The organism is Flaviramulus multivorans, from assembly GCF_021728415.1.
GTDB lineage: Bacteria > Bacteroidota > Bacteroidia > Flavobacteriales > Flavobacteriaceae > Sabulilitoribacter > Sabulilitoribacter multivorans.
In genome coordinates this window covers 353,977-411,647 of record NZ_JAKKDV010000001.1, presented here as the reverse complement: position 1 = coordinate 411,647, position 57,671 = coordinate 353,977, and the positions used below count along the sequence as shown (strand labels likewise).

Annotated in this window: 47 protein-coding genes and 1 tRNA gene (1 of these 48 running past the window's edge); 19 read left to right on the top strand and 29 right to left on the bottom strand. The window is 33.7% G+C overall.

Annotated elements, in window-relative coordinates; translation table 11 throughout:
* Together L3X39_RS01775 and L3X39_RS01770 are read right to left on the bottom strand one after the other, a co-directional pair.
* Positions 1-138: the 5' end (the start) of a TonB-dependent receptor gene (locus L3X39_RS01775; protein ID WP_237229709.1), read on the bottom strand. Its footprint begins 2,706 nt before the window's first position; 138 of the gene's 2,844 nt are visible here — the first part of the coding sequence; the start codon lies at positions 136-138; its stop codon lies beyond the left edge, outside the window.
* Between the two features lie 241 nt (positions 139-379).
* Positions 380-748 carry a carboxypeptidase-like regulatory domain-containing protein gene (locus tag L3X39_RS01770; protein WP_237229708.1) on the bottom strand — a complete coding sequence of 123 codons (369 nt, stop codon included), beginning with the start codon at positions 746-748 and terminating at the stop codon, positions 380-382.
* Between the two features lie 161 nt (positions 749-909).
* Between L3X39_RS01770 and dgt the strand changes: the two genes are divergently transcribed.
* Complete coding sequence (gene dgt, locus L3X39_RS01765; RefSeq protein WP_237229707.1) at positions 910-2,250, top strand: dGTP triphosphohydrolase; 1,341 nt, start codon at positions 910-912, stop codon at positions 2,248-2,250.
* A 249-nt stretch (positions 2,251-2,499) separates the two neighbouring features.
* Here the strand turns inward: dgt and L3X39_RS01760 are convergent, their stop codons facing one another.
* Positions 2,500-3,288 (bottom strand): hypothetical protein, encoded by a 789-nt coding sequence (locus L3X39_RS01760; protein ID WP_237229706.1) that lies wholly within the window; start codon positions 3,286-3,288, stop codon positions 2,500-2,502.
* A 145-nt stretch (positions 3,289-3,433) separates the two neighbouring features.
* On the bottom strand, positions 3,434-5,188 hold the full coding sequence (gene dxs / locus L3X39_RS01755) for a 1-deoxy-D-xylulose-5-phosphate synthase (protein WP_237229705.1): 1,755 nt from the start codon (positions 5,186-5,188) through the stop codon (positions 3,434-3,436).
* A gap of 39 nt (positions 5,189-5,227) precedes the next feature.
* Between dxs and L3X39_RS01750 the strand changes: the two genes are divergently transcribed.
* A complete protein-coding gene (locus tag L3X39_RS01750) occupies positions 5,228-5,677 on the top strand; it encodes a nucleoside deaminase (RefSeq protein WP_237229704.1) in 450 nt (149 codons plus the stop codon).
* Between the two features lie 9 nt (positions 5,678-5,686).
* Here the strand turns inward: L3X39_RS01750 and L3X39_RS01745 are convergent, their stop codons facing one another.
* From L3X39_RS01745 to aspS, 3 genes are read right to left on the bottom strand one after another with little or no spacing between them, the layout of a single operon-like run.
* Positions 5,687-5,923 carry a hypothetical protein gene (locus L3X39_RS01745; RefSeq protein WP_237229703.1) on the bottom strand — a complete coding sequence of 79 codons (237 nt, stop codon included), beginning with the start codon at positions 5,921-5,923 and terminating at the stop codon, positions 5,687-5,689.
* An 11-nt stretch (positions 5,924-5,934) separates the two neighbouring features.
* On the bottom strand, positions 5,935-7,722 hold the full coding sequence (locus L3X39_RS01740) for a chloride channel protein (RefSeq protein ID WP_237229702.1): 1,788 nt from the start codon (positions 7,720-7,722) through the stop codon (positions 5,935-5,937).
* 44 nt (positions 7,723-7,766) lie between these two features.
* On the bottom strand, positions 7,767-9,521 hold the full coding sequence (aspS, locus tag L3X39_RS01735) for an aspartate--tRNA ligase (RefSeq protein ID WP_237229701.1): 1,755 nt from the start codon (positions 9,519-9,521) through the stop codon (positions 7,767-7,769).
* 264 nt (positions 9,522-9,785) lie between these two features.
* Between aspS and L3X39_RS01730 the strand changes: the two genes are divergently transcribed.
* The 3 genes from L3X39_RS01730 (at position 9,786) to L3X39_RS01720 (ending at position 17,119) form a co-directional block, all read left to right on the top strand.
* Positions 9,786-12,746 (top strand): SusC/RagA family TonB-linked outer membrane protein, encoded by a 2,961-nt coding sequence (locus L3X39_RS01730; RefSeq protein WP_237229700.1) that lies wholly within the window; start codon positions 9,786-9,788, stop codon positions 12,744-12,746.
* A gap of 10 nt (positions 12,747-12,756) precedes the next feature.
* Positions 12,757-14,070, top strand: a complete 1,314-nt coding sequence (locus L3X39_RS01725) for a RagB/SusD family nutrient uptake outer membrane protein (RefSeq protein ID WP_237229699.1) — start codon at positions 12,757-12,759, stop codon at positions 14,068-14,070.
* 178 nt (positions 14,071-14,248) lie between these two features.
* Complete coding sequence (locus L3X39_RS01720) at positions 14,249-17,119, top strand: TonB-dependent receptor (RefSeq protein ID WP_379840567.1); 2,871 nt, start codon at positions 14,249-14,251, stop codon at positions 17,117-17,119.
* 58 nt (positions 17,120-17,177) lie between these two features.
* On the opposite strand, the gene L3X39_RS01715 is transcribed toward L3X39_RS01720, so the two are convergent.
* From L3X39_RS01715 to L3X39_RS01700, 4 genes are read right to left on the bottom strand one after another with little or no spacing between them, the layout of a single operon-like run.
* Positions 17,178-20,816, bottom strand: coding sequence for an efflux RND transporter permease subunit (locus L3X39_RS01715; protein WP_237229698.1), 3,639 nt, complete (start codon positions 20,814-20,816; stop codon positions 17,178-17,180).
* Between the two features lie 4 nt (positions 20,817-20,820).
* Positions 20,821-21,996 carry an efflux RND transporter periplasmic adaptor subunit gene (locus tag L3X39_RS01710; protein ID WP_237229697.1) on the bottom strand — a complete coding sequence of 392 codons (1,176 nt, stop codon included), beginning with the start codon at positions 21,994-21,996 and terminating at the stop codon, positions 20,821-20,823.
* 22 nt (positions 21,997-22,018) lie between these two features.
* Entirely contained in the window at positions 22,019-23,362 is a 1,344-nt protein-coding gene (locus L3X39_RS01705; protein ID WP_237229696.1) for a TolC family protein, read from the bottom strand.
* Between the two features lie 5 nt (positions 23,363-23,367).
* A complete protein-coding gene (locus L3X39_RS01700) occupies positions 23,368-23,973 on the bottom strand; it encodes a TetR/AcrR family transcriptional regulator (protein WP_237229695.1) in 606 nt (201 codons plus the stop codon).
* Positions 23,974-24,086: 113 nt separating this feature from the next.
* On the opposite strand from L3X39_RS01700, the gene L3X39_RS01695 reads away from it, so the two are divergent.
* Positions 24,087-25,061: a polyprenyl synthetase family protein gene (locus L3X39_RS01695; RefSeq protein ID WP_237229694.1), complete on the top strand. Its 975-nt coding sequence runs from the start codon at positions 24,087-24,089 to the stop codon at positions 25,059-25,061.
* A complete protein-coding gene (locus tag L3X39_RS01690) occupies positions 25,061-25,411 on the top strand; it encodes a hypothetical protein (protein ID WP_237229693.1) in 351 nt (116 codons plus the stop codon). The genes L3X39_RS01695 and L3X39_RS01690 overlap by 1 nt, the downstream gene beginning before the upstream one ends.
* Here the strand turns inward: L3X39_RS01690 and L3X39_RS01685 are convergent.
* From L3X39_RS01685 to L3X39_RS01650, 8 genes are all read right to left on the bottom strand, one after another.
* Positions 25,408-26,190 (bottom strand): ABC transporter permease, encoded by a 783-nt coding sequence (locus L3X39_RS01685; protein ID WP_237229692.1) that lies wholly within the window; start codon positions 26,188-26,190, stop codon positions 25,408-25,410. The two genes, L3X39_RS01690 and L3X39_RS01685, sit on opposite strands and share 4 nt — an antisense overlap.
* Complete coding sequence (locus tag L3X39_RS01680) at positions 26,183-26,890, bottom strand: ABC transporter ATP-binding protein (protein ID WP_237229691.1); 708 nt, start codon at positions 26,888-26,890, stop codon at positions 26,183-26,185. The genes L3X39_RS01685 and L3X39_RS01680 overlap by 8 nt, the downstream gene beginning before the upstream one ends.
* The gene (locus L3X39_RS01675) at positions 26,884-28,083 is read right to left on the bottom strand and encodes a nitrous oxide reductase family maturation protein NosD (protein ID WP_237229690.1); all 1,200 of its coding nucleotides are present in this window, start codon (positions 28,081-28,083) and stop codon (positions 26,884-26,886) included. The genes L3X39_RS01680 and L3X39_RS01675 overlap by 7 nt, the downstream gene beginning before the upstream one ends.
* 40 nt (positions 28,084-28,123) lie before the next feature.
* Positions 28,124-28,564 (bottom strand): nitrous oxide reductase accessory protein NosL, encoded by a 441-nt coding sequence (locus L3X39_RS01670; RefSeq protein WP_237229689.1) that lies wholly within the window; start codon positions 28,562-28,564, stop codon positions 28,124-28,126.
* A 31-nt stretch (positions 28,565-28,595) separates the two neighbouring features.
* A complete protein-coding gene (locus tag L3X39_RS01665) occupies positions 28,596-29,195 on the bottom strand; it encodes a hypothetical protein (RefSeq protein WP_237229688.1) in 600 nt (199 codons plus the stop codon).
* Positions 29,196-29,310: 115 nt separating this feature from the next.
* Positions 29,311-31,281, bottom strand: a complete 1,971-nt coding sequence (nosZ, locus tag L3X39_RS01660) for a Sec-dependent nitrous-oxide reductase (protein WP_237229687.1) — start codon at positions 31,279-31,281, stop codon at positions 29,311-29,313.
* Positions 31,282-31,308: 27 nt separating this feature from the next.
* Positions 31,309-31,887, bottom strand: coding sequence for a fasciclin domain-containing protein (locus tag L3X39_RS01655; protein ID WP_237229686.1), 579 nt, complete (start codon positions 31,885-31,887; stop codon positions 31,309-31,311).
* 9 nt (positions 31,888-31,896) lie between these two features.
* Positions 31,897-32,394, bottom strand: a complete 498-nt coding sequence (locus tag L3X39_RS01650) for a c-type cytochrome (RefSeq protein WP_237229685.1) — start codon at positions 32,392-32,394, stop codon at positions 31,897-31,899.
* On the opposite strand from L3X39_RS01650, the gene L3X39_RS01645 reads away from it, so the two are divergent.
* Positions 32,393-32,941 (top strand): RrF2 family transcriptional regulator, encoded by a 549-nt coding sequence (locus L3X39_RS01645; RefSeq protein ID WP_237229684.1) that lies wholly within the window; start codon positions 32,393-32,395, stop codon positions 32,939-32,941. The genes L3X39_RS01650 and L3X39_RS01645 overlap by 2 nt on opposite strands.
* Here L3X39_RS01645 and L3X39_RS01640 read toward each other — a convergent pair.
* Positions 32,938-33,468, bottom strand: coding sequence for an alpha-ketoglutarate decarboxylase (locus L3X39_RS01640; protein WP_237229683.1), 531 nt, complete (start codon positions 33,466-33,468; stop codon positions 32,938-32,940). The two genes, L3X39_RS01645 and L3X39_RS01640, sit on opposite strands and share 4 nt — an antisense overlap.
* 155 nt (positions 33,469-33,623) lie before the next feature.
* Here L3X39_RS01640 and L3X39_RS01635 point away from each other — a divergent pair, with 155 nt between their 5' ends.
* The gene (locus L3X39_RS01635) at positions 33,624-36,365 is read left to right on the top strand and encodes a 2-oxoglutarate dehydrogenase E1 component (RefSeq protein ID WP_237229682.1); all 2,742 of its coding nucleotides are present in this window, start codon (positions 33,624-33,626) and stop codon (positions 36,363-36,365) included.
* A gap of 36 nt (positions 36,366-36,401) precedes the next feature.
* Positions 36,402-37,613 carry a 2-oxoglutarate dehydrogenase complex dihydrolipoyllysine-residue succinyltransferase gene (gene odhB / locus L3X39_RS01630; protein ID WP_237229681.1) on the top strand — a complete coding sequence of 404 codons (1,212 nt, stop codon included), beginning with the start codon at positions 36,402-36,404 and terminating at the stop codon, positions 37,611-37,613.
* Positions 37,614-38,090: 477 nt separating this feature from the next.
* Here the strand turns inward: odhB and L3X39_RS01625 are convergent, their stop codons facing one another.
* Both L3X39_RS01625 and L3X39_RS01620 read right to left on the bottom strand, forming a co-directional pair.
* Positions 38,091-38,723 (bottom strand): response regulator, encoded by a 633-nt coding sequence (locus L3X39_RS01625; RefSeq protein WP_237229680.1) that lies wholly within the window; start codon positions 38,721-38,723, stop codon positions 38,091-38,093.
* Between the two features lie 53 nt (positions 38,724-38,776).
* Complete coding sequence (locus L3X39_RS01620) at positions 38,777-39,217, bottom strand: retropepsin-like aspartic protease family protein (protein ID WP_237229679.1); 441 nt, start codon at positions 39,215-39,217, stop codon at positions 38,777-38,779.
* 51 nt (positions 39,218-39,268) lie between these two features.
* On the opposite strand from L3X39_RS01620, the gene L3X39_RS01615 reads away from it, so the two are divergent.
* The 8 genes from L3X39_RS01615 to L3X39_RS01580 all read left to right on the top strand — a co-directional run bounded on the left by L3X39_RS01615 (position 39,269) and on the right by L3X39_RS01580 (position 44,460).
* Positions 39,269-40,036 (top strand): TatD family hydrolase, encoded by a 768-nt coding sequence (locus L3X39_RS01615; RefSeq protein ID WP_237229678.1) that lies wholly within the window; start codon positions 39,269-39,271, stop codon positions 40,034-40,036.
* 3 nt (positions 40,037-40,039) lie between these two features.
* On the top strand, positions 40,040-41,071 hold the full coding sequence (locus L3X39_RS01610; RefSeq protein WP_237229677.1) for an asparaginase: 1,032 nt from the start codon (positions 40,040-40,042) through the stop codon (positions 41,069-41,071).
* 76 nt (positions 41,072-41,147) lie between these two features.
* Positions 41,148-41,235 (top strand) — tRNA-Ser (locus tag L3X39_RS01605).
* A gap of 73 nt (positions 41,236-41,308) precedes the next feature.
* On the top strand, positions 41,309-42,079 hold the full coding sequence (locus L3X39_RS01600) for a MotA/TolQ/ExbB proton channel family protein (RefSeq protein ID WP_237229676.1): 771 nt from the start codon (positions 41,309-41,311) through the stop codon (positions 42,077-42,079).
* Positions 42,080-42,102: 23 nt separating this feature from the next.
* Positions 42,103-42,549 (top strand): hypothetical protein, encoded by a 447-nt coding sequence (locus tag L3X39_RS01595; protein ID WP_237229675.1) that lies wholly within the window; start codon positions 42,103-42,105, stop codon positions 42,547-42,549.
* 3 nt (positions 42,550-42,552) lie between these two features.
* The gene (locus L3X39_RS01590; RefSeq protein WP_237229674.1) at positions 42,553-43,140 is read left to right on the top strand and encodes an ExbD/TolR family protein; all 588 of its coding nucleotides are present in this window, start codon (positions 42,553-42,555) and stop codon (positions 43,138-43,140) included.
* A 23-nt stretch (positions 43,141-43,163) separates the two neighbouring features.
* Positions 43,164-43,640, top strand: coding sequence for an ExbD/TolR family protein (locus L3X39_RS01585; RefSeq protein WP_237229673.1), 477 nt, complete (start codon positions 43,164-43,166; stop codon positions 43,638-43,640).
* A gap of 130 nt (positions 43,641-43,770) precedes the next feature.
* Positions 43,771-44,460, top strand: coding sequence for a porin family protein (locus L3X39_RS01580; protein WP_237229672.1), 690 nt, complete (start codon positions 43,771-43,773; stop codon positions 44,458-44,460).
* On the opposite strand, the gene L3X39_RS01575 is transcribed toward L3X39_RS01580, so the two are convergent.
* From L3X39_RS01575 to pyrH, 7 genes are all read right to left on the bottom strand, one after another.
* Entirely contained in the window at positions 44,455-45,060 is a 606-nt protein-coding gene (locus tag L3X39_RS01575) for a hypothetical protein (RefSeq protein ID WP_237229671.1), read from the bottom strand. The genes L3X39_RS01580 and L3X39_RS01575 overlap by 6 nt on opposite strands.
* The gene (gene rpoN, locus L3X39_RS01570) at positions 45,060-46,520 is read right to left on the bottom strand and encodes an RNA polymerase factor sigma-54 (RefSeq protein WP_237229670.1); all 1,461 of its coding nucleotides are present in this window, start codon (positions 46,518-46,520) and stop codon (positions 45,060-45,062) included. The genes L3X39_RS01575 and rpoN overlap by 1 nt, the downstream gene beginning before the upstream one ends.
* 57 nt (positions 46,521-46,577) lie before the next feature.
* Positions 46,578-48,011: an asparagine--tRNA ligase gene (gene asnS, locus L3X39_RS01565; RefSeq protein ID WP_237229669.1), complete on the bottom strand. Its 1,434-nt coding sequence runs from the start codon at positions 48,009-48,011 to the stop codon at positions 46,578-46,580.
* A gap of 103 nt (positions 48,012-48,114) precedes the next feature.
* Complete coding sequence (locus tag L3X39_RS01560; protein WP_237229668.1) at positions 48,115-50,520, bottom strand: efflux RND transporter permease subunit; 2,406 nt, start codon at positions 50,518-50,520, stop codon at positions 48,115-48,117.
* 47 nt (positions 50,521-50,567) lie between these two features.
* Complete coding sequence (locus tag L3X39_RS01555; RefSeq protein ID WP_237229667.1) at positions 50,568-51,830, bottom strand: DUF5686 family C-terminal domain-containing protein; 1,263 nt, start codon at positions 51,828-51,830, stop codon at positions 50,568-50,570.
* Between the two features lie 53 nt (positions 51,831-51,883).
* A complete protein-coding gene (frr, locus tag L3X39_RS01550; RefSeq protein WP_237229666.1) occupies positions 51,884-52,441 on the bottom strand; it encodes a ribosome recycling factor in 558 nt (185 codons plus the stop codon).
* 48 nt (positions 52,442-52,489) lie between these two features.
* The gene (gene pyrH, locus L3X39_RS01545; protein WP_237229665.1) at positions 52,490-53,197 is read right to left on the bottom strand and encodes a UMP kinase; all 708 of its coding nucleotides are present in this window, start codon (positions 53,195-53,197) and stop codon (positions 52,490-52,492) included.
* 648 nt (positions 53,198-53,845) lie between these two features.
* On the opposite strand from pyrH, the gene L3X39_RS01540 reads away from it, so the two are divergent.
* The coding region (locus L3X39_RS01540; protein ID WP_237229664.1) for an Ig-like domain-containing protein at positions 53,846-57,671 on the top strand (3,826 nt) is incomplete at its 3' end.

The window sequence follows — 57,671 nt, the reverse complement described above, 5'->3', positions numbered from 1 at the left end:
TTTTATTAAAACATTAGCAAAGGCTAATGGTTCGTTATTATATTCTTTATCTGTTAGTTTTCCAACTACTGAACCTGTGTTTTGTGCGAATGATAATGAGGTTACAAACAGTATAAATAATAAGATATTTTTCTTCATTAGTATTTTAAAATTTCTTGGTGCAAAGAAACCACCACATTGTGAATAGAGTGTTACCTTAATATTAAAGAACAGTAATAAAAGCGTTAGGTTATTGTTAATTTTCAGCAGTTATTTTGTGCTTATGATTACATTGAGTTAACATTAAATTTTTTGAATTGTATGAAGACTTATAAAAAGCAAAAAAGCAACTTCCGTTTTGAGTGAAAGTTGCTTTTTAATATTTATTAAGGTGTAAATTCTAATTGCTTGAAGTTTCAGCACTTGCAAACACTAATGTTAAATCGTCAAGAGATAAGGTGCTTGCTCCAATATATTCCTTTATTGCAGTTGTTTTATTGTTAATCACGTTAGCCTTAATAGTTTTTGTTTCATAACCTACAAAACTAAAAACCAATGTATAAGTGTCTTCTTTTAAGTTTTCAAATTTAAAAACACCGTATTCGTCCGACATGGTTTCAGCACCAGTTTCTTTTACTAAAACTTTTACAAAAGCTAGTGGCATGTTTTCAGACTCTAGATCTAAAACATTTCCGTTTATAGACCCTGTATTTTGAGCTACTGAAAAGCTTGAAATAAAAAGTGTTACGATTATAAAAATATGTTTCATTAATTTAAACATTAAATTCTGAACAAAGAAAGGATAATTCTATGTCTTGAATGTTATCAAAACATTAAGCAACTATCATTAATATGTTACTTTAATGTTAACTGATTTTTGAGTTTTATTTCTATTGAATTTAATATCTTGCCAACACATAAATTTTTACCATGAACTGGGAGCAATTACTATCCTTAAAACGCTTTGGCGACACTAATAAACGTATACGAAAAGAACAAGACGAAACCCGCTTAGGTTTTGAAGTAGATTACGATCGTGTCATTTTTTCATCAGAATTTAGAAGCCTACAAGACAAAACCCAAGTAATTCCTTTATCGGAAACCGATTTTGTACACACGCGTTTAACACATAGTTTAGAAGTAAGTGTTGTAGGGCGCTCATTAGGGCGATTGGCTGGGAAGAAAATATTAGAAAAATACCCGCATTTACAAAACATTCATGGTTATCAAGCCAACGATTTTGGTGCTATTGTAGCTGCAGCAGCATTGGCACACGATATAGGGAACCCACCGTTTGGGCATTCTGGCGAAAAAGCCATAGGCGAATTTTTTAAAACAGGCTTGGGTTTAAAATACAAAGACCAATTGTCCGCTAAAGAATATCAAGATTTATGCGATTTTGAAGGTAATGCTAATGGTTTTAAAATTTTAACTGAAAGTAGAGCAGGACGACAAGGTGGTTTACGATTAAGTTATGCGACGTTGGGCGCTTTTATGAAATACCCAAAAGAGTCGCTTCCTAAAAAGCCAACCAATCATATTGCCGATAAAAAATATGGTTTTTTTCAAAGTGAAAAAGATGCTTTTTTAGATGTTGCTTCTGAATTAGGATTAGTAAAACGAAGTAAAAAAGATGTAAGCTTTTCACGTCATCCACTGGCATATTTAGTAGAGGCTGCCGATGATATTTGCTACACTATTATCGATTTTGAAGATGGAATAAATCTGGGTCTCATTCAAGAAGAGTTCGCACTCGAGTACCTTATAAATATTGTTCGCGATAAAATTAAAACCAAAAACTATTACGCACTTACAAACAAACAAGACCGCGTAAGTTATTTACGTGCGTTGGCTATTGGTACTTTAATTGATGAAGCAGTCGATATTTTCATGAAACACGAAGAAACCATTTTAAACGGCGAATTTAATTGTGCTTTGTTAGATAAAAGTAAATACGAAGCCCAAATAAACGATATCATAAAAATAAGCATCGAAAACATTTACCAATCTACCGAGGTTATCGATAAAGAAATTGCTGGCTACGGGGTGTTAAATACCCTATTAAACACGTACACCAATGCCATAAATAATGGTTATAACAATACGGCATCAAACTACGATAAACTCATTTTAAAAGGCTTACCAAAAACCATCAAAACGCAGGATGATAGTTTGTACAACCGCTTGTCAAGTGTGTGTTATCATGTGTCTCTGTTGTCCGATAGTAAAGCCATTTTAGAGTACAAAAAAATTAAAGGCATAAGTTTTTAGAAAATGCCATATTGAGTGATTCCGATTTTTTTTAAGGAATTATATCCAGAAGTTGGGCGTTACCTGTTTCTGAAACAAGTTCAGGATAAACAGGTCGGGCTTTCGGTAGTCGCTTCCCGATTAAAAATCGAGAGAGCTCCAACAAAGACCTCAATCCCTAACGCGTTATTTTTAGGTACGATTAAATTTTTAGTTTCGTAAGTAGGCTAGAACTGGCAATAAATTATATTAGGTCTTACCACCAGTTTTTTATTCCGCTATTATTTCATTTTCGGTTGTTCCGCCCTCCGTTTTTTTACTCAACTTCCATAACCAATAAAGTCCGCCAAGAGGTATTCCAAAAGTCCAAGCCGAACTTAAATATCCCATATATGAAAAACTAATTCCGAACAGTATTTGAAAACTTAATAAACTAAAGGAAAGTCCGTAAACTGCGCTGTAAGTTATCGCTGGAACATTCAAAAATATTACGGCTATATATTTCAGCCATTTTTTCTTCAGATTACTCTTCTTAATTTTTCTAATTATCCAAATATTAAAAATAGGAACACAAATAGCAATAATTCCAAATAGCCAAAACCAAATCATATTCGGAATTTTCTCTTTTAAATCAAGTGTTTTAATGTTTAGTATTTTATTTGAATTATCATCAAAAGTAATCTCGAAGACCCCGAATTCTGTATCGTTTGAAAATTCAATTTGTGCTAAAGTTGTATTAGGCGCAGTACTTTCTCCTTCTAATGTTGAAAAGGTTTTTTCGGCAGTCATAAACTTGTAGTTTAGCTCTTTCCCGAAGTTGTTTACAATTACCTTTTGAAAATTCCCTAAACCTATTTTTAATGTATCTAAATTCGTGTTTTTGAAAGCTTCATTTTCTATCGCCATAAAGGTCAGACTTTTTTCATAGTCTTCATTTATTAGAGCTTCGACGAATCCTTCAGTTGTGTCTTTATAAGTGAAGGCATTATTAATGAAATCACAGCTCGTAAAAATTGATACAGTTAGTATCAGAAGTAAAGTTTTTGTCAGTTTGTTCATTTTTTCAAATTGGTGGTAACTAGATTATATGGAATCGTTTCAATGTTTTATATCAGAAGTTACTGAAACAAGTTCAGCACATGTAAACGAAGTTATCTTTTTTTTCCCACAAAATCAAGTTATAATGTGGGTAGCTATTTAAGAATTATAAAAGTGTATTAAAAATGGTTTTTAAGTTCTCGGCATCCAAACCAATATTATTCTGTAGTTCATCAACACTACCATGCTCAATAAACGCATCAGGTACACCCAAAATTTTAATGGTGTTTTCGTGGTTATGTACAGTAGCAAATTCTAAAATAGCACTTCCAAAACCACCTTTTATACTGTTGTCTTCAACGGTAACCACAGTTTTATAAGTTTTAAAAATAGTATGCAACAAAGTTTCATCCAACGGTTTTACAAAACGCATATCGTAATGCGAAACATTTAAATTACTAATAGCCTCGGTTACGTTTTTAGCAATGTTACCTATGCTTAAAATAGCTAGTTTGTTGCCCTTTTTAAGAGTTACACCAGTACCAATACTTATTTTAGTAAAAGGTTGTTCCCAGTCTATGGTAATGCCTCTTCCTCGTGGGTAGCGTATGGCAATGGGTAAACTTAAACCCAATTGTGCGGTGTACATCATATTGCGTAATTCTACTTCGTTTCGTGGTGCAAAAATAATCAGGTTTGGTATGCAACGTAAATAGCTTAAATCAAATACGCCATGGTGTGTGGCACCATCTTCGCCTACCAAACCAGCCCTATCCAAACAAAAAATAACAGGTAGTTTTTGTAAGGCCACATCATGTATTACTTGGTCATAAGCCCGTTGTAAAAACGTGGAGTAAATATTACAAAAAGGGATAAGTCCTTGTGTAGCCATACCTGCGGCTAAGGTTACTGCATGTTGTTCGGCAATACCTACGTCAAAAGCGCGTTCGGGCATTTCGTCCATCATGTATTTTAACGAACTTCCTGTTGGCATTGCAGGTGTAATACCCACAATTTTTTTGTTGTTTTTAGCGAGTTCTACAATCGTATAACCAAAAACATCTTGGTATTTTGGTGGCTCAAGCGAAGCGGTTTTAGCAATTAAATCGCCTGTTTTGGCATCAAACTTCCCAGGAGCATGATATTTTACTTGGTTTTCTTCGGCTTGTTTTAAACCTTTGCCTTTGGTAGTTATTACATGCAAAAATTTTGGACCTTTAATAGTTTTTAGTCTATTAAGTTCCGAAATAATAGCATTTAAGTCGTGCCCATCAATAGGTCCGGAATAATCAAAATTTAAAGCTTCAAAAATATTATCTTGTTTTTGAGTGCCTCTTTTAACGTTGGTTAAATACTGTTTTAATGCGCCAACACTTGGATCTATTCCAATAGCATTATCGTTTAATATTACCAATAAATTGGCATCGGTAACACCAGCATGGTTTAAACCTTCAAAGGCCATTCCACTGGCAATACTCGCATCGCCAATAACCGCAATATGGTGTTTATTACTTCCATGTAATTGCGAAGCAATGGCCATACCTAACGCCGCAGAAATAGATGTAGATGCATGACCAACACCAAAGGTATCATAATTGCTTTCATCACGTTTTGGGAAACCGCTAATGCCTCCAAGTTGCCTATTGGTATGAAAAATGTCTTTTCTGCCAGTAAGTATTTTATGTCCGTAAGCTTGATGCCCAACATCCCAAATCAATAAATCTTCAGGGGTATTAAACACATAATGTAGAGCTATGGTAAGTTCCACAACACCCAAGCTGGCTCCTAAATGGCCTTCTTTAGTGGCTACAATATTTATGATATATTCACGTAACTCTTGTGCAAGTTGAGGTAAGTCTTTTTGTTGTAAAAGACGGAGTTCTTTGGGTGAGTTTATATTCTGTAATAGACTTTTTTGCACCTAGCAAAAGTACGAGAATGAATTTGTATTTTTGCTATTATGATAGAACCTTTTGATGACACTTACTTTATGAAAAAAGCACTTCAGGAAGCCGAAGTAGCTTTTGATAAAGGCGAAATTCCTGTGGGTGCTGTAATTGTTATTGACAATAAAATTATTGCGCGCGGACATAATTTAGCCGAAACTTTAAATGATGTAACAGCGCACGCCGAAATGCAAGCCATTACTGCTGCAGCTAATTTTTTAGGTGGTAAATATTTAAAACAATGTACTCTTTATGTAACCTTAGAACCTTGCCAAATGTGCGCAGGTGCTTTATACTGGAGCCAAATTGCTAAAATTGTTTATGGCGCTAGAGATATGGAGCGAGGTTGTATTAATTTAAAAACTAAACTACATCCAAAAACTACGATTACCGGTGGTATTTTAGAAGAGGAAACTTCGATGCTTTTAAAGCGGTTTTTTATTGAAAAGCGCAATTTAAATTAGAATGGTATTTTAAATTTTATTACGCTTTTGGTTTTCGCGCATCTTATCCAGATTTTCTTTGGTAAGCATATAATCTTTAAGGTTTTTATCTTTCCAGCGATAATAAGAAAATAATGGAAACACCACTAGAAAAAGACCTGCTACACCGAAGCCTATTAATTTTTGTGAAATATCAGATTCTACCATATAGCCATAAATAATGCTCCCTATGGAGGCTAAAAATAGTATGAAAACTATGTATTTCATTGACGTTACGTTTATTGTGTAAAGTTAATTAATTGTCTTCGATATGCTGTTAAGAGTTTTGATTTTGAAATATAACCGTAGTATTTTCCGTTTTTGATAACAGGTAAATTCCATGCGCCGGTAGACTTAAATTTTTCCATAATAACCGTCATCGAATCGGTATCATAATTTATAATCCCCGCATCGGCATGCATAACACTAGAAGCATCTACTTTTTCATATAAATCGGCATCAAACATCATATGCCTAATGTCGTCGAGATGAATAACCCCTAAAAATTCGTGATCATCATTAACCACAGGGAAATGATTTCTGGAAGATTTAGCGACGGCATTTTTAAGAATATCGCCTAATTTCATATCAGGTTTTAGTATAATAAAATTGGTTTCAATCACTTTATTAATGTCTAAAACCATTAGCACATTTTGGTCTTTATCGTGGGTCATCAATTCACCGCGTTCAGCAAGTTCAAGCGTGTAAATAGAATGTGATATGTAATATTTTGTAATAGCAAATGAAATGGCAGACACTATCATAAGAGGGACAAAAAGCTCGTAACCACCAGTAATTTCCGCAATTAAGAAAATGGCAGTTAGCGGAGCATGAAGAACACCAGCCATTAGTCCAGTCATTCCTATAAGCGTGAAATTAGATTCTGATACGTGAAAATCAAATCCTAAGTTATTTATGATTTTAGCAAAAGCATTACCCAAAGCACTTCCCATAACCAGTGTTGGAATAAAAACACCACCAACACCGCCAGCACCAAATGTGGTGGTCATAGCTATGGCTTTAAAAACCGAGATACCAAGTAATAAGCCAATAACAATCCAGATGTTCGATAAGTCTAAATCAAATGGTGTGGTACCAATAGCGGCAAGATGATCGCCTTTTAATAAGTTATTCATTATACCATATCCTTCACCATAAAGCGGTGGGATAAAATATAGAATTGTCCCTATTGCTAACCCACCAATTAAAAGTCGTTTGGCTCTACTTTCAAATTGTTTGAAAAAATTGGTAATGGCAAAGAAAACTTTTGAAAAATAGACTGATGCTAAACCTGTTACAATAGCTAACAGAACATAAAATAGGATGTCGTTAATCTCAAATTTATCAGTCAACTCAAATCTTAACAATACGTCGGTTCCTAAAAACATGTATGACGTTACTACTGCTGAAACCGAAGCAAGTAAAAGTGGAACTAAAGAAACGAAAGCAATATCTAAGCTAAATATTTCAATCGCAAAAATAATAGCCGCAATAGGTGCTTTAAACATTGAAGCCATAGCGCCTGCCGCAGCACAGCCAATTAAAAGCATTCTTGTTTTAGAGTTCATGTGAAATAATCGTGCAGCATTGGAGCCCAAAGCAGCCCCAACACTTACGGCAGGTCCTTGTAAACCCACCGAACCACCAAAACCTGCGGTTAACGGTGCAGTAATTAATGAGGCATAAATATTATACCTAGGAATGATACCGTTAAGTTTTGAAATAGCATATAAGGTTGATGAAATACCGTGCCCTATATGTTTTTTTAACCAGGTTTGCTTAATAATATAAACTAAAATAAGTCCAATTATAGGGAAGATAAAGTAAAGTGTGTTTTGATAGTTATTAAAAAAATCTAGCTCAAAAAGTAATCGAATGTAATGGGTAAAGTTTTTTAGCAATACGGTTCCCATACCTGCTAAAAAACCAACTAGGATACTTAATATATAAACAAACTGTCGCTCTGAAATATGCTTGTATTTCCAGATTAAAAATTTACGAAGTAGGCTTTTGAAGGTAGTTGGCATACTATAAAATTACTAAAAAATCCCGCCATAGCGGGATTTAATTTTTATGATTTCAAATTAAGCTTTAAACTCAACTCTGTTAATTGATCATCATCAATTGGCGCGGGAGCATCAATCATAACGTCGCGTCCAGCATTGTTTTTTGGGAACGCGATAAAATCGCGAATGGTTTCTTGTCCGCCTAAAATGGCTACTAATCTATCTAAACCAAAAGCTAATCCACCATGTGGTGGTGCTCCATATTGAAAGGCATCCATTAAAAATCCAAATTGTGCTTTGGCCTCTTCAGGCGTAAAGCCTAAATAATCGAACATTAAAGATTGTGTTGCTTTATCATGAATACGAATAGAACCACCACCAATTTCATTTCCGTTTAAAACCAAATCGTAAGCATTTGCTTTTACAGCTCCTGGATTGGTTTTTAACAGCTCTAATTGCCCTGGTTTTGGCGAAGTAAACGGATGGTGCATCGCGTGATAGCGTTCAGTTTCTTCGTCCCATTCTAATAACGGGAAGTCCATAACCCAAAGCGGTGCAAATTCTTTAGGGTTTCTTAACCCTAAACGTTCAGCTAATTCCATACGCAATGCACTTAATTGCGCACGTACTTTATTTGTGTTGCCTGAAAGGACACAGATTAAATCACCAGGTTTAGCACCTGTAACTTCTGCCCATTTTGCTAAATCAGATTCATCATAGAATTTATCAACGGATGATTTAAAGGTTCCATCTTCATTGCATCTACAATATACCATACCTAGCGCGCCAATTTGTGGGCGCTTTACCCAATCAATTAGTTGGTCAATTTCCTTACGCGTATATTTATTGCCTCCTGGAACTGATATACCTACAACTAATTCAGCATTATTAAAAACGCCAAATTCTTTGTGTTGAGCTACTTCATTAAGTTCGCCAAATTCCATTCCAAAACGAATGTCAGGTTTGTCGTTTCCGTACTTACGCATGGCATCATCGTAAAGCATTCTCGGGAATTTTTCAACCTCCACACCATTCACTTCTTTTAATAAATGACGTGTTAAGCCTTCAAAAGCATTTAAAATGTCTTCTTGCTCAATAAATGCCATTTCACAGTCTATTTGAGTAAATTCCGGCTGCCTATCGGCACGTAAATCTTCGTCTCTAAAACATTTTACTATTTGGAAATACTTATCCATGCCACCTACCATAAGCAATTGCTTAAATGTTTGTGGCGATTGTGGAAGTGCGTAAAACTGACCAGCATTCATGCGTGAAGGTACCACAAAATCACGCGCTCCTTCGGGAGTTGATTTTATTAAATAAGGGGTTTCAACTTCAATAAAGCCTTCTTTTGATAAATAGTTTCTAACCTCTTGAGTTACTTTATGTCTAAAAATCAAACTGTTTTTTACAGGGTTACGACGAATATCTAAATAGCGATATTTCATACGTATATCTTCACCACCATCGGTTTTATCTTCTATTGTAAACGGAGGAAGTAATGCGTTATTTAAAATGTTTAATTCTGAAACCAATATCTCAATTTCACCCGTTGGGATATTTGGGTTTTTCGAGGCACGCTCAATAACGGTTCCTTTAACTTGAATAACAAATTCACGACCTAAATCTTGAGCTTGTGCAATCAACTCTTTTGAAGTACGCTCTTCGTCAAATACTAATTGTGTAATACCATAACGGTCACGCAAATCTACCCAAACAATAAACCCTTTATCGCGTGATTTTTGAACCCAACCAGCTAAGGTTACTTTTGTATTTATATGTGATGCTCTTAATTCACCACAATTATGGCTTCTGTACATAGTAAAATTTTGATGTGCAAATTTAATCAAATACCATAGAGTACGAATTGATATTTTTGTTTTTTTATAATTTAAATAGTTTTCTTTTTTTAAGCTAATTACGGAAAGTTCTTTTAAGTAACCGAAACCTTTTTAACAATCTATTTTCAATAATTCTTAATAAATGACTGTTTTTATTCTCATATTAAAATTTTTAAGTAAAAATTATTGGTTTTTAATTAATTTTTGTGATATTTATCTCAACTAATTCAAATAAACATAACTATGTACAAATTTTCAAAATTTAAATCATTTTTGTTTTTGTTATTTTTTGTTCCAATAATTGCCTTTTCACAGCAAATTACCGGAACAGTAACAGATGGAACAAATGGCTTACCTTTAGCAGGGGCCAATGTTATTATTAAAGGAACCTCAACAGGGACTACTACAGACTTTGACGGTAACTTTAGCATAACGGTAAATAACTTCCCTGTAACTTTGGTGTTTTCTTCATTAGGGTTTAATACTCTTGAGGAACGGGTAACTCAATCTGGGGTGGTTAATGTTACTCTAGAAGAGTCAGCAACGGCTCTTAATGAAATTGTTATAACAGGTTTGGCATCTAGCACAAAAAGATCGAACGCAGCGAATGCTGTGGCTTCTGTTTCTGCAGAAGATCTTACTGGAATTACTGTTCAGTCTGGTCTTGATGCAGCGCTTTATGGAAAATTTAATGGTGCTGAAATTAAAGCAAATTCAGGAGCACCAGGTGGTGGAATATCCATGAGATTGAGAGGTGTTACTTCTATTTTTGGAGACCAACAACCTTTATTTATTGTTGATGGTGTTTATGTAGACAATTCAACTATTGGTCTGGGTAATAATATTGTGAGTGAAGCTGCAGGTGGAGGTAACCCTTCAACAAATCAAGATGATGCTTCAAACAGAATTGCAGATATTGATCCTGAAGATATTGAAAGTGTTGAGATATTAAAAGGAGCATCAGCAGCGGCCATTTATGGTTCTAGAGCTGCTGGAGGTGTTGTACTTATCACAACTAAAAGAGGAAAACAAGGAAAGGCTAAAGTTTCTTTTTCGCAAGTTCTTGGGTTAAGAAGTCCAACACAACTGCTTGGTTTAAGAGATTATACTCAGGCACAAATTACGGCATTAGGAGGTCCAAGCAATCCAACTTTACGTGATTATGAAGCTGAGATTTTTGATCATACTCGGGTATCGTCAACTACACGTTTTTCTTCTTCTGGTGCTAATGAGAAATCTGATTATTTCTTTGGTATAACGCACAGAGATGAACCAGGTTTGGTAGATAATACAGGATACACTAAAAGTTCTGTTAGATTAAATATCGGACAAAAATTTAATGATTGGTTGGATTTATACGTAACATCTAATTACATTAATTCTGAATCGGATCGTGGATTTTTCAACAACGGTAATGCTAACAGAACAGTTGGTTATGCCATGGCGTTTACATATCCTTGGGAAGATTTATCACCAATTGATGATGGTGTTTACCCTCAAGGTGGTGCTGGGTCAAACGTTTTAGAGACCATAGCAATTACTACAAACAGAGAAGAAGTAAATAGATTTATAGGAAGTGCGAAAACTAATGTTAAGCTTTTAACAACTGATAATAATAGATTAAAATTAGTTTTAGAAGGTGGTTTTGACCAATATACGTTAAGAACTACTAGTATTTTCCCAAAAGCACTATCATACTTTAGAGACCCAAGCTCTTTAGGTGGTGTTTCTATTTCTGGTACAACTGTAAATTCAAATTATAATTTATCTGCCTTTTTAGTGCATAACCTAGATTTAGACAATGGTTTGAGTTTTACATCGCAAGTAGGTAGTTTTTTCCAAAACTTCGACCGTAATACAGTTATTACAATAGCAACAGGATTAAATGGATCGCAAACTAATTTAGGGCAATCAACCAATGTTTCTACACAGCAGGTTATTCAACCACAAAAGGATACAGGTTTCTTTTTCCAAGAAGAAATAAATTATGAAGACAAAATCATTGGTACGTTTGGTATAAGAGGAGATAAATCCACAAACAACGGTGATGCAAATAAAATGTATTATTATCCGAAAGCCAATATAGCTGTTAATTTACATGAATTTGATTTTTGGAACGTAGATGCAATTAGCTATATAAAACCTAGAATTGCTTATGGTGAAGCAGGAAGATTCCCGAATTTCAATGATCGCTTTTCTTTAATGAATGCACAATTTATTGGAAATTCATCTGGATTAAGTCCAGCAAACTTAAGAGGAAATCCAAATATAGAACCAGAACGTCAACAAGAATTAGAATATGGTCTTGACTTTGGTCTTTTTGATAGACGATTAAATTTTGAGGTATCATTTTATAACAAAAAAATAGATGATTTATTAATTCAATCTCAATTTCCAACATCTTCAGGATTTACCACTTTAGTAGTTAATGGAGGAGAATTGGAAAATAAGGGTGTTGAGTTAGGATTAAATGCAAATGTCATGGAGAAGGAAGATTTTTCATGGACTGCAAGTTTAAAATGGTGGAAAAACAAATCAGAAGTAACTAGATTAGATGTTCCATCGTTTACTACAGGTGGTTTTGCAGCTTCCCTAGGAACGTTTTTAATTCAAGAAGGCAAGAGCGCAACACAAATTGTTGGAACGTATGACTCAACTGCATATACTGCTCAGGAAATCGCTGAAAGAGATCCTGAAGGAGATGGTTTCTTTGTATATGGTAATGCAGAACCAGATTTTCAAATGTCATGGTTTAATCAAATAAGCTATAAAAACTTTGATTTTACATTTTTATGGCATTGGAAAAAAGGAGGGGACAATATTAATTTAACTACTTTATTATATGATTTGGCTGGAACAACTTGGGACTATAATGATATGGGCTTAGATCCATCGGGTACTTTGTCAAATGGTGCTTATAGAGCAAGTCAAGCTTTTGTAAACCCAGACCCAGTAATTGAAGACGCAGGTTATTTAAAGTTAAGAGAAATAGGTCTTTTTTACACCTTACCAGATGGCTTAATTAAATATGCTGATATGATTAAAGTAGGGATCTCTGGAAGAAACTTAATTAATATTTTTGATTATAATAGTTACGACCCTGAAGTGTCAAACTTTGGAAATAATGTGCTAGCAAATAATGTTGAAGTAACACCTTATCCAACTTCAAAGTTTATTAATTTTCACTTAAATGTTAACTTCTAAAAAAATTATTATGAAAAATATATATTTAAAACTTATAATTTTTATTGCAATCACGATAGTTTCTGGTTGTAATTTAGATGAAATAGAGAATCCAAATGCACCTACGGTTAGTAGTTTTGCAGATGGAGCAAGTCAAGCAGATATACAGTTATTGGCAACAGGACTAGAAGCGATAATGCGAAACGATTTAGCGTTCCATTATGATACAGTTAGCATTTTAGGACGCGAGTATTACGACCTTACAGGTGTAGACCCGCGTTATACTGGAGAATTATTAAAGGGACCTCTAGATAACAATGGGTTTTTAACAACTAGAGCTTATGCGGCCTGGTATAAAGTTGTGAAGTCTGCTAATATTTTAATTGAAGCGGTCGAAAATTCAGCAGCTGGATTTACGGATGATGTTAAAAATAGCTATTATGGATATGCAAAAACACTAAAAGCATATGCTTTATTAATGGTTGCAAATAGACAATTTTCAAATGGCATCAGATTAGATGTAGCGGACCCTGACAATCTTGGGCCTAATGTAGATTACACTACAGCCTTAGCTGGTATAATGGACATGTTGAATGAGGCAAATGGGGATTTATCAAGTTCATCGGCTACGTTTGATTTTAATTTAAGTTCAGGTTTTTCTGGTTTTGATACACCTTCAACTTTTAGTGAATTTAATAGAGCTATAGCTGCAAGAGTAGCTTTATACCAAGGGAATAATAGTATGGCTTTATCATTATTAAGTAATTCATTTTTTGATATTAATGGAGGACTTTATGATGGTGTAGCTCATGTTTTTGGTCTTACAGGAAACGATATATCTAATGCGCAGTATCATGTACCAGGACAATCTGGTCAAGAGTTTATGATTCACGATTCTTGGATTAATGACGCAGAGGCTGGTGATACTAGAGTTCCTCAAAAATCATTTCAGTTAACAGGAGGAACATCATTTGATGGACTTTCGGCCAATTATCAAATTGCGATATACGATAGTAACACAGCGCCTGTTTACTTAATTAGAAATGAAGAACTTATATTAATATATGCTGAAGCTAATATTGGTTCTAATAATACCGAGGCAATTAATGCTATCGATGTTGTTAGAAATTTAGCTGGTCTTTCACCGTATGCTGGAGGAACAACTGATAGCGATTTGATTGAAGAAGTTTTGAATCAAAGACGTTATTCTCTATTAGGTGAAGGACATCGTTGGATTGATTTAAGAAGATTAAATAGATTAAATTCAACATATATTCCGCTTGATAGAGCAGGGGACAATGTAATTAATGCTTTCCCAACACCTTTTTCTGAAAACATTAATTAAAAGTCAAATAGATAATTATTTGTATTTAAAAAGCCTCGACATTTGTTGAGGCTTTTTTGTAATTTATAGAGTAAAACTAATGAATTAACAGTTTCAATAGGTTGATATAAAATTCGATTTTCATTGAACCAATAAAATTTTTCGTACTTTAAAACATTATTAACTAACTAAAACATATATGAAAATTTTTTTACACTTAAAAAAGAACCTATTAGTTCTTATGATTTTCCCTTTAACCTTGTTAGGACAAGGAACAATTACAGGAACAATCACCGATGGGAGTAGTAATACTCCATTGCCTGGAGCTAACATCGTAGTGAAAGGAACAACATCCGGCGCCATTTCGGATTTTGATGGTAAATTTACTTTAAACGTTGATGCTTTTCCTGTTACTTTGGTAGTATCTTCAGTTGGGTATAATACCAAGGAGGTAAGTGTTGCTTCATCAGGAAATATTTCTATCGTACTTCAAGAAGGGGTTGCTTTAGATGAAGTTGTACTTATTGGATCTAGAAACCCAAGCAGAACGGCAGTAGACACACCAGTGCCTGTTGATGTTATTGATATTTCGGAGCTAACTTCTGCAGGACCTCAAGTAAATTTAAATCAAATTTTAAATTTCGTAGCACCCTCTTTTACATCTAATACGCAAACCATTTCAGATGGAACAGATCATATCGACCCAGCGTCATTAAGAGGTTTAGGACCCGATCAAGTACTTGTTTTAATAAATGGAAAAAGACGACACAACTCATCTTTAGTGAATGTAAATGGAACGTTTGGTAGAGGTAGTGTTGGTACCGATTTAAACGCTATTCCATCGGGGGCGATACAACGACTTGAAGTGTTAAGAGATGGTGCCGCTGCTCAGTATGGTTCAGATGCCATTGCTGGAGTAATTAACATTGTATTAGATAACTCTGTGAACGAACTTACACTTAATGTAACTACAGGGGCTCACTTCGCTAAGAATGCCAATGACCAAACAGGAGGTGTTGATGGTGAAACGGTAAATATTAGTGCTAATTACGGACTTGCTTTAGGAGAAAAAGGAGGCTTTATTAATTTTACAGGTGATTTTGATTTTAGAGAAGATTATAGTAGAATGAAAGAATGGGAAGGCTCAGTTTTTAACCTTTATAACACTGTTGAGAGGTTTGCAAATAACGATGGATATAGCTTAGCGAATTTATTAGATGATGACGTTGATGATGTTATACAATATGGAAACGAGGCTGGTTTGGGCTTAAGTCCCACAGCTACTAAAGCTGAACTACAAGGTATTTTGAGTGCAGATAACACAGACGCTGAATTAGCAGCAAGAGGGTTAACCCGAAGTGACTTTAATATGCGTGTTGGTCAATCAGAAGTTAGAGGTGGACGCTTCTTTGCAAATATGTCGTTACCACTTGATGAAGAGGGAACAGAATTGTATTCATTTGCTGGAATGAGCTCTAGAAAAGGAAACTCAGCAGGATTTTATAGATTGCCAAACCAGAGTAGAACCTATACACCAGCTTACATAAATGGATTTTTACCAGAAATTAATTCAACTATTTCTGATAAATCATTAGCTGTAGGAATAAAAGGGGTTGTTAATGGCTGGAATATCGATTTAAGCAATACTTGGGGTAAAAATGCATTTCTTTACACCATTGGTAATACGTTTAATGCATCACGCCAGAATGCATCGCCAACAACGTTTGACGCAGGAGGTTTTAATTTTATGCAAAATACAGTAAATCTTGATATAAATCAGTTTTATGATGATATCATGAATGGGTTAAATATCGCTTTTGGAGCGGAGTATCGTTTAGAAAACTATGAAATTATTGCTGGAGAAGAAGCATCTTATGGACAATATACACAAGAAGGAGAGTTAATTACTTTACCAACTCAAAGTCCTGCAGTAGATTTCTTTGGAAATGGAAGACCAGGAGGTTCTCAAGTATTCCCTGGATTTAGTCCAGCAAATGAATTGTCACGAGATAGAAGTAGTATTGCTGGTTATTTTGATTTAGAAGCTGATTTCTCAGAAACCTTTCTGGCAAGTTTTGCAACCCGTTTTGAAAACTATTCAGATTTTGGATCGACTATTAATTTTAAATTAGCGACACGATTAAAAGCTAGTGAAAACGTTAACATAAGAGCTGCTTTAAACACTGGATTTAGAGCGCCTTCTTTACATCAGTTAAATTTTAATTCAACGTCAACTATATTCCAAGATGGAATACCTGTTGAAGTTGGAACGTTTTCAAATGATAGTAGAGCAGCCAAATTATTAGGAATACCTCAATTAAAAGAAGAAACTTCTAAAAGTATAAGTTTAGGGTTTACGGCAAAAATGCCAGAGGCTAATTTAACGTTAACCGTAGATGGCTATTTTGTAGCTATTGATGATAGAGTGGTTTATACAGGGCAATTTGCTGGTCCTGGAACTGGAACAGAATTAGATAATTTGCTTTCACAAGCGAATGCATCTGCTGCATCATTTTTTGCCAACGCTATTGATACAGAATCAAAAGGGCTGGATATTGTTTTAACACATAAAACGGATATTGGCACAAATTCAAGATTGAAATCTGATTTATCTGGAACATTATCGAAAACTAAAAAAGTTGGTGATATAAAAGCTTCTAAAGTATTAGAAGATGCGGGGTTAGTTGGCACCTATTTCCCAGAGGATAGTAGAATTTATCTTGAAGCCGCTGTACCACGAACCAAAGTTAATTTAACAAACAATTTAACCACGGGTAAATGGAATGTGTTTTTAAGAAATGTTTGGTTTGGTGAAGTATCTGAGGCAACAACAAATGTTGCTAACCAACAAGAATTTGGTTCAAAATTAGTAACCGATTTATCTTTTGGGTATCAAGCTTCTGAAAACTTAACACTTACAATTGGAGCAAATAACTTATTAGATGTATATCCAGATAGAGCTATTGAAGCTAATAGAAGCGGTGGGCGTTTTGATTGGTCAAGACGATCTCAACAATTTGGAATTGGTGGTAGATTCCTTTTTGCAAGATTAAGCTTTAAATTGAAATAGTATCACACATAATTAAATTAAAAAAGCCTCAACGTTTGTTGAGGCTTTTTAATAACGGTTAACTATTTGCAAACCTAATCTTTGCCCTATTTAATAGATAAAACATAACTGGTACAATAACCAATGTTAAAAAAGTTGCAAACGTTAATCCATAAATAATGGTTAACGACATAGGTTTCCAGAATATGGTATTATCGCCACCTATATATATTTTTGGATCAAATTCAGTAAATAAGGAAAAGAAGTCAATATTTAAACCAAAAGCTAGTGGAAATAAACCAAGAACTGTTGTAATGGCTGTAAGCAAAACAGGGCGTAAACGTGCTCGTCCACCTTCAACAATAGCATCTCTATATTGATCTCTAGTTAATAAACTATCTTCATCTAAACCTAATTCCAACTTCTTTCTATCAATCAATAATTGGGTGTAATCAATAAGTACGATGGCATTGTTTACAACAATTCCCGCAAGAGCTATGATTCCCATCATGGTCATAATAATAACAAAATCATTCCCGAATATTACCATTCCGAATAATACTCCAATAAAGCTTAAAATAATAGCGCCAAAAATAATGACAGGTTTACTAACGGAATTAAATTGAGCAACAATAACTAAAAGAATTAATGCTAAGGCGATGACTAAAGCTTTACTAAGAAAAGCCATGTTTTTAGCTTGTTCTTCTTGCTCACCTGTAAATTCATATGAAACACCTTTTGGTAATTTATAACCACTCATTAAGGCTTCTATTTTTCCAACAATTTCGGTGGCATTATAACCTTCAAGTACGTTTGAATAAACAGTAATTACACGCTTTAAATCTTTACGCTTAATAGAGCTGAAAGTTGCTATGTTTCTTTTTTCAACAACTGACGAGATAGGAACTTTTTTTAATGCTCCATTGTTATCTCTAAACGTTACCGATTGATTAAATAAGGCGCTTTCATTGTATCTATTTTCATTATTAAAGCGAACATAAATATCATAATCATCTTCACCTTCTTTATAGGTTGAGGCATCAAAACCATAAATGGCTTGTCTTAATGTTTGACCAATCATGGCGGTACTAACACCAAGTTCACCTGCTTTTTTTCTATCAACAAAAACCTCCATTTCTGGTTTGTTTTGGTTAACATCAAGCTTTAATTCTTCAATCCCAGGAATATTATTTTCATTAATATAACGTTGAATGTTTTCAGCTTCTGCCAATAATTCATTGTAATTGTCACCTTTAACCTCTAGGTTAATGGCATAACCTGCCGGAGGACCGTCCTGATTTTTATCAACGATAACCGAAACTCCTGGATAACCTTGTACCGCTTTTCGCATAGCGGTAAGTACATTGTTACTACTTATAGCATCTCCGTTTTCATCAACACGATATTTAAATTCCCTAAATAAAACAGTAACTTTACCTTTGTGAGGCATTTCGGCAGATGAACCACCATCTGTTTGTGGATTACCAGCACCTTCACCCACTTGTGAAATAATGGATTCAGCCATATAATTATAAGGCTTTCCTTCTTTTTGATAAGTAAATTGTTCTAAGGTTTCAATAACCCTGGCTTCAATGTCTTGAGTTATTTCATTAGTTTTTGCAATGTCTGTTCCTTCTGGATATTCTATATATACAATGGCTTGATTAGCCTCGTTTTCTGGAAAGAAAAGGACATTCGGCTGTTTTACGGCAAATACAATAAAGGATAAAATAAGTAAAGAAAATGTTCCGAAGAAAAATTTATAGGCATTACTTCCTTTTAATGCGAAATCTAGAAAACTTTTATATCGATTTTCTAATTTAGGTAACCACTTATATTGAAATTTATCCGATAAAGGCAACAAAAAATATTTATGAAGCCATAACAGGCCAGCGAGCAGAATAAATAAATTACCAAAACCAAATAATGCTTTAGGTCCTCCAACAAACCCTAGTACTGAAAATAAAACCCCTGCGCTAAAAATTGCTAATCCATTTTTTAAAAATGCTGTTTTATCACGATGTAGCCAACCCCAAAAACTCATAGCTAGACCTACCAATACTCCAATTGGTCCAAGAATTTGAAATATAATATGTGTTTCAAAAACACCGGAAATAACTAATAGCACCCCAAAAACTAATAGCGCAAGACTAATTTTTACTAATGATTTTCGTTCCATTTTGGCTTCTTCTGTTTTCATGAAGACCGAAGTTAACATGGAGTTAATAATAAGAGCAACAAACAATGACGATCCTAAAACGGTTGCTAATGTTAATGGGAAATAAATCATGAATTTACCCATAATTCCAGGCCAGAAGCCTAAGGGTAAAAATGCAGCTAATGTAGTTGCAGTTGAAGCAATAATTGGCCATGCAATTTCACCTACTCCTTGTTTTGCAGCTTCCAAACGTGGAACACCTTCGTCCATTAGTCGATATACGTTTTCAACAACCACAATACCATTGTCTACCAACATACCAAGCCCCATAACAGTTGCGAAAAGCACCATAGTATTTAGTGTAATATTCATTCCCATAAAACCTCCGAAAATGGGCAATACCAAAAAGGACATCATAATAGATAATGGGATGGCTATACCAACAAATATGGCGTTTCTAAATCCTAAAAAGAACATTAAAACACCAACTACTAAAAGGACCCCAAAAATAATACTGTTCTCAAGTTCTGAAACCTGTGCTTCTGTTCTTGTGGATTGATCGTTTGTTATTGAGATATTTAAATTGTCGGGAACATAGGTTCCTACAGCTTCGTCAAGTATAACCTTAATTTTATCAATAGCTGCAATCATATTTTCGCCACTTTTCTTCATGATGCTTAGCATGACTACAGGTTGTCCATATTCACGAGCAAAAGTGGTTCTGTCCTTTTCTCTAAAGTTTACTTTAGCAATATCTCTCAGTAAAATGCGCCCACCATCGTTTTTTACTACAATATTTTGTAACTCCTGCGGATTATCTATTTCTCCTAGAACTCTAATATTACGTTGCATGCCATTTTGAACAACATTACCGCCGGAGATAGTAACATTCTCGCTTTGTATAGCTCCAATAATATCTCCAAAGCTTAGATTTGAAGCATTCATTTTGAAAATATCAACGGCAACTTCAACTTCTTTGTCTTCGGCACCAAGAATTTGTGCTTCTTTTATTTCGTGGAGCTCTTCAATTTCATCTTGCAGCAATTCAGCAAATTCTTTTAATTGTTCTGAAGTGAAATCGCCTGTTAAATTGATGTTTGCTATCGGCATCATTTCAGACATATTCAAATCAAAAGCATTTGGTTCTACCTTTACACCTCCATCAATGGTTGGCCAATCTTGTTGAGCTTTTACATTGTCAATTTTGTCTTTAATTTTAACCTTAGCTTCATCAGGTGTTATATCTTCTTGAAATTCAACCTGGATGGAGGAATAGTCTTGGACAGACGTTGAGGTTATCTTGGTTACCCCAGTTATATCATCAAACGCTTCTTCAAGGGGTTTTGTAATAAGCTTTTCTACATCTTCAGCTGCGTTACCAGGATAAACAGAACTAACGTAAATTTTAGATTCTATAATCTCTGGGAATGATTCCCTTGGAAGACTAGAATAACTTAATAAACCACCAATTAATATTATGGCAATAATTACAAAAACCGTTTTCCTGTTGTCAATTGACCAAGAGGACAGTCCGAAATATTTTACTTTTTTATTTTCCATTGTATTAATTGTGTAGTGATTGAATTTTTACCGTAAGGCCGTCTCTCATAGTAATGGCTCCGTCTTTAACAATGGTTTTACCCGCTTCTAATCCGTTTAAAACTTCAATAAAACCTTTGTAAGATAATCCCGTATTTACTTGGGTTTTAATTACCTTTCCTTCTGAGTTGTCTACAGAATCTATTACATAAACAAATTTTTCACCTTTGGCATTTTCTTGAAGGACATTATCGGGAATTACTATAGCATTTGCATTTGAGTAGTCATTGATTTCTAAATTGGCTACTAAGTTTGGCTTTATTTGTTGCTCTTTATTTTGTACCGCAATTTCTACCTCAAAAGTTCTATTGTTTGGGTTAATAAAATTACCAACCTGACGTACTTTACCTTCGGTTGTTTTTCCAAGTGATGGGAATGTAACGTTTACTAAAGTTCCTGCCTTTATAGAACTTAAATAGCTTTCAGGTACAGAAGCTTTTACATACATGTTTTTAAGACTAACAATACGCATTAACTGGCTTCCTCCAGGTGATACCACCTGACCTTGATCTGTTATAATTTCATCAATAGTACCATTAAAAGGTGCTCTTACAGTTGTTTTGCCAACTTGTGCTTGCATTTGCTTTACTGAGCTTTCTAGACCTTCCATGTTAGCTTTGGCTTGTAAGTATTGAATTTCGCTACCTATTTTTTGATCCCAAAGGCGTTTCTGTCTTTCAAAAGTTGTTTTAGCCAGTTCATATTGTGTTTGCAATTGAGCTAACTGACTGGATAAACCTCCATCGTCAATCTTTGCTAGAATCTGCCCTTTTGAAACGTTTTGCCCTTCCTTAACATAAACGTTTGTAAGAGTACCAGAAAATTCTGGATATATGATTAAGTTTTCTTTCGTGTCAACATCGCCTTGAATATCTAAAAAGTGTTTAAAAACGGTATCTTTTACTTTAAATGTAGTTACTAAAGGCAAGCGCTTTAGGGTGTCTTTTTCAGAAATAGCTACTTCAAGTTTACCTAATATTTTTCCAATACTATCGTAAGATTTTAATACCTCGTCTCGCTTCAGCTTCATATTAGTAAGGTTCCCTTCCTCAATAACAGCATCAACAGATTTTGAGTTTTTATCACTTCTGCAAGAAGTAAAAAGTAATGTAGCGATGAATAAAGTTAATATATGTTTCATTTTTTAGTGTTTTCTTGATTGATTAATTTTTTGGTATTTCATTAAGTACAGTTTCTAGTTCTGTTTTTTTGTTTATTACGTCCAACATAGCTTGTAAAAACTCTTGTTGAGCGGTGTATAATTGGGTTTGTGCCTGACGTAAATCGAAACTAGAACCAATACCTTCAAAAAACTTTGTTTGGTTTTTTGTTTCAATACGTTCGGCAAGGTTTAAGTTTTGTTTTTTGTTTTGGTAATCTTCAATGGCGAATTGGTAATCACTTTTAGCCGAGGCTATTTGAAGTTTTATTTTTTGTTCAGTTTCAATTAAATCGTTTTCAGCTTTCTCCAAATTAATTTTAGCGCGTTGTGTTGCAGCACTTCTACCTAAGGAGCTGAAAATAGGAATGTTTAAACTAACACCGAGTAAAGATGATCCAAACCATTTTTGCTCTTTATTAGCAAAAGTAAATTCATCACTAAACGCCGAATAACCACCATTTATAAAGGTGCTTAAAGTTGGTAATGCCTTACTTTTTTCAAGTTTTAATAATAATTCTTTAGAGGTTTTATCATTTTCGGCAATTCTATAGTCAATTGTACTCTCAATAGATTCATCAGCTTCAAGTAATAATAATGATATATTTTTACTTGTTAAATTTTCTAATGTATCCGTTAAAATAGTTTGATTGTTGATATCTAAACCAAGTGTTATATTAAGCATTTGGTATGCCAATGCTTTTAATCTGTTTACATTATTTAAATTACTTTCAACACCCGATAATGTAATTTGCAACTGTTGAACGCTTTCCTCTTCCTCTAATCCATTTTCATATATTTTTTTAATCTCAAAAAGATTTTTTTGCAAAGTTTCAAGATTTCGCTGTAAAATATTTGCACTTTCTTCAGCCATTAAAACATTTCCGTAGGCATTAATTACAGCTTTTCTAACTTCTAAATCGGTTTTTTCTTTAGCATTTTTTGAGATTTCTAAAAATACTTTTGCAGATTGTAAGCCCACCAAGTATGACCCGTCAAAAAGTTTTTGCGTTAAAGTAGCAGTTGCAGTAACGCTTTGTTTTGTACCAAAAGTAACTTCGGCAAACTCGCCAGGGTTGCCACCAAAAAACTCAGCAGGAATTAATGATACTTGCTGTTTTAAAAAATGTTGGTAATCAACTGTTGCACTAATTTGTGGCAAACCAGTAGCTGTAGTTTCCCATTTTTGCTTTTTTGCTGCCTCAATATCATAAGAGGCGTTTTTTGAAGTTCTGTTATTTTCTAATGCAAAGTCTATAGCTTGCTGTAATGTAAAACTTTGAATATTTTCTTGTGAAAATATTACGGAAGTTGTTAGAAAAAATAAAAAAGTTTGAATGTGTTTCATTCGATTTATGATTGATTTGATGTTATAAATTTGTTTAATATTTGAAAACCTTTATCGGTTACAATAGCTCTTAAATGATACTCTAAATAGCTTTCCATTAGATAGTCCATAGTAAATTTACTTTGAGGGAAAATGGATTCATCTTTAATTCCAGACATGCCATTAAAATACATTCTAGAAATAAAATCGACATCAATATTAGGTCTGAAAAGACCAGTATTTACACCATTTTGGAGACTTTCTTTTACAGAATCGTACATTTTTTCAAACTGCTTAACTTTTAACAAATCGTAGATTTGAGGATAATATTTTTTGAGTTGATACTGTGGTGATGTTTTTTCATTTTTTAAATAATTCATCACGTACATTTTGATGTCGTATAACTCCTCAATGGGGTTATGTGAAGCCTCACAAATGCAGTCAATACCGTCGCAAATATTCTCAAAAAGCGAAAAAGTAACTGCTTCAACCAATTTGGTTTTATTTTCAAAATGAACATAAATAGTTTTTTTGGAAATCCCCATTTCATTGGCAATATCATCCATAGTAACACTTTTAAACCCTAGTGTTAAAAATAATTCAGCAGATTTATGTATAATATTTTCTCTCATAATTGGCTGCAAATATATAACAGGAAACTTAATAAACAAAAATAGTTTCCAAAGTTTTGCAATTATTTAACATGAAGACATTTTGATATAGGTTTTTAATTTATTTTTGCCCTATGCTATCAATAGAAGAATATCAACAACACTTTATTACATATTTAAATAAATATGCTTCAAGTAAGGAACCCAAAAATCTTTACGAACCCATTGAATATATACTGAGATTGGGAGGCAAGCGTTTGCGACCTGTATTAACCTTGATGACAACAGATATTTTTGAAGGAAGTTATAAGGATGCTTTAAGTGCTGCTTTAAGTGTTGAAGTATTTCATAATTTTTCGTTGGTACATGATGATATAATGGATGGTGCTCCTTTACGACGTGGTAATGAAACTGTTCATGAGCGATGGAACATTAATACTGGAATATTGTCTGGAGATGCGATGTTAATTATGGCATATCAACTTTTCGAAAATTATGATGCCAATACTTTTCAAGCATTAGCAAAACTATTTAGTAAAACAGCGTTAGAAGTTTGTGAAGGACAGCAGTATGATGTGGATTTTGAAACGAGAAATGATGTTACAATCCCTGAATATTTAAAAATGATTGAATATAAAACCGCTGTTTTAGTTGGAGCTGCTATGAAAATGGGATCTATTGTGGCAAAAGCTTCTGCTGAAGATCAAAACAACATTTACGAATTTGGTAAGAATTTAGGTATTGCATTTCAACTACAGGATGATTATTTGGACGCTTTTGGCGACCCTCAAACATTTGGAAAACAAGTTGGGGGCGATATTATTGAGAACAAAAAGACTTTTTTGTACTTGAAAGCGCTAGAGTTTTCAAATGCAACAGACAAAGTTGAATTACAACAATTATTTTCAACAAATCCTGAAGACGTTTCCAATAAAATTATTACCGCAAAACAATTTTTTGAGGCATCAGGGTCTTCGGAAGCAACTAAAAAAGCCATTGAAGACTATACAAATAAAGCTTTTTCAGTTTTAGAATCTTTAAATATTTCAGAAGATAAAAAAGAGCTATTAATAAACTTTGGGAAGAGTTTAATGAATAGGACCGTATAATGCAATTACCAACGACATTTGATGATTTAATTGAAGAAGCTAACCGATTAGATTTATATAAAAGATTAATTCTTCAATTAAATAAAGATTTACAACTAGCAAATATTGATTTAGATTTTCATGAAGATATTTTGCCTTCAAGTTTAAAACTTATGCTTCACGAAACGGTTTATAAGCTCATTCAAGAAAAATTTACCGAATATTTAAATTTGCTATATATTATTGATGTGCCAGAAAAGCAAGTTAAAGCTTTGGATGGTGAAGATATTCTTAAGTTATCTGAAGACGTTTCATTTTTAATTTTGAAACGCGAATGGCAAAAAGTGTGGTTTAGAAATAAGTATTCTTAAAAATCTTTTTTCTTGGATTTAAAAACAATTCTCCAAACTGGGAGCATGACCCAAACCACTAATACTGAAAAAGAAACAATAAGACCAAAATTAGTTCCGAAGAATTGCTTAAATACAGCTCCTGTATAACCTAATAATGCAGAGATATCGAGCTTTAATAGAATAAGTGTTCTTGATAAATCTATTGGATTTAGCATCGTGCCAACGAGCGATAATTTATCTAATGGATAATCTTCAAACAAGATGAGAGTCATTAAAAAGACGCCATCATAAATTATTGCCAATAGCAACCATAAAAGAATGGCATAACCAAAACCTTTGATTTTATTTTCATTAGATAATGCAATATTAAAAGCTAATGCAGTAAAAATGAGTGTTAGAAAAACACCTGTAATTAGTAATAATGAAAAATCCCAAATAGCGCCACTTTTAAACAATCCATAAAACACAAACGGGATACCTAATCCTAAAATAAGACTCATTGAAAGTGATAATGCTACTCCTAAATATTGTCCTAAAAATATAGATGGGCGTTTTAAGGGCTGCGCCAATAATAACTCCGTAAATTCTTTAGAATTATAATAGTACATCACCCCAAAAATGGTTCCTATTAAAGGTACAAGTACTATAATAACATTCATTAAAGTAATGACCGCTTTGGATAAATCGTTATTTAAAAATAAGAGCACAACACCAAGTAATAAATAAAATGCAAAGTATACATAACTCCAGCGACTGCGCATTAAATCGTAAAAACTGTATTTTAATATTTTAAGCATGATTGTTCGTTAATATAGACGCAATAGCATGGTCAAAGTCTGGCTGCTTGGTCTTGGTTTTTAAATCTTGAATGGTGCCTTTAAAGTAAATTTTACCCTCTAATAGGAATACAATTTCATCTGATACTTCTTCAACAAAACTCATAATATGAGAGGTAATTAATATAGTCTTTCCCTTTGCTTTTTCCGCTTGGATTAAGTCCTTCAATCTTATAAGTGAAATCGGATCTAAGCCTGAAGTAGGCTCGTCTAAAATGATGAGCGGACTGTCAAACATAAAGGTTAAAACAATATTCACTTTCTGTTTTGTACCTCCGGAAAGGTTGCCAAGTTTCTTATCTAAAAAAGGTTCTAGCTTAAACAACTCTATCAAATGTATTTCTTCATTTGTAGGTTTGCGTAAATCCTTTATCATTTTTATAAGCTCCTTTACTTTTAAGTTACTCGGGAAATTGGCTATTTGCGGTAAATAATCAATTTTATGTCTGTATTCTGAGCTTTTATTTATGTTATTGCCTTGCACTTCTATAGTTCCTTTATCTGGAATTACCATGCCTAAAACGGACTTTATTAAGGTGGTTTTACCAGACCCATTGGGTCCAAGGACTGCAAAAATTCCGCCTTCATTAATACTGAGGTCTACACCTTTTAAGACTTGATTTTTACCAAATTTTTTATGTAAATTTTCAATACTTACCATGTTGCTTTTTTAATTAAAGGGTTATTGTCCAATAAATTATCAGGTGTGAAAACTGGTGATACTTTTTCAGAAAAATCAATGATATCAATAAATAAACTACGCAAAAGGATAATCGTTTCTGGAGTTCTGTTTACTATATATGAGAAAAGTTTAACTGGTCTGTAAGGTACATCACCTACTCCATCTTTATCAAGGTCGTATCCTGTGTAGTTACTCCAATAATTTCTATCAAATACATTATCATTTACTTTGCTATTGTAGGATATATCAAAAGAATTGTACAAAAAATTATTCTCTAAAAAACTATTGGCATAACAAGCGCCACGCACTTTAACTGCCCAGCCATTATTAATAAAATTGTTGTTCTTGTACACAATTCTGTTAGAGCCTTCAATATTTATTCCTATGGTGTTTTCCTGAAAAGTATTTCCGATAATTTCGGCATCATTAATCTCTTTTAATAGCATGCCATAAGATGCCGTTCCCCAATTTTCTTTAAAGGTGTTATTTATCATCTTTATTTTTTTGGAAAACATCACCGCAACTCCTGCTCCATTGTTTTCAAAGGTGTTGTCTTGGTAAAGATCATCATTAGAAAACATAAAATGTAGGCCATATCGCAAGTTTTGCTCACTGACGTTGTTTTTTATAATACAGTGGTCTGAAAACTCCAAATAGATGCCATCACGAACATGTTCAACAAAGTTGTGTTCAATTTCTATGTAATTGCTGTACCATAATTGAATACCATTTCCAGAGTTGTATTCTTCAACAGCATCACCAATTATTTTGTTATGATAGATTTTTCCATAGTTAGATTTTTCAATATAAATGCCAAAAAATAGGTTTTCTAGAACCACATTTTGAATGACAAAGTTTTTGCTCTTTCTAACTCGTATAGCAGCATAGTCTTCGGTATAACTGGTTCCCACATTAATAACAAACAAGCCATCAATGGTTACATCATCTGAAATTATGGTAATAATTTCACCTTTTAGCTCTCCATCAATTACTGGATAATTTTCACCAATAATTATTAATGGTTTGTTTATTGTGATGTTATGCTCTTTATAAGTTCCTTTTTTAACAATAATAGTATCAAAATCTTTGGCTTGAGCAATAGCTTCTGTTAATGTTGAAACAGAGCATGTACTACATACCTCAATGTTTTGAGCATACATTAATTTAGCCATAAAAATGACTGTTAAAAATGTGATCAATTTGTTCATGAAACTAGTTCTTTAAATGTGCTAGTAGTTTTTCCCAAGAATACAGTTCACCTCCTTTTTCTGATTGAATTTTTTCAGCATCAACCTTATTTTTAAAGGCAGATAGGAAAGCTCCCATTGGACTCGGAACATTTTCACTAATTAAAAAAGTAGCTTTAGTAGCATCGATTAGGACTTCAGGTTCGGTAAAATGATTAGTAAGAAAAAGTTTAATTTCAGATGAGTCTTCAAACTCATCCATAAAATTAATCATACATTCTGAAGCATCAAACTTATAGACCTTTCCTTTGTTGGTCACAATTTCTGCTCCATGAACCTTGTCAACAATGGTCATTTCACAAAAATGACATCCATCATTGCCATAATCAATAGCTTGTGGTGATACATTACAACCATATAAAATAAGTAGTAATGCAATAATTGAATAGTGTTTTAGTGTTTGCATTTTTTAGTGTTTTTAGTGTTTTGTCTTTTTTTTACATTGTAAGTGTTTTTTTATCGTTTTTCTTTCCAACTAAATAGGCTACTAATCCCATTGCAATTCCTAATCCTAGAAAGTAAGCTCCCAGTCTCGGATAAGAATGAGCCTTGAAATTTAAAATGTCTTTACTACCAAATAATGGCGGCTGAAAGCCCATAACTGTGCCATCAGGATTGGTAAATTTCATTATAGCCTTTGGATCTAAATTGTGACCATAATCATGCTCCCAAAGGTAAAAGTCATATAGTCCAGCACTACTTAAAACAACCATTAAGATAAACCAATAAAAGAACCATTTGTAATTGCCTTTAAAGGCAATTATTAAGCCTATAATGGTGGTAATGATTATTCCTGCAGGAAATATTTTAAATTCTGGGATAGCATCTGGAATATACTTCATACCAACATAGTGATTCATCAAGTTGATGTTTTTAATATCATGTGGATTGACATCAGCAAAATCATTAATGTATATGTACATACCCAATGGCGTTGGATATTGTGGAGCTTCCAGTGTAATTTTCCAAAGTGGAAAAAGAAACAATCCTAGTGGTAAAATAGCTGCAAGCAGCATGATGATATTTGACTTTTTCATCGTTAAGGCTTTTAGTGATTTTTTTAGCGTTTTAAAAAGAAAGGCGAGAGCGAAAAGACTACTCTCGCCTTTGTTAGGAAAATAAACACTAAAACAAAATTCTCCTAAGTTTGTTTTATTCTATATCTTCTCCTAGTGACCACTTTAATGGTGTGTTAGCGTTCGCTGCAGATACTCTAACATATCCTTGCATTTCTTGGTGCAAAGCAGAACAGAAATCTGTACAATAGAATGGCCAAACACCTTCTTGTTTTGGTTCCCAAAGGAAGGTCTCCGTTTGCCCTGGCATGATAAGTAGCTCAGAGGTGTTTGCACCAATCATACTAATACCATGAGGGACATCATAATCCTGCTCGAGGTTAGTGACATGGAAGTACACTTTATCTCCTACTTTTATACCTTCAATGTTATCTGGAGCAAAGTGACTACGAATGGTTGTCATGTAAATATGAACTGTTTTACCATCACGTACAACTTTTGTATCTGCCTCACTTTTTGCAGCGTAAGGATGCTTGTTGTCTTCTAAGTTAAATATCTTTTTAGAACGAGGTTTGATTAAATCTGCAGGACATCCAGCAGCATAATGTGGCTCACCAATGGTTGGAAAATCCAACAGTAATTCCATTTTATCACCAGAAATATCATATAACTGTGCAGATTGTGTAACCTCTGGACCTGTTGGTAAATAACGATCTTTTGTGATCTTATTCATTGCTACCACGTATTTACCAAATGGTTTTTGTGAGTTACCTCCAGGAATCATTAAGTGACCAACTGAATAATAACAAGGTTGTCTGTCTAAAACTTCCCAAGTTCCGACTTTCCATTTAACCACTTCAGATGAAATAAAGAATGTGGTATATGCATTTCCTTTGTCATCGAACTCAGTATGTAAAGGTCCTAAACCTGGTTGTTCTACAACTCCAGCTAATGAAGCTTCAAATTCAATAATTGGAATACCATAAGCATCACCTGCAAAACTTTCATTCTCAATAGCAGCTAACATTTTTGTAAATGAGTGAACTGTTAAGTTAGCAGAAAGCTTACCACTACCTACAATATATTCACCTGTTGGATCAACATCACAACCATGTGGTGATTTTGGAGTTGGCATTAAATAAACAGCTCCAGGAACATCCAGCGGATTCACAGTAAGTACTTCTTTTTTCATTGTAGACGTTGCCATGTGAGTTGACTCATCATACACATTATGTGCATAATTAGTAGTCATCATTGTTCCTCCACCATTATTCACATACTCTTCAATTTTCTTCCAGTTTACAGCCGCAATAAAGTCTTTGTCATTTTGAGACGCATTGACTTCCATAAGTGTACTTGCTTCTTCAGTGTTATACGTTGAGAAGAAGAACCATCCATGAGATTTTCCACGACCTGGATGTGATAAATCATAATCAAATCCTGGCATGATTAATTGGAATTTAATATCCATGTTTCCATGCTCTGAGTCAACTGAAATGAATGTTAAAGACCCTTTAAAGTTTCCTTTATACTCATTGATTGGCATATCTTTTTGTGGTATTGGAACTGAAAAACGTGTTCCAGCAACTACATACTCTGTATTTTCAGTCACAAAAGATGAACTGTGGTTACCAGCACTATTAGGAATCTCAATGATTTCTGTAGTTTCAAAAGTTGATAAATCAATTTTTGCAATACGAGGTGTATTGTTACCATTTATAAATACCCAACGACCATCGATTACTCCCTTTGTTTGCGAAATATCTGGATGGTGAGCGTCGTCCCAAGGCACAAAACCATGAGAAGTATTTAACATTGGTTTTGTTTCTTCATTGTAGCCATAAGCTTTTTCAGCATCCTGAGAGAATACTGGAATCACTTTAAACAAACGTCCTGATGGTAATCCGTAAACAGATAATTGTCCACTAAATCCACCAGATATAAAAGCATAAAACTCGTCATGCTCTCCTGGAGCTACGTATACTTTTTCGGCAACATTATTTGCCAGAGCACCAGAATTTTTTCCTGATTTTGCTCCATTATTACAACTTGTAAATGCTACAAGAACAGCTACAATTGCAAGTGTTGATTTTAATAAATTCTTCATTGTTAAATTATATTAGATTAGTGTTTTTTATTCTTCAGTTGGTGGTAATAATACCTTGTCAATAACATGTACGATACCATTACCAGCAGATACACTTGCTAGGATTTTGGCGCCATCAATAAGTGGCTCACCATCTACAACCTCAACCTGTACATAACCATTATTGGCTTGCCCAAGCTTTTTAAATTTCTTTAAAAAGTCTTTTGAATAGTTGCCAGGTGTTACATGGTATTTTAAGATATTAGCTAATGCCTCCTTATTTTCTGGCTTTAATAGGTTTTCTACTGTTCCTTCTGGTAAGGCTGCAAAAGCTTCGTTTGTAGGTGCAAAAACCATTAAAGGTCCAGCGTTTACTAAGGCATTCTCCAATTGTGCCGCTTGAACAGCTGCGACCAAAGTAGTATGGTCTGGAGATCCTATTGCTATGCTCAAAACCGTTGGCAACCCTTCATCATCTTCAATAAAGGCTTGACCAGATCGTTCTGTTGTAGTTCCATCAGCTTGATCAGCTGTAGAGATCGTTGAGGCTTCATTGTTTCCGTTTTTACAAGAGCAAACAAAAGCTATGAGTGCAAAAACTAAAAATAGATGTTTAATTGGTTTCATATTACATTTTTATAAGGTTCTAAAATATTCTAATACTGCTCTGGCTTCTTCTTCTGTTAAATTTTGATTTGCCATAGGTGAACCGTTAAATTCAATTAAAAGTTCTTTTGCTAAAGGATCATTTTTCACCATTCCCTCAGGATCGAGAATCATGTTCATAACCCATTCAGGAGTTCTGCGTTCTAAAATTCCAGTAGGAGCAGGGCCAATAAATTTTTTATCGGGTCTGTGGCAAGCAGTACACATTTTTTTAAATACATCAGCTCCGTGAGTAGCTATTTCTTGATTAATGTCGGTGGATAGTGATATTGAAGTTATAGGACCAACACCTTTATTGGTTAGGTCTACTTTTTTTGAAGCAGGAATAATTTCAACTTTTTTTACAGGTTGTTCTGTAGTTGTCTTTTTTTCATAGGAAAAACCTTCTTTCTTTTTTTCTTCTTTACCACCACAACTCATTAATAACGTGGCAAATAAAATGGTGATTAATTTTAGCGTTGTCTTCATGTCTATTTATTTTATAAGACAAAACTATGATGTAGGATGGAGAAGTAATATGATAAAAATCATATTTAAGATAAAAATATCTTTTTTATATTTGTGTTCATTTTTATACAGCATGATGTTTTCAAACTCTTCAAAATATGCCATAAAATCTGTTTTGTTTTTAGCAATAAATTCAACCGAAAACAAAAAAATTATGGTTAAGGATATTTCAATACCTATAAATGTTCCAAAGGCTTATATAGCTAAATTGCTTCAAGAACTAGCTAAGAAAAATATGATTTCTTCAGTAAGAGGACCAAAAGGGGGGTTTTATTTAAATGAAGAAAACTTGAATAGAACGGTACTGGATGTAGTAAGGGTTATTGATGGAGAAAAAAAGTTAAATGCCTGTATGTTAAGTTTAAAAAAATGTAATGAAGAAAAGCCCTGTCCTTTGCATAATATATTAAGTGAATCTAGAAACAAGATTTTAAAAAACTTAAAAAATAAACGTATTAAAGATTTAGCATATGAAGTTACTTTAGGCAACTCTTTTCTTCCACTTTAAAAATAAAACCTAACAAAAGGTGCCCAAGGGTCTGAATAAATGCTCCTTTCTCGGTCGTATAATACATCATATCGTATACCTAAAGTAACATTACCGTTTCTGTAACCAGCACCCAAAAATAATGCGGGTGACCAATAGTTGTCATCAGGAATATTTAAATTAGCATCATATTTTCTGCTAACATTTTGCTCTTCAAACTCCGTCGAAAGTTGTAATTCTGGAATCGCATTGAACAAACCAATTAAACTACCGCCCAAAATAGTGGATTTATAAACCTGCTTTTGGTTGGCTATAGTGGCGTTAAGTCCAAAACCAAATGCAAAGAACTGGTTGAATTCGTATATAGCACTTGGAGCAATAGTAGCACTAAAAAAACCATCACCAAAGCTTAATCCAATACCGCCGCCAAATCTTACGTGGCTCCAAAAATCACTTTTAACTTCTTGTGAAAAAGTTAATTGAGCACAAAATAATGTTAGAATTAAAACAACTATAACCTTTTCGTAAATCGAAATAAACAACTTCATACTTTAAGATATTCATAAAAATTTAAGGAATAATTAATTTTTTTATTAAACGAACTTTAACTGATTATAAATATACTTAAAGAAACATCTTATTTTGGTAAAAGTTGTATTTTTGATAAATATTTTGACCAACCCAAACGGGATTAATAAAAACAATGGATAAATTTTCATTTTTAAATGCAGCTCACACAGCTTATTTTGCTGATTTATACGATCAATATTTACAAAATCCAGATTCTGTAGAACCAAGTTGGAGAGCCTTTTTCCAAGGCTACGATTTTGGTAGTGAGAATTTTGGGTTAAATGGCGAAATTATTGAAGGTGTTTCAACCCAAATACCAGAACATGTTCAAAAAGAATTTCATGTTGTAAGGCTTATTGACGGTTACCGAATGCGAGGGCATTTATTCACAAAAACAAACCCAGTAAGAGATAGAAGAACCTACTCGCCGACATTAGATTTAAGTAATTTCGACCTTTCTGATAATGATTTAGATACCGTTTTTAACGCTGGTGAAATTTTAGGGATAGGAGCGCAAACATTGCGAGAAATTGTTGCACATCTTGAAAGAATATATTGTAGCTCCATCGGGGTAGAGTATATGTATTTGCGTAATCCTGAGGTTATTAAATGGTGGCAAGATCAGCTAAACAGAAATGATAATCAACCTAATTTTTCGGTTGAAACAAAAAAATACATTCTTTCAAAATTAAACCAAGCTGTAACATTCGAAAACTTTTTACAAACTAAATATGTTGGACAAAAACGTTTTTCGTTAGAAGGAGGAGAGTCGCTTATTCCTGCTGTTAGTAATGTATTGTTTTATGCGGTTGAAAAATACGGCGTAAAAGAATGTGTATTAGGAATGGCTCATAGGGGGCGTTTAAGTACACTGGTAAATATTTTTAGAAAACCCCTGCACGAACTTTTTAGCGAGTTTGAAGGTAAAGATTTTGAAGACGAAAATATTGATGGAGATGTAAAATACCATTTAGGTTTAACCCTAGATAAAACATATCAAAACGGTAAAAACATTAAGATGAATTTGGTGCCAAATCCATCACATCTAGAAACTGTTGCCCCTGTTGCGGAAGGTATAACACGTGCTAAAATTGATAGTGATTATGATGGGGATAATTCTAAAATCATTCCTATTATAGTGCATGGTGATGCAGCAATTGCAGGACAAGGCGTAGTTTACGAAGTAGCTCAAATGAGTCAGTTAAACGGTTACAAAACAGGAGGAACTATTCATATTGTTGTAAATAACCAAATAGGGTTTACAACCAATTATTTAGATGCCCGTTCAAGTACCTATTGTACTGATGTAGCCAAGGTAACTTTATCGCCTGTATTACATGTAAATGCCGATGATGCTGAAGCCGTTGTACATGCCGTAGAACTTGCATTAGAATATAGAATGCGATATAAAAAGGATGTTTATATTGATTTATTAGGCTACAGGAAGTATGGACATAATGAAGGTGACGAACCGCGTTTTACGCAACCTAAGCTTTATAAGAATATTGCAAAACATCCAAACCCTTTTAAGATATATTCAGACAAGTTAATTGCGGAAAATACAGTTGACAAAGGGTACGTAGATAATATTGTTTCAAATTTTAAAGATACGCTAGAAGCTGAATATAATAAAGCTAAGGAAGCAGTCTCCTCAAAAGTACGAGAGTTTATGCAAGAGCGTTGGCAAGGATTTGAACGTAAAGGTATTGATGCTATGCTCGTATCTGAAGATACCAAGTATCCTAAAAATAAGTTAGAAAATATCTCAAAAATAGTTTCTACGGTTCCTGATGGCGTAAAATTTTTGCGTAAAGCCGAACGTATTTTAGAAGGCCGTTCAAAAATGGTTTTCGAATCTGATACATTAGATTGGGGTATGGCTGAAACTTTGGCTTATGGTAGTTTAATGGAAGAAGGGTATAATATACGTATTTCAGGTCAGGATGTGGAGCGTGGAACATTTAGCCATCGTCATGCTATTTTACGAGATGAGGTCTCAGAAGAACGTATAAACTTATTAAACACGAACCCAGAGAACAAAGGTAAAATGGATATTTATAATTCCTTTTTGTCTGAATATGGCGTACTTGGGTTTGATTATGGTTATGCTATGGCTAACCCTAATACCTTAACTATTTGGGAAGCGCAATTTGGTGATTTTAGCAATGGAGCCCAAATTATTTTCGACCAGTATTTATCGGCTGCAGAAGATAAGTGGAAATCTCAAAATGGTATTGTAGTGTTATTGCCTCATGGTTACGAGGGTCAAGGTTCAGAACATTCATCGGCGAGAATCGAGCGTTATTTACAACTGTGTGGAGAAGATAATATGATTGTAGCTGATTGTACAACACCAGCAAATTTCTTTCACCTGTTACGCCGTCAAATGAAACGTGACTATAGAAAACCACTGATTGTATTTACTCCGAAAAGCTTGCTTCGTCATCCAAAGGCGGTGTCATCTATTAATGAATTAGCATCAGGGCATTTTCAAGAAGTAATTAATGATACAATAAGTCCAAACGCTGTTAAGAAATTAGTTTTTTGTACGGGTAAGTTTTATTATGATTTATTAGAAGCAAGAGAGGAATTAAACAGGCAAGATGTTGCTTTAATTAGAATTGAGCAGTTGTTTCCACTTCATTTGGAAAAAATTCAAGAAGCCATCAACTTATATCCGAATGTTGAAAACTATATTTGGGCGCAAGAAGAACCTAAAAATATGGGAGCGTGGAGTTTTATGGCTCAACGTATGGATTTAGTTAAACTGGAAGTTTGCTCAAGACCATATAGTTCGGTACCAGCACCGGGGTCTAGCACAAGAGATAAGAGAAGACAACAGCGTGTAATAAACGCAGTTTTTGATAAAGAGTAGATTTAAAAAAATAAGATACCATTAAAATTATAAAGAATGATTTTAGAAATGAAAGTGCCTTCACCAGGTGAGTCTATAACAGAGGTTGAAATTGCTACGTGGTTAGTTGAAGATGGGGATTATGTTGAAAAAGATCAAGCTATTGCAGAAGTAGATAGTGATAAAGCAACACTTGAATTACCTGCAGAAGCAAGTGGAACAATTACCCTGAAAGCTGAAGAAGGCGACGCCGTAGCTGTTGGAGCAGTTGTTTGCTTAATCGATACAAGTGCAGAAAAACCAGAAGGGAGTAGCGCTCCTAAAAGTGAGAAAAAAGAAGAAGCTCCTAAAGTTGAGACACCAAAACCAACAACTTCTGAGACAAAAACCTATGCAACAGGAACAGCAAGTCCTGCTGCTAAGAAAATTTTGGCAGAAAAGGGTATGGATGCTGCTACTGTTTCAGGATCGGGTAAGGACGGTAGAGTTACCAAAGAAGATGCTGTAAATGCAGTACCATCTATGGGAACGCCAACTGGTGGAAATCGAGGAACTTCGCGAAGTAGAATGTCAATGCTTCGTCGTAAAGTAGCAGAGCGCTTAGTTGAAGCTAAAAATACAACGGCAATGTTAACCACTTTTAATGAAGTGGATATGTCTCCTATTTTTGCGTTGAGAAACGAATATAAAGAGACGTTTAAAACAAAGCATGGAGTTGGTTTAGGGTTTATGAGTTTCTTTACATTGGCAGTTGTAAGGGCGTTAAAAATGTATCCAGCAGTTAACTCTATGATTGATGGACAAGAAATGGTTTCTTATGATTTTTGTGATATTAGTATTGCGGTTTCTGGTCCAAAAGGGCTCATGGTTCCTGTAATGCGAAATGCTGAAAATTTGAGTTTTAGAGGTGTTGAAGCCGAAGTAAAACGATTAGCTATTCGTGCACGAGATGGCCAAATAACTGTTGATGAAATGACAGGTGGGACATTTACTATTTCAAACGGTGGTGTGTTCGGTAGTATGTTGTCTACTCCAATAATCAATCCACCGCAAAGTGGTATTTTAGGAATGCATAATATTGTAGAACGACCTGTTGCTGTTGATGGTAAAGTTGAAATAAGACCAATAATGTATGTTGCCTTATCGTATGACCATAGAATTATCGATGGAAAAGAAAGTGTTGGCTTTTTAGTTGCAGTAAAAGAAGCACTAGAAAACCCTGTAGAATTGTTAATGAACAATGATGTTAAAAAAGCTTTAGAGCTATAATTTAATACACTTGTATTCATAAAAAAAGGTGTTGCATTTTTTTTGCAACACCTTTTTTCGTTGGAAAAATTAAAAACTAACTAAATAATAATAAAATATTTATTAAGATGATTGAAACAACTAAAATTGCTAACCCTATAAAACAGAATTTGGTAAGTGTCTGATAATTTTTTTCCATAGTTTTAAAATTATGGCGTTAAATATGAGAGATTAAAAACTCTGTGCTATTACACACAGAGTTCCATTAAATTCCTCTCAATAAAAGTTGATTAATAGCTTAGTAAAGATACAACCAAATGAAGAAATAAAAAATACGCACTTCTACGTATTTTTATTAAAATAGGGTATTTATAAAAAGGCGAAAGCCCCAAATCATTACAATTTGGAGCTTTCTATAATTCTCCCTAAGAACTAATTAATAGCACTGTAAATGTAGTGTATAAGAGTGATATAAAAAATACGCACTTCTACGTATTTTTACAAATGTCTTTTATTTAAACTTGCCCAAATAGAAAGAGAAGTAGGTTTATTATCTAAACCTAATTTGGAAACAATATTGCTTCGATGTTTATCAACAGTTCTAACCGAAATAGACAGCTCATCGGCGACATCTTGACTGGTTTTATTTTCTGATATAAGCTTTACTATTTTTAATTCAGACTTAGTCAATAAATTTAATTCATCAGGTTTATTCTCTTCATCACTGGCTTCCAAATATGAGGCAATTTCTTCACTAAAATAAGGAACCCCATTTACAACGCTTTCAATACAGGTTTCAATTTCTTCAATAGCAAATTCTTTTAATATATAACCATAAACGTTAAAAGCCTTTGCTTGATCGAAAACTTCCTCTTCTTTATCAAAAGTGATAAGAATAATTTTTGTAGGTAAGTCGTTTTTCTTGCATGCTTCAGCAATTTCTAACCCCGTTTTATGAGGCATTCTTATATCTAAAATAGCGATTTGAGGTTTTAGTTTTACAATGAGGTTATAGGCACTATTTCCATCTGTCGCACTCCCAACAATATTAAACCCTTTTGAGGTTAAAAAATCGGTAAGACCGCGTAACATTAACGGATGGTCATCTGCAATGACTATAGATGTGTTCATTAATTTTTAGGGAGCTAAAATGTGATTAATTCTAAAGTAAAATTGCTAAATTTTTACAGTTTTAAATATAGATATTTCTTTTCATAATCTATTACTGCTTTGCCTTTTTTTAAAATATCAGCACCAATAATACCATCAACAGGTTGTGAGTTGTGATTTATAAGTGCAGTATTTACATGGGTTAGGTTAAACAAAACAAGCACAACTTTATTGTTAGACCATTTGCCAATTTTTATTTTATTTTTTTTAGACATTTTAGTGTCCATATCAATAGCACCCGCACCCGCAGCTTTAATTAATGAGTCTTCAGCGTTTAGTTTAAAAGTTTCAATAGCCTCAAAACCAACACAAGAGCTTGAAGCACCAGTATCTAAAATAAACAATCCTTTTTTCCCATTTATTGAAGCCTTAATTTCAAAATGATTTGTTTTAGTAAGGTGTAATTTTACTTTTGAGTATCCTTTTTCAAGAAGAAATTGTTGTAACGACTCCATCAAATTAATTTTAAACAAATATAATCATGTAAAAACAATTATTTTTACAAAATGATTATTACTGACACCCACACACATTTATATAGCGAAGCTTTTGATGAAGATAGAAACAGCATGATTGACAGGGCTATAGATAATGGCGTTTCAAGATTTTTTATTCCAGCAATTGATTCTACCTATACTGAAGCAATGCTACAATTAGAAAAAGACTACCCAAAGAATATTTTTTTAATGACAGGGTTGCACCCAACACATGTAAAAGATAATTATAAAGAGGAGTTAAAGCATGTAGAGGATTTGCTGACGTCTAGAAAGTTTTATGCTATAGGTGAAACAGGAATTGATTTGTATTGGGATAAAACCACGTTAGGTATTCAAAAAATTGCTTTTAAACATCAAATTCAATTAGCCAAAAAATATAAGTTGCCAATTGTGATTCATTGTAGAGACGCTTTTGATGAAATATTTGAAGTTTTAGAAGAAGAAAAGGGCGATGGTTTATTTGGTATTTTTCATTGTTTTACTGGTGATTTTGAACAAGCTCATAGAGCGATTTCGTATAATATGAAATTGGGTATTGGTGGTGTTGTTACCTTTAAGAATGGAAAAATTGATCAGTTTTTAAACCAAATAGATTTAAAACACATAGTTTTAGAAACCGATTCACCTTACTTAGCACCTGTGCCTTACAGGGGCAAACGAAACGAAAGTGTATACATATTAGAAGTCCTCGAAAAATTATCGGGAATTTATAATCTTCCAATGGAAACTATTGCAGAAATAACAACTGAAAATTCTAAAGCGGTTTTTAAAATATAAATCATGAACAAATCTAAACCAAACATATTACTTATATATACTGGTGGAACCATTGGTATGATAAAAGATTTTAAAACAGGGGTTTTAAAGGCTTTCGATTTTAAAACACTTTTAGATAAAATACCTGAACTACAACTTCTTGATTGTAATATCGATACTGTTTCTTTTAAAAGACCCATAGATTCTAGTAATATGAATCCGAAATACTGGATTCAAATAGCTGAAATAATTGAAACAAACTATAATAAATTTGATGGGTTTGTGGTGTTACACGGTAGCGATACTATGAGCTATACAGCTTCTGCTTTAAGTTTTATGTTAGAAAATTTAGCGAAGCCAGTAGTATTTACAGGCTCTCAGTTGCCCATTGGAGATTTAAGAACCGATGCTAAAGAAAATTTAATTACATCTATTCAAGTGGCTTCTTTACAAGTAAAAGGTAAGCCGGTTATCAAAGAAGTATGTTTGTATTTTGAATACAAATTATATAGAGGAAACAGAACGACTAAAATTAATGCAGAACATTTTCAGGCATTTGCTTCATTAAATTATCCAGATTTAGCAGAATCTGGTGTGCATTTAAAAATTAACGATGAACATTTATTTAAGCCAAATCTTAAAAAGAGTTTAGTAGTGCATAAAGCACTAGATGAAAATATAGCTCTTATTAAATTATTTCCTGGAATTACAAAAGCTGTTTTTGATGCTGTTTTTAACGTCCCTAATTTAAAAGCTGTTATTTTGGAGACTTATGGAGCGGGTAATTGCACTACTGAGAAATGGTTTATTAATATGTTGAAGGAAAAAATATCTAAAGGATTACATATTATAAATATAACTCAGTGTTCTGGTGGCAGTGTTATGATGGGACACTACGAAACAAGCAGTGAGTTAAAAAAAATAGGCGTTATATCGGGTAAAGATATTACTACCGAGGCTGCTGTGGGTAAACTTATGTATTTATTAGGGAAGAATATATCTCCTAAAGCCTTCAAAACCAATTTTGAAAACCCATTGAGAGGAGAAATCTCTTAAAATTAACGGTTAAAATTTTAGGGTTCGAAGTTTTTTTTGTTATTTGACAAACTATTTTAAAAGTAACTAAAAATACAGAGAGGTGGCCGAGTGGTCGAAGGCGCACGCCTGGAAAGTGTGTATACCTCAAAAGGGTATCGAGGGTTCGAATCCCTTCCTCTCTGCTGATATTTTTATTTTTAATTGCTTTTTTTTTATATCTTTAACACTTTAACTAATAAAATTAAGAACTAGAACATGAAAAGATTATTTTCTATCCTTGCCATAACAGGAATGATGGCATTCGGAACTGCTAATGCAACAACCATTGCAAACACTAGTACAGCTGTAACAACAGTAGCAAGTATTACACAAGATGATGCAGCACCTGCTGAAGAACTTGGATTTCATCAAGAATTAAAAAAGCGTTTTATTGAAGGGGGCCCAGGTTTTATGGGTATTGTTTTGTTATGTTTAATTTTAGGATTAGCAATTGCAATAGAAAGAATTATCTTTTTAAACCTTTCAACTACAAACACAAAGAAATTAACTCAAGATGTTGAAGATGCCTTAGCATCTGGAGGAGTTGAAGCTGCGAAAGAAGTTTGTAGAAATACAAAAGGTCCTATCGCATCTATTTATTACCAAGGCTTAGATAGAACAGATGAGGGGCTAGAAGCGGCAGAAAAAGCAGTAGTAGCTTACGGAGGTGTTCAAATGGGGCAATTAGAGAAAAACGTATCTTGGGTATCATTATTTATCGCTCTGGCACCAATGCTTGGTTTCATGGGTACGGTAATAGGTATGATTCAAGCTTTCGATAAAATTGAAGCTGCTGGAGATATGCAACCATCGCTTGTTGCTGGAGGTATTAAAGTAGCACTTTTAACAACTGTATTTGGTCTTGTAGTTGCTATCATACTTCAAATTTTCTACAATTATATTATTGCTAAAATTGATAGTATTGTTAACGATATGGAAGATGCTTCTATCACGTTAATGGATCTATTAATTAGAAACAAAAAGTAATAAAATAATTAAATAAAGGAATTATGAATTCACAAAAAATATTAACTATCATATTAGGAATAGTAGGTGTAATATCTGCAATATTCTTATTTATGATAATAAGCACTGGAGACGAAGCTATTGAAGCTGGAGAGGCTAGTGGTGCTGTAAACACGTTTATGTTTATAGCATACGCGGTTTTATTTGTAACCTTAGCAGTTGTTTTATTATTTGTTTTAAAAGGATTGTTTTCTGGAAACATAAAGAAAACTTTGATGACCGTTGGTGCCTTTTTAGCCATTGTTGTTATATCTTATGTTATGTCTTCTGGATCAGATTTAGATTTAAAACCTTTTAATGATAAAGGATTAGGAATTACTGAAGGTATATCTAAAAATGTTGGAGCAGGATTATACGCATTTTATATCCTTGGTATTTTAGCCATTGGGTCTATGCTGTATGGTGGCGCAAAAAAAATATTTAATAAATAAATTATGGCAAAAAGAGCAGCACCAGAAGTAAATGCAGGCTCCATGGCCGACATTGCTTTCTTACTATTAATTTTTTTCTTAGTAACCACAACTATAGAAACTGATTCTGGTATTAATAGAAAACTTCCTCCTATGGAAGAATCAGAAGAAGATGTTATCATCAAGCAAAAGAATATTTTTACCGTTTTGTTAAATGGTAGAGACCAACTGCTTGTTGAAGATGAGTTAATGGAGCTTAAAAATTTAAGAAAAGCAGCCGTTGAGTTTTTAGATAATGGCGGAGACGGAACATGTGATTATTGCAAAGGGAAAAAAGATCCTTCATCATCGGATAATCCAGATAAAGCCATTATTTCGTTAAAGAACGAACGTGAAACTACTTATAAGACTTATATAGCTGTACAAAACGAATTGGTGGCAGCATATAATCAGTTAAGAGAAAATAGAGCGCAAGCATTATACGGGAAGTCTTTCGCTGAAATGGAAGCGAACTATAAAGATGTTAACTGGCCAGGAAATAAAGAAAAGTTGAAAGAGCAGATAGAACAAATAAAAATTGAATATCCTCAAAAACTTTCAGAAGTACAATAATTTAAAATTTAACATTTACAAATATGTCTAAATTTAAAAAGAAAAAATCAGGAGATATGCCAGCTGTAAATACAGCTTCTTTGCCAGATATTGTTTTTATGTTATTATTCTTTTTTATGGTTGCCACAGTAATGAGGCAAAATACATTAATGATAGAGAATAATTTACCTTTCGCAGACCAAGTTGAAAAACTGGATAAGAAGGATTTGGTAATGTATATATATGCAGGTAAACCAAGTGCCAATTATAAGCAATATGGAAATGAAGCTAGAATTCAGTTAAACGATAAATTTGCAGATGTTAATGATATTGCAGCTTTTATCGCATCTGAGCGTGCTTCGAAACGAGAGGAATTAATACCATTTTTAACCACAGCTTTAAAAGTAGATAGCGAAGCTAATATGGGATTAATAGGAGATATTAAACAAGAACTGCGTAAAGTTAATGCACTAAAAATAAATTACACTACTAAAAAAGGTAGTGTGTTTGGAAGAAATTAATTTTAACATTCTTAATTTTATACAAAAGGCGTTTTGAATTATCAAAACGCCTTTTAATTTTTTAAAACACTACAATTTTAATTATAATTGTAAGGTTATATAATAATTACAATTGTAAGAGCTATTTTAAATGAATCGATTAACTTTTTTATTGCTTTTTTTATTGAACATATTTTGGTGTTATGCACAAGATAGTGTTGTTAAAGAGGTGGATTCGCTTTATAAAGAAGATCAGTTTTATGCAGGAGTTACTTATAATTTGCTTGGGAAGCAATCTAATGATTTATCCCAAAGTGGGTTTTCATTAGGGTTTCATTTAGGATTTATAAAAGATATGCCAATAAATGAACAAAGGAATGTTGCTATTGGTATAGGGCTTGGATATTCAGCCAACTCTTTTAATCAAAATTTGTTGATTAATAAGGATAGTAATGGTAATTATACTTATGAGATTTTAGATAATAGTAGTTTTACTAAAAATAAATTTTCTAATCATTTAATTGAAATCCCATTCGAGTTTAGATGGCGTACATCAACTCCAACCAATTATAATTTTTGGCGCATTTATACTGGATTTAAATTTGGATATGCTTTTGCTAATACATCTAAATACAGGGGAGAATTGGGTTCGATTAAATATAGCAACAACCAAGATTTTAATGAATTTCAATATGGTTTAACATTAAGTATTGGTTATAATACTTGGAATCTTTACGTGTATTACGCTTTAAATCCAATTCTATCAAACAACGCAAAATTAAACGGTAATAATATAGATGTAAATGCTGTTAAAATAGGTCTTATGTTTTACATTCTATAACCAATAGTTAACTAAAATCAACTGAGGAACTAACCCAATAAAAAACCCAATAATAAGTTCCATATAATTATGGGCTTTTAAATGTAATCTTGAAGTTGCAACAGCACCAATTATAATACTCATTAGAGCAAGCGTTCCATTAATATTAATACTGAAATGAATACTTAAGGCTATAAAGAACATTAATATACCTGATAAAGCCATCAAATGAATACTAGCTTTTATCTTTAGAATGACAAGTAGTAAACATGTTAAGTTAGAAATTAAAATCCCTAAAAAGAAATAATAAAGTTCTAAAACCTGTGATGGTGTGACAATCCGTTTTAACACCAATACAATAATTATACAATTTAAAAATAAAGGATAAATACGCTCTTTAGTAGTTTCGAGCTTTATTGTTTTTACCTTTCCTAGTGTTTTTAAAAGAAAAAAAAGTAATAGGGGTAAAATAATAGTTAGTATGAATAGCGATATTAATTTGGCGTGTATAACCTCTTCTGGAATAAAGCGAGGAGATTTTGCAAAATAAAATATAACACCAAGTATAGGCATTATTAAAGGATGAAAAATATACGAGATACTTTTTAATAGCTTATCCATTATATTTTTTTGCGTAAACGAGCTACTGGGATATCTAATTGTTCTCTGTATTTTGCAACAGTACGTCTTGCAATAGGGTATCCTTTTTCTTTTAAAATAGAAGCGAGAGTTTCATCAGTTAATGGCTTCTTTTTATTTTCTTCTTCAATAACAGTTTCTAAAATTTTCTTGATTTCTCTGGTAGATACATCTTCACCTTGGTCGTTTTTCATGGATTCAGAAAAGAATTCCTTAATCAATTTAGTGCCATAAGGAGTGTCAACATATTTACTATTTGCGACGCGCGATACGGTTGAAACATCCATGTTTATTTCATCAGCAATATCTTTTAAAATCATTGGTTTTAAATTGCGCTCATCACCTGTTAAAAAATATTCTTTTTGGTAATGCATAATAGCACTCATAGTAACAAATAGAGTTTGCTGCCGCTGTTTTATAGCCTCAATAAACCATTTTGCTGCATCAAGCTTTTGTTTGATAAAAACTACAGCATCTTTTTGCGATTTAGATTTATCTTTGGACTCTTTATAACCTTTAAGCATATTATTATACTCTCTGGATACATGAAGCTCTGGAGCGTTTCTTCCATTAAGTGTTAACTCTAATTCGCCATCAACTATTTTAATAGCAAAATCAGGAACTACGTGCTCAACCATTCTATTGTTTCCAGCATAAGAACCACCTGGTTTTGGGTTTAAATGCTCTATTTCTCTAATAGCGCCTTTTAGCTGAATTTCAGTAATATCAAATTTTTGAAGTAACTTCTTGTAGTGTTTTTTTGTAAACTGCTCAAAAGCATCGTCTATTATATTGATGGCCAACTCCGTATCGGGTGTTTTTTCCTTTCTATGTAATTGAATGCTTAAACATTCCTGTAAATTTCTAGCACCAACGCCAGCAGGATCCAATTGATGTACAATTTTTAAAACTTTCTTGATGTTCTCTTCATTAGTATAAACATTTTGAGTAAAGGCTAAATCGTCCATAATATCACTCAAATCTCTTCTAATGTAACCACTTTCATCAACACTACCGACTAAAAATTCAGCAATATCACGTTCTTCATCAGTTAGTCTGTAAGTATTTAATTGATTTATTAAATGTTGAGTAAACGATGTGCCTGCGGCATAAGGCATTGTTTTTTCGTCATCATCGCTACTATAATTGTTGGCTTGTGTTCGATAATCGGGTATTTCATCATCACTTAAATACTCATCAACATTTATATCATCATTTCCAATAGTTTCGGTATCATTAAAATCATCGGAAGAATTATCTAAATCGGAATCATAATCGCTTTCGATTTCTTCTTTACCACCTTCAAGAGCTGGGTTTTCCTCTAATTCTTGCTTTAAACGTTGTTCAAAAGCTTGTGTAGGCAACTGTATCAATTTCATTAATTGAATTTGCTGCGGCGACAGTTTTTGCGATAATTTAAATTGTAAATGTTGTTTAAGCATGTTTGGATTTAAGGTTGTTACTCAAATATAAAAAAAGGAATTAGGTTAACCAAGTCATTAAAATTCTGCGTTTTGTGGCGTTCGTGGGTAAGGAATAACATCTCTAATATTACTCATACCTGTAACAAACATTACCAAGCGTTCAAAACCTAAACCAAAACCAGAATGCACAGCAGTGCCATATTTACGTAAATCTAAATACCACCAAAGCTCTTCTTCGGGAATATTTATGGCAGCCATTTTTTGTTTTAAAACATCTAAGCGTTCTTCACGTTGTGCACCGCCAACAATTTCACCAATACCAGGGAATAGTATATCCATAGCGCGAACCGTTTTTCCATCATCGTTTAAACGCATGTAGAAGGCTTTAATGTTTGCTGGATAATCAAATAATATCACTGGACATTTAAAGTGTTTCTCTACTAAAAATCGTTCATGCTCACTTTGTAAATCGGTTCCCCATTCATCAATTAAATATTTAAATTTCTTTTTCTTATTGGGTTTACTGTTGCGTAAAATATCAATAGCTTCGGTATAACTAACACGTTTAAAGTGATTATCGTTTACGAAGTTTAATTTTTCAATTAAAGTCATGTCACTACGCTCCGCTTGAGGTTTTCCTTTTTCCTCATCATGTAAACGCTTATCTAAAAATTCTAAATCCTCTCGATTGTTTTGAAGTACGTAACTGATAACAAATTTCATAAAATCTTCAGCCAAATCCATATTACCAGCCAAATCCATAAAGGCAACTTCTGGCTCAATCATCCAAAATTCGGCTAAATGTCTAGACGTGTTTGAGTTTTCAGCCCTAAAGGTTGGCCCGAAAGTATAAACTTTACCAAGCGACATCGCATAGGTTTCAGCCTCTAATTGACCTGAAACCGTTAAGTTGGTTTCTTTTCCAAAAAAATCTTCGCTATGGTCAACCTTTCCAGACTCATCTAAAGGTAACTTATTAAAATCAAGGCTAGTTACTTTAAACATTTCACCAGCGCCTTCAGCATCACTTCCTGTGATGATTGGTGCATGCATATAGTAGAACCCATTATCATTAAAGTATTTATGAATAGCAAATGATAATGCTGAACGTAAACGCATCACAGCACTAAAGGTATTTGTTCTAGTACGTAAGTGGGCGTTTTCTCTTAAAAATTCAAACGAGTGCTTTTTGGGTTGAATAGGGTATGTTTCAGGATCTGAATCACCTAAAATAACAAGTTCATTAACTTGTATTTCTACGTTTTGCCCTTTTCCTTGGCTTTCTACTAACTCTCCTTTTATATGAATAGCGGCTCCTGTAGTGATACGTTTTAAAAGCGCCTCGTCAAATTTTTCAAAATCAACTACACATTGAATATTGTTAATAGTAGAACCATCATTTAAGGCTATAAAACGGTTGGCTCTAAACGTACGTACCCAACCTTTAATTTCTACTTCTTTTATAACAATATCTTGTGATAATAATTCTGATACAGTTCGTGATTGCATGTGTATTAAATTTAATATGTAAATATAAAGTTTTCAATAATCAATCCCGATAGCCATCAAGAGTTAATTCCAAAAAAAATTATTGAGTATTGAATTTGATTTTTTAACTATCAGTAATAGATGGCTCTTCTTCGTCTTCTTCAGGAATAATATTGATAGAAGGTTCTCTAAGCACCTCTTTATTGGCAATACTGCGCTCTAATGACAACAGTAATGATGGCAATAATAGTAGGTTGGATAACATGGCGAACAATAGGGTTGCCGACACTAAAGCACCTAATGCTACTGTACCACCAAAACTAGAAATAGTAAAAACAGAAAAACCAAAAAACAGCACTATAGACGTGTAAAACATGCTTACGCCAGTTTCTCGCAACGCGCCATAAACCGAGACTTTAATTTTCCAGTGATTTGCCTGTAACTCTTGTCTATACTTTGCTAGGAAGTGAATGGTATCATCTACCGAAATACCAAAGGCTATACTAAACACCAAAATGGTTGAAGGTTTAATGGGGACACCCAAATAACCCATTAAACCAGCAGTAACTAAAAGAGGCAATAAATTTGGTATGAGAGACACAATAATCATACGGCCAGACCTAAACATATAAGCCATAAATAACGCTATTAATAGAATGGCTAATGATAAGGAAATAGCTAAGTTTTTTACTAAATATTTGGTTCCTTTTTGAAACACTAAAGCTTTACCAGTAAGTGTAACATCATATTGCTTTTCTGGGAAAACTTTATCGATTTTAGTTTGAAGGTTTTCTTCAATGCGCTCCATTTTGTCGGTACCAATATCCTTCATGAAAGTTGTAATACGCGCGTACTGACCCGTACTATCTACAAAGTTTTTAAGCAAATCTACATTGGATGATGAGTTTTTTGCATACGATAATATAAAGCTGTTTTCTTGTGACGTTGGTAATTGGTAGAACTTAGGATTACCATTATAATAGGCCTGTTTGGAGTACTTAACTAAACCAACCACTGAAATAGGTTTTGATAACTCGGGTGTTTCAATGATTAAATCCTCCAACTCGTCCATTCGTTTCAGCGTTGAGAGTTTCATTACCCCCTTTTTACGCTTCGTATCAACCATAATTTCTAATGGCATGATACCGTTAAATTCTTCCTCAAAAAAACGGATATCGTTTACAAACTCCGAATCCTGTGGCATGTCTTCTATTAAGCTGCCTGAAATTTTTATTTGATAAATTCCAATGATACTAAGCGTTAAAAGTAAAACCGAAGTTACATAAATAGCAATTCGTTTTTGCTTTACCATATACTCCATCCAATTAACAAATCCACCAATCCAACGTTTGTTTAAATGCTCTAAATGACGCTCTTTAGGATAAGGTAAAAAGGTGTAAATAATAGGAATTATGAGTAAGCATAAAATAAAAATAGCCAAAATACTAAGCGATGCAACAATACCAAATTCTTTTAAAAGCGTACTTTCGGTTAAAATAAAGGTTGCGAATCCCGAAGCCGTCGTTACATTGGTCATTAAAGTAGCATTTCCAATTTTTGTTATTACCCTTTGCAGCGATTTTACTTTATTTCCGTGTAATTTAACTTCGTGTTGATATTTATTGATTAAAAATATACAGTTAGGGATACCAATTACAATAATAAGTGGAGGAATAAGTGCTGTTAAAACAGTAATTTCATAATTCAATAAACCAATAATGCCCAAAGTCCACATAACGCCAACGCAGACTACAATAAGGGAAATAAAAGTGGCTCTAAAAGACCTAAAGAAGAAAAAGAAAATAAGAGATGTTACTAATAACGCTGCAATTATAAACTTACCTATCTCATCAACTATATTTTGAGAGTTAAGAGTACGAATATAGGGCATTCCAGAAACCCTAATATCCACGTTATTACTGTCCTCAAAACTTTCGATTTTGGGTAACAAAATATTGATAACAAAATCTTTTCTTTCGGACGTATTTACGATGTCTTTTTTTAAGTAAATAGCAGTTCTGATAGTTTTTGTTTCTTTATTGAACAAAAAATTATCATAAAACGGGTACTGTTTAAAAAGCTCATTTTGTAAGGTTTCAATTTGAGCTAATGATGTAATCGAATCTTTAATAAAAGGCTCAAGTCTAAACCTTTCATTTTGGGTGTCTTTAATTAATTTTTGAAGGTCTTTAATAGAAATAACTGTTTCTACAGCTTTATTCTTTTTAAAATCATCAGACAGTTTGTTCCAAGCATTTAACTTTTCAACCGTAAATAAAGTCGAGTCTTTAACACCAAGTACAATAAGATTACCCTCTTCTCCAAAGGTTTTTAAAAAATTATCGTAAACGATATTTACCTCATGGTCATCAGGTAATAAATTAGCCTCGGTATAGGTAAAACGCATGTTTTCCCACTTCTGACTAAGCAGAAAAGTGGCAATAATAATACTAACAAGAATAATAATTTTGTTACGTAAAATTAATCTTGCTATAACATCCCAAAAGGTGTTTGTAAAAAGTTTAAACATGCTATAATTTAAAGTTGCGCAAAGGTAGGAAAAACAAGTATATTACCTTATAAAGAGACGTTAAATGTAAACTTAAAGGCAACATTATCAGCAAAACTAGGTAAGTGGTAGCCTCCATAACGGTATGAAAAGCTTAAACCAAAACCAAAAAGCAATTTATTAATTTCGAAACCCGATTCAGAATATCCTTTTTTTAATGAGCCAAAGGCTATATTTTGGTGTCTTTCAGGGTTTTTCATATCGCCAATTGCAAATCGAGTAATTAAAACCATTTGCGGTTTATAACGTGGTGATACATTAAAAGGCTTTAAGAAGTGTTTTAATTGAAATGTTGCAAACTTATCGGAAAAAAATTCGTTAAAATACATGGTCTCAAAACTATTTAAACCAGCTACAGAAAACCGTTGGAGAATGGTTTCTTTTGTGATATTATTTGGATATGCATGATACAAATGTGTAAGTGGCGTATCTCCACTTGCAGCTCCTGAAACAAAGGTAATTTCAGAAAAAGCATTTTTCTCATCCCCGATTTTTAAGATTGTTCGAAAGTCTAATTTTGAAAAGCTAAAATCGCCATTCAATACATCATTAAAACTCTTAGTGTATTGCAGTGTAAACTTTGGGTATCCATCTACTGCTTCTTTTTTTGATTCTGAAATAACGTCGAAAGGACTCCATTGAAATGCAATTTTTGCAGTACTTAAATCAAAATTATTGAATGTATCCCCATTAATATTGAAGTTATAAGCGTATGTAGGTTCTATTTTACTTACTGCTAATTCGGTCTCTGTTAATAGTTTGGGAGTTAGTTCATGCTCTAAGGAGATGGACTTAGTGATATGTTTGTGAAATAAATCGATGTTTAATAGGCGAGGTTCAAAAAATTGAAAAAAGCGTTTGTCGGTTAAAAACTTGGTGCTTCCTGTTTCTTGTAAATCATCAGTGTATGATAGGTTCACCCAAGTATTACTTTTTTCTGTTAATCTAAAACCACCACCAACACTATATTTAAAGCGATGGTCTCTAAACCCATAAACTACATAGCTGTTTACACGATATTTTTTTGAGAACTCATCATTAGTTTCAATACCGATGCCTGTTCTTACGCCTTCATATTGATTGTATTTTATTAAATATCGTAAATCGAAATTGAAGTATTTGGTTGGGAAAAACCCATTACCAAGTTGTTTTAAAAATTCGGTTTTTTTTATAGAATCCTGTTCCGGTTCTGATAGTTGTTCTGAAATAGTTTGTGCATATGTTATAGAATAACAAAGAAAAATTAAAAAGAGAGAACAACGTTTAAACATTTAAATGATTGATGAGTTATAAAAAAAGCGACATTTTAGTCGCTTTCCTAGTTTTATACAGTCATTATTTCTTTTTCTTTATTATCAAAAAGATCATCAACCTTTTTTACATACTTGTCTGTTAAAGCTTGTATATCTATTTCAGCATTACTTTTTAAGTCTTCCGAAACATCATCATTTTTCTTAACATCAGTCATAGCGTCTTTTCTTGCTGATCTAATACTAACTTTAGCGTCTTCAGCTTCTGCCTTTGCCTGTTTTGCTAAATCACGTCTGCGTTCTTCAGTTAAAGGAGGTACATTAATAATAATGGTTTCACCGTTATTCATGGGGTTAAAACCAAGATTTGCATAAGCAATACCTCGCTCAATTTCTTGAAGCATGCTTTTTTCCCATGGTTGAACAGTAATGGTTCTACCATCTGGTGTATTAACATTTGCAACTTGATTTAAAGGTGTTTGTGTCCCATAGTAGTCTACCATCACACTACCAAGCATCGCAGGACTTGCTTTTCCTGCTCTAATGTTTACAAATTGTTTTTCAAGGTGTTTGATGGCATTGTGCATCGCCTCATTTGCCGTGTCTAGTATAAATTGTATGTCTTCGTTCATTTTCTTAAACTTTTTTTGACAGTGAAAGATTCAAAAATCGCACCAATTTTAAATATTAACTTCTGTTCCTATGTTTTCTCCCGAAACTACTTTAAGTAAATTACCTTTTTTATTCATATCAAAAACAATAATTGGTAATTCGTTTTCCTGACTTAGTGTAAAGGCAGTTGTATCCATAACTTTGAGTCCTTTACGCAAAACTTCATCAAAAGATATAAAATTAAATTTAATGGCTTTATCGTCTTTTTCTGGATCTGCATTGTAAATACCATCTACTCTGGTACCTTTTAAAATAACATCGGCTTCTACTTCAATAGCACGTAAAACCGCTGCAGAATCCGTTGTAAAATAAGGATTTCCAGTACCGCCACCAAAAATTACTACACGTCCTTTTTCCAAATGACGCATTGCTCTTCGTCTAATAAAAGGTTCAGCAACTTCATTAATTTTAATAGCAGATTGTAATCTGGTTGGTATACCAGCATCTTCTAATGCCCCTTGTAATGCTAATCCGTTTATAACAGTGGCAAGCATTCCCATGTGGTCTCCTTGAACTCTATCCATCCCTTTACTGGCTCCAGCAACTCCTCTAAAAATATTTCCGCCACCAATTACTATGGCTACTTGAACACCTTTATCGGTTATTTCCTTAATGTCTTTTGCGTATTCTGATAATCGTTCAGGGTCAATGCCATATTGACGATTTCCCATTAAGGCTTCACCTGATAATTTGAGGAGTATTCTTTTATATTTCATTTTGCAATTGAAAGTTTAGCAAATATAAACAATATCTTAATTTGATAAAGTGGATTTAATGTATAAAAAACTATCCAATGTTTTAGTACAGCATTATTTGATTTTATTATAACAACCAAGAAATAGTAAGAAACGTCAATTATGTTATTTGATGTCTTTAGGCTTTTTGTCATTAAAAAAGAGAGCGTTGTGTTAATCAATTTCAACAAATTAATTTTGAAAATATATTTTCGATAAACTAAAAATCAACGATTTATAAGTAAAAAAGTGGAAAATGAGCGACGTTTAAAAGGTTGTTTTTGCAGATAAAAAACGCCATAAATACCATTAATCGATAATATAACAGGTTTTAAATAATATTTTTCAAGTAAGTTATTTAATAAGCTAAAATTGTTAATAATTACACAAAAATGTTAATAACCTAAAATCTAACCCCAAATTAGAAAAGTATGTAAAAACTATTGGCAAGATCCCTACTAGTAATCAGCCAAGTTTAATTAATCTATTGTATCTAAAATGTATAGTTATGGAGTTTACTTAATTACTGCCCTAAAATTTGCCACCGCTGCAATCAGTTGTTTTTTCTTATTTAATAACAAATTTATTTGAAGCCAAAATTGATCGCTTCAAATCATAAAAAAAGGGCTTATGTTTAAAAATACATTCAACACTCTTTATAGAAGACTTATCTTTATAATGTGTTTAGTTATACTAAATGGCGCATTTAATTTTGGATATGCTCAAGGGCTAACCATATTGAATAAAACCAATCCCATTCCTAGAAGTTGTGATTGCTCTCCATTTTATGATAATTCAAATTTCGTCAATCCAAAATTAATATCTGGAAATTCATTATCCGAAGGCGCAGTTTATCGTTTTCGCAATGTATTTCCTAATAACCCTTATGGTACGACCATAGATGCATTAGTAAGGATTGTACAATTTAATGGAGGTGCATCTTTATTAGAGATGGACGTAACAGATTCTGGTATCCCAGAAGCTTTTCAACCTCGAATTAATAGTACAAATAGTAAAAATCAAAGTGTTTTATTTAATATCACGTTTGTTGAAGGCGGAGGCAATTATGGCGATGAAGTAGTTATCTCTTATTTTGCCTCACCTTATGATATTGATGGTGACGGTGGAAGTAATGGTGGAGGAGATGACGACGACGATAAGAATTCTAGTAGCAATGGAACTAGAGAGTATGCTGAAATTAGTTTACCAGATGCCTACTTTATTTCAAACAATACCTTGTTAAATCTTACTCAAACGTCAACTGTTGTAAGAGGAGAAGCCATAAATACAAGTACAGCACCTGGGGGTGATATATCAACAGATCCTAGATACACTTTTAGTAATTACTTTGAAAACAAATCTTCCTTCAATTACTTAATTGGTAAGAAGGATGGAAATAGCGATCGTTATTATTCTTTGGATATGAATAGTGCCGATTATAAAAATCCGAATTCTATCTTGGTAACATATCCTGTTATCTGTGGACAAGTTAAAGACAATAATAATAATCCGCTTGAAGGAGTTTCAGTAAATATTACCGGTTCCGATGGTAGTGTTCAAAATTTAACGACGGATGCATCTGGTAATTATAAAGCTATAGCTGCTATACCTGAAGCTTTAGTCGATGTTGTATACGAAATTCAAGAGAATGATTCAGAGGGTTATATTTCTATTTCTGATGTAGATGGCGCCAACGATAATTTAATAACACGAACGATTAATTTAAAATCAACTTGTGGTAATGATTTTGTTGATGGAAGAAAACCGAAAATCAAAGTAGACGACAAAACACATATTTTATGTAATGGAGAGGCTACTGGCGAAATTAAAGTTTCTGCCTATAATGGAGTTCCTCCTTATCAGTTCTCATTAAATGGAAATACACCACAATCAAGTCCTGTTTTTAATGGATTATTAGCGGGTATTTACACAATAGAAGTAATTGATTCGTTAGGAAATACAGCTACAATAAGTGTTACACTTTCAGAACCAGAACCTTTAAGTGTTGTTATTACTAAAGAGAATGCTACAACTTCACAAGGTTGTAATAATGGTGAAGCTACGGTATCGGTAGGAGGTGGAACATCTCCATATACTTATTTATGGAGTGCTAGTGCAGGTAATCAAACTACGGCTACGGCTACTAATTTACCTTCAGGAACGCATACAGTCACTATAACCGATTCAAATGACTGTACACTAGTACAAGGAGTTGTTATAGGCTGTTCTAATACCTGTGATGCAATAGTAGATATTGATGATGTTCAGGATGTTTTATGTGCAGGAGAGGCAACAGGAGCAACAACTGTTAGTGCAAGTTCACTAGCAAACCCATCAGCAACCTTCACCTTTACATGGAATACAAACCCTACTCAAGTAGATTCAGGAGTTACAAGTAGTACAGTAAGTAATTTAATTGCTGGAGTTTATACAGTTAGCGTAACAATAGATGGAACGGTTTGTCAACCAGTTGAGCAAAGTGTGACTATTGTTGAGCCTTCTAGCGTATTAAGTGTATCGGCAAGTGCAACTGATGAGAGTGGACCAGCCACAGGAGATGGTACTGTCACAGCTTCGGTTACAGGCGGAACACAACCATATACATATTTATGGAGTCCTGGAGGAGAAACAACAGAAGCGATTACTAATTTAAGTGCAGGAAATTATACGGTTACGGTTACTGATGCCAATGGATGTAATGCAGAAGCTAGTTCAACCGTTAACCCAGGAAGTTGTAAGAACCTTTCAGTCACCACTACCGCAACGCCTACAACGTGCTTCGGTGATAGCAACGGAACGGCAACAGCAAATGTTACGGGAGGTTCAGGAACATTTACATATTTATGGAGCCCTGGAGGAGCAACAACTCAAAGTATCACCGGTTTGTCAGCAGGTGCCTATGTAGTTACGATTACAGATACTGTGACGCAATGTACGGTAGAAGCGACAGCTCATGTTAATGAACCAAATAAATTAACTGTAGGTATAGCTGTTTCAAATAACCTTTGCTTTGGAGACGAAACAGGCTCGTTGGATTTAACAGTTACAGGAGGGACTTTCCCGTATACATTCCAATGGAGTAATGGTGAAACCACTGAGGATATTAATAACCTTTCTGCTGGTACATATACAGTAAACATTATAGATGCAAATGGATGTACAACGTCTAGAACAGCAACTGTGTCACAACCAGATATTGATTTAACAGCAAGTATAACATCGCAAACTAATATTGTGTGCTACAACCCTTTAGGGTCAGTTTCTATAACTGCGACTGGAGGAACACAACCTTACACATATGGATTAAATGGAGTTTTTCAATCCACAGGAGAGTTTAACGATCTAATGGCAGGTGATTATACTATTAATGTAATTGATGCAAATGGCTGTGAAGTTTCAGTACCTGTTACCATATTAGAGAATTGTACTAATGCCGAGAACGACATCAACAATACGTTTGTAGACTTGGCAGTAGATGGTAATGTACTGACTAATGACACGGATGCAGAGGGTGATACCCAAACGGTTACTACCACTACGGTCACTACCGTACAGGGTGTAATTGTAACAATTGATCCCAATACAGGGGCGTATACTTATACACCACCGGCGGGTTATATAGGTGAAGATAGTTTTGAGTACACAGTCTGTGATGATGGTACGCCACAAGCGTGTGATACAGCTACGGTATATATAGAGATATTACCCATACCAGGACCTGATAACGAGGCACCGATAGCCAATGCAGATACAGCGGAGACCGAGGTAGACACACCAGTAACGGGTAATGTTTTATCGAATGATTTTGATCCTGATGGGGATCCGATAGTGGTCACTACCACAACGGTCACTACCACGGAAGGTGTTGTTGTGACTATTGATCCCAATACAGGGGTGTATACCTATACACCACCACCAGGATTTACGGGAGATGATAGTTTTGAGTACACGATATGCGACAATGGCACACCACAATTGTGTGATACAGCGGTGGTTGTTATCACGGTATCACCAGACAACGGAAACATTACGGTAGCCAATGATGATGCGTATAGCATTCCAGAGGATACAGCATTAGCGGGTAATGTATTAGATAATGATACAGATCCAGAGGGCGATACCCAAACGGTGAATACGGTCCCTGTTAATGATGTGAATAATGGTACTTTGGTATTAAACGCTGATGGTACATTTATTTACACACCAAACGCTGGTTTTACAGGAACAGATAGTTTTGTTTATAGCGTATGCGATAGTGGTACACCACAAGCTTGTGATCAAGCAACGGTTTACATTACAGTAACTGCAGACCAAGGCAATGATAATACGACGGATGCCGAGAACGACATCAACAATACGTTTGTAGACTTGGCAGTAGATGGTAATGTACTGACTAATGACACGGATGCAGAGGGTGATACCCAAACGGTTACTACCACTACGGTCACTACCGTAC

What these genes read in the sequence shown, in the direction of transcription:
- L3X39_RS01575 (WP_237229671.1), bottom strand. Translation starts at nt 45,060, where the DNA reads ATGGATAAGCTATTAAAAAGTATCTCGTATATTTTTCATCCTTTAATA.
- L3X39_RS01610 (WP_237229677.1), top strand. Translation starts at nt 40,040, where the DNA reads ATGAACAAATCTAAACCAAACATATTACTTATATATACTGGTGGAACC.
- nosZ (WP_237229687.1), bottom strand. Translation starts at nt 31,281, where the DNA reads ATGAAGAATTTATTAAAATCAACACTTGCAATTGTAGCTGTTCTTGTA.
- frr (WP_237229666.1), bottom strand. Translation starts at nt 52,441, where the DNA reads ATGAACGAAGACATACAATTTATACTAGACACGGCAAATGAGGCGATG.
- L3X39_RS01665 (WP_237229688.1), bottom strand. Translation starts at nt 29,195, where the DNA reads ATGAAAAAGTCAAATATCATCATGCTGCTTGCAGCTATTTTACCACTA.
- L3X39_RS01685 (WP_237229692.1), bottom strand. Translation starts at nt 26,190, where the DNA reads ATGCTTAAAATATTAAAATACAGTTTTTACGATTTAATGCGCAGTCGC.
- L3X39_RS01700 (WP_237229695.1), bottom strand. Translation starts at nt 23,973, where the DNA reads ATGAGAGAAAATATTATACATAAATCTGCTGAATTATTTTTAACACTA.
- L3X39_RS01635 (WP_237229682.1), top strand. Translation starts at nt 33,624, where the DNA reads ATGGATAAATTTTCATTTTTAAATGCAGCTCACACAGCTTATTTTGCT.
- L3X39_RS01655 (WP_237229686.1), bottom strand. Translation starts at nt 31,887, where the DNA reads ATGAAACCAATTAAACATCTATTTTTAGTTTTTGCACTCATAGCTTTT.
- L3X39_RS01595 (WP_237229675.1), top strand. Translation starts at nt 42,103, where the DNA reads ATGAATTCACAAAAAATATTAACTATCATATTAGGAATAGTAGGTGTA.
- L3X39_RS01560 (WP_237229668.1), bottom strand. Translation starts at nt 50,520, where the DNA reads ATGTTTAAACTTTTTACAAACACCTTTTGGGATGTTATAGCAAGATTA.
- aspS (WP_237229701.1), bottom strand. Translation starts at nt 9,521, where the DNA reads ATGTACAGAAGCCATAATTGTGGTGAATTAAGAGCATCACATATAAAT.
- L3X39_RS01760 (WP_237229706.1), bottom strand. Translation starts at nt 3,288, where the DNA reads ATGAACAAACTGACAAAAACTTTACTTCTGATACTAACTGTATCAATT.
- L3X39_RS01625 (WP_237229680.1), bottom strand. Translation starts at nt 38,723, where the DNA reads ATGAACACATCTATAGTCATTGCAGATGACCATCCGTTAATGTTACGC.
- L3X39_RS01770 (WP_237229708.1), bottom strand. Translation starts at nt 748, where the DNA reads ATGAAACATATTTTTATAATCGTAACACTTTTTATTTCAAGCTTTTCA.
- L3X39_RS01720 (WP_379840567.1), top strand. Translation starts at nt 14,249, where the DNA reads ATGAAAATTTTTTTACACTTAAAAAAGAACCTATTAGTTCTTATGATT.
- L3X39_RS01715 (WP_237229698.1), bottom strand. Translation starts at nt 20,816, where the DNA reads ATGGAAAATAAAAAAGTAAAATATTTCGGACTGTCCTCTTGGTCAATT.
- L3X39_RS01580 (WP_237229672.1), top strand. Translation starts at nt 43,771, where the DNA reads ATGAATCGATTAACTTTTTTATTGCTTTTTTTATTGAACATATTTTGG.
- L3X39_RS01650 (WP_237229685.1), bottom strand. Translation starts at nt 32,394, where the DNA reads ATGAAGACAACGCTAAAATTAATCACCATTTTATTTGCCACGTTATTA.
- asnS (WP_237229669.1), bottom strand. Translation starts at nt 48,011, where the DNA reads ATGCAATCACGAACTGTATCAGAATTATTATCACAAGATATTGTTATA.
- odhB (WP_237229681.1), top strand. Translation starts at nt 36,402, where the DNA reads ATGATTTTAGAAATGAAAGTGCCTTCACCAGGTGAGTCTATAACAGAG.
- L3X39_RS01590 (WP_237229674.1), top strand. Translation starts at nt 42,553, where the DNA reads ATGGCAAAAAGAGCAGCACCAGAAGTAAATGCAGGCTCCATGGCCGAC.
- L3X39_RS01705 (WP_237229696.1), bottom strand. Translation starts at nt 23,362, where the DNA reads ATGAAACACATTCAAACTTTTTTATTTTTTCTAACAACTTCCGTAATA.
- L3X39_RS01645 (WP_237229684.1), top strand. Translation starts at nt 32,393, where the DNA reads ATGTCTATTTATTTTATAAGACAAAACTATGATGTAGGATGGAGAAGT.
- L3X39_RS01675 (WP_237229690.1), bottom strand. Translation starts at nt 28,083, where the DNA reads ATGGCTAAATTAATGTATGCTCAAAACATTGAGGTATGTAGTACATGC.
- rpoN (WP_237229670.1), bottom strand. Translation starts at nt 46,520, where the DNA reads ATGCTTAAACAACATTTACAATTTAAATTATCGCAAAAACTGTCGCCG.
- L3X39_RS01750 (WP_237229704.1), top strand. Translation starts at nt 5,228, where the DNA reads ATGATAGAACCTTTTGATGACACTTACTTTATGAAAAAAGCACTTCAG.
- L3X39_RS01740 (WP_237229702.1), bottom strand. Translation starts at nt 7,722, where the DNA reads ATGCCAACTACCTTCAAAAGCCTACTTCGTAAATTTTTAATCTGGAAA.
- L3X39_RS01710 (WP_237229697.1), bottom strand. Translation starts at nt 21,996, where the DNA reads ATGAAACATATATTAACTTTATTCATCGCTACATTACTTTTTACTTCT.
- L3X39_RS01695 (WP_237229694.1), top strand. Translation starts at nt 24,087, where the DNA reads ATGCTATCAATAGAAGAATATCAACAACACTTTATTACATATTTAAAT.
- L3X39_RS01555 (WP_237229667.1), bottom strand. Translation starts at nt 51,830, where the DNA reads ATGTTTAAACGTTGTTCTCTCTTTTTAATTTTTCTTTGTTATTCTATA.
- L3X39_RS01730 (WP_237229700.1), top strand. Translation starts at nt 9,786, where the DNA reads ATGTACAAATTTTCAAAATTTAAATCATTTTTGTTTTTGTTATTTTTT.
- pyrH (WP_237229665.1), bottom strand. Translation starts at nt 53,197, where the DNA reads ATGAAATATAAAAGAATACTCCTCAAATTATCAGGTGAAGCCTTAATG.
- L3X39_RS01615 (WP_237229678.1), top strand. Translation starts at nt 39,269, where the DNA reads ATGATTATTACTGACACCCACACACATTTATATAGCGAAGCTTTTGAT.
- L3X39_RS01680 (WP_237229691.1), bottom strand. Translation starts at nt 26,890, where the DNA reads ATGGTAAGTATTGAAAATTTACATAAAAAATTTGGTAAAAATCAAGTC.
- L3X39_RS01690 (WP_237229693.1), top strand. Translation starts at nt 25,061, where the DNA reads ATGCAATTACCAACGACATTTGATGATTTAATTGAAGAAGCTAACCGA.
- L3X39_RS01745 (WP_237229703.1), bottom strand. Translation starts at nt 5,923, where the DNA reads ATGAAATACATAGTTTTCATACTATTTTTAGCCTCCATAGGGAGCATT.
- L3X39_RS01670 (WP_237229689.1), bottom strand. Translation starts at nt 28,564, where the DNA reads ATGCAAACACTAAAACACTATTCAATTATTGCATTACTACTTATTTTA.
- dgt (WP_237229707.1), top strand. Translation starts at nt 910, where the DNA reads ATGAACTGGGAGCAATTACTATCCTTAAAACGCTTTGGCGACACTAAT.
- L3X39_RS01620 (WP_237229679.1), bottom strand. Translation starts at nt 39,217, where the DNA reads ATGGAGTCGTTACAACAATTTCTTCTTGAAAAAGGATACTCAAAAGTA.
- L3X39_RS01600 (WP_237229676.1), top strand. Translation starts at nt 41,309, where the DNA reads ATGAAAAGATTATTTTCTATCCTTGCCATAACAGGAATGATGGCATTC.
- L3X39_RS01725 (WP_237229699.1), top strand. Translation starts at nt 12,757, where the DNA reads ATGAAAAATATATATTTAAAACTTATAATTTTTATTGCAATCACGATA.
- L3X39_RS01640 (WP_237229683.1), bottom strand. Translation starts at nt 33,468, where the DNA reads ATGAAGTTGTTTATTTCGATTTACGAAAAGGTTATAGTTGTTTTAATT.
- L3X39_RS01585 (WP_237229673.1), top strand. Translation starts at nt 43,164, where the DNA reads ATGTCTAAATTTAAAAAGAAAAAATCAGGAGATATGCCAGCTGTAAAT.